56 protein-coding genes and 1 tRNA gene (2 of these 57 running past the window's edge) are annotated in these 55,522 nt (G+C 62.2%); 30 read left to right on the top strand and 27 right to left on the bottom strand.

The features are described from left to right. Positions 1-2,272: the 5' portion of a preprotein translocase subunit SecA gene (gene secA, locus PAA8504_RS05065; RefSeq protein ID WP_108893076.1), read on the bottom strand. 431 nt of this gene lie to the left of the window's left edge; only the first 2,272 of its 2,703 coding nucleotides appear in the window; the start codon lies at positions 2,270-2,272; its stop codon lies off the left edge, out of view. A gap of 165 nt (positions 2,273-2,437) precedes the next feature. On the opposite strand from secA, the gene PAA8504_RS21990 reads away from it, so the two are divergent. The 3 genes from PAA8504_RS21990 to PAA8504_RS05055 are packed head-to-tail and all read left to right on the top strand — an operon-like array spanning position 2,438 to position 4,936. Then, positions 2,438-3,265: a peptidylprolyl isomerase gene (locus PAA8504_RS21990; RefSeq protein WP_181375697.1), complete on the top strand. Its 828-nt coding sequence runs from the start codon at positions 2,438-2,440 to the stop codon at positions 3,263-3,265. Next, positions 3,266-4,483 (top strand): bifunctional glutamate N-acetyltransferase/amino-acid acetyltransferase ArgJ, encoded by a 1,218-nt coding sequence (gene argJ, locus PAA8504_RS21985; protein WP_181375696.1) that lies wholly within the window; start codon positions 3,266-3,268, stop codon positions 4,481-4,483. 54 nt (positions 4,484-4,537) lie between these two features. After that, the gene (locus tag PAA8504_RS05055) at positions 4,538-4,936 is read left to right on the top strand and encodes a (deoxy)nucleoside triphosphate pyrophosphohydrolase (protein ID WP_108893075.1); all 399 of its coding nucleotides are present in this window, start codon (positions 4,538-4,540) and stop codon (positions 4,934-4,936) included. A gap of 14 nt (positions 4,937-4,950) precedes the next feature. On the opposite strand, the gene PAA8504_RS05050 is transcribed toward PAA8504_RS05055, so the two are convergent. The 9 genes from PAA8504_RS05050 to PAA8504_RS05010 all read right to left on the bottom strand — a co-directional run bounded on the left by PAA8504_RS05050 (position 4,951) and on the right by PAA8504_RS05010 (position 13,765). Then, on the bottom strand, positions 4,951-5,616 hold the full coding sequence (locus PAA8504_RS05050) for a sulfotransferase family protein (protein ID WP_108893074.1): 666 nt from the start codon (positions 5,614-5,616) through the stop codon (positions 4,951-4,953). A gap of 1 nt (position 5,617) precedes the next feature. Beyond that, positions 5,618-6,658 carry a sulfotransferase gene (locus tag PAA8504_RS05045; RefSeq protein ID WP_108893073.1) on the bottom strand — a complete coding sequence of 347 codons (1,041 nt, stop codon included), beginning with the start codon at positions 6,656-6,658 and terminating at the stop codon, positions 5,618-5,620. 60 nt (positions 6,659-6,718) lie between these two features. Next, positions 6,719-7,552, bottom strand: a complete 834-nt coding sequence (locus tag PAA8504_RS05040) for an FkbM family methyltransferase (RefSeq protein ID WP_108893072.1) — start codon at positions 7,550-7,552, stop codon at positions 6,719-6,721. A gap of 26 nt (positions 7,553-7,578) precedes the next feature. Beyond that, entirely contained in the window at positions 7,579-8,589 is a 1,011-nt protein-coding gene (locus PAA8504_RS05035; RefSeq protein WP_181375695.1) for a sulfotransferase domain-containing protein, read from the bottom strand. Next, a complete protein-coding gene (locus PAA8504_RS05030; protein WP_108893070.1) occupies positions 8,586-9,938 on the bottom strand; it encodes a lipopolysaccharide biosynthesis protein in 1,353 nt (450 codons plus the stop codon). The genes PAA8504_RS05035 and PAA8504_RS05030 overlap by 4 nt, the downstream gene beginning before the upstream one ends. A 298-nt stretch (positions 9,939-10,236) precedes the next feature. After that, positions 10,237-10,312, bottom strand: a tRNA-Thr gene (locus PAA8504_RS05025). A gap of 47 nt (positions 10,313-10,359) precedes the next feature. After that, positions 10,360-11,943: a heme biosynthesis protein HemY gene (locus PAA8504_RS05020; protein WP_108893069.1), complete on the bottom strand. Its 1,584-nt coding sequence runs from the start codon at positions 11,941-11,943 to the stop codon at positions 10,360-10,362. A 10-nt stretch (positions 11,944-11,953) separates the two neighbouring features. Beyond that, entirely contained in the window at positions 11,954-13,063 is a 1,110-nt protein-coding gene (locus PAA8504_RS05015; protein ID WP_108893068.1) for a COG4223 family protein, read from the bottom strand. Between the two features lie 21 nt (positions 13,064-13,084). Further along, the gene (locus tag PAA8504_RS05010; protein WP_181375694.1) at positions 13,085-13,765 is read right to left on the bottom strand and encodes a uroporphyrinogen-III synthase; all 681 of its coding nucleotides are present in this window, start codon (positions 13,763-13,765) and stop codon (positions 13,085-13,087) included. Between the two features lie 74 nt (positions 13,766-13,839). On the opposite strand from PAA8504_RS05010, the gene tsaD reads away from it, so the two are divergent. Both tsaD and PAA8504_RS05000 read left to right on the top strand, forming a co-directional pair. Then, positions 13,840-14,892 (top strand): tRNA (adenosine(37)-N6)-threonylcarbamoyltransferase complex transferase subunit TsaD, encoded by a 1,053-nt coding sequence (gene tsaD, locus PAA8504_RS05005; RefSeq protein ID WP_108893066.1) that lies wholly within the window; start codon positions 13,840-13,842, stop codon positions 14,890-14,892. Then, entirely contained in the window at positions 14,889-15,305 is a 417-nt protein-coding gene (locus PAA8504_RS05000) for an EVE domain-containing protein (protein ID WP_108893065.1), read from the top strand. The genes tsaD and PAA8504_RS05000 overlap by 4 nt, the downstream gene beginning before the upstream one ends. Here PAA8504_RS05000 and PAA8504_RS04995 read toward each other — a convergent pair. From PAA8504_RS04995 to ahcY, 3 genes are all read right to left on the bottom strand, one after another. Continuing rightward, positions 15,302-16,348 carry an FUSC family protein gene (locus PAA8504_RS04995; protein ID WP_108893064.1) on the bottom strand — a complete coding sequence of 349 codons (1,047 nt, stop codon included), beginning with the start codon at positions 16,346-16,348 and terminating at the stop codon, positions 15,302-15,304. The genes PAA8504_RS05000 and PAA8504_RS04995 overlap by 4 nt on opposite strands. Before the next feature lie 57 nt (positions 16,349-16,405). Further along, on the bottom strand, positions 16,406-16,747 hold the full coding sequence (locus tag PAA8504_RS04990; RefSeq protein WP_108893063.1) for a DUF2853 family protein: 342 nt from the start codon (positions 16,745-16,747) through the stop codon (positions 16,406-16,408). Positions 16,748-16,887: 140 nt separating this feature from the next. Then, on the bottom strand, positions 16,888-18,279 hold the full coding sequence (ahcY, locus tag PAA8504_RS04985; protein WP_108893062.1) for an adenosylhomocysteinase: 1,392 nt from the start codon (positions 18,277-18,279) through the stop codon (positions 16,888-16,890). Between the two features lie 91 nt (positions 18,280-18,370). Here ahcY and PAA8504_RS04980 point away from each other — a divergent pair, with 91 nt between their 5' ends. Continuing rightward, on the top strand, positions 18,371-18,964 hold the full coding sequence (locus PAA8504_RS04980; protein WP_108893061.1) for an HD domain-containing protein: 594 nt from the start codon (positions 18,371-18,373) through the stop codon (positions 18,962-18,964). A 94-nt stretch (positions 18,965-19,058) separates the two neighbouring features. Here PAA8504_RS04980 and PAA8504_RS21980 read toward each other — a convergent pair whose 3' ends face one another. After that, complete coding sequence (locus PAA8504_RS21980; RefSeq protein WP_181375693.1) at positions 19,059-19,208, bottom strand: hypothetical protein; 150 nt, start codon at positions 19,206-19,208, stop codon at positions 19,059-19,061. Positions 19,209-19,346: 138 nt separating this feature from the next. Here PAA8504_RS21980 and PAA8504_RS04975 point away from each other — a divergent pair, with 138 nt between their 5' ends. Beyond that, positions 19,347-20,216, top strand: coding sequence for a LysR family transcriptional regulator (locus tag PAA8504_RS04975; protein ID WP_108893060.1), 870 nt, complete (start codon positions 19,347-19,349; stop codon positions 20,214-20,216). Here the strand turns inward: PAA8504_RS04975 and PAA8504_RS04970 are convergent. Beyond that, positions 20,213-20,767: an ActR/PrrA/RegA family redox response regulator transcription factor gene (locus PAA8504_RS04970; protein ID WP_108893059.1), complete on the bottom strand. Its 555-nt coding sequence runs from the start codon at positions 20,765-20,767 to the stop codon at positions 20,213-20,215. The genes PAA8504_RS04975 and PAA8504_RS04970 overlap by 4 nt on opposite strands. Before the next feature lie 72 nt (positions 20,768-20,839). Beyond that, positions 20,840-21,478, bottom strand: coding sequence for an SCO family protein (locus PAA8504_RS04965; protein ID WP_108893058.1), 639 nt, complete (start codon positions 21,476-21,478; stop codon positions 20,840-20,842). A gap of 64 nt (positions 21,479-21,542) precedes the next feature. Here PAA8504_RS04965 and regB point away from each other — a divergent pair, with 64 nt between their 5' ends. The 8 genes from regB (at position 21,543) to trxA (ending at position 33,248) form a co-directional block, all read left to right on the top strand. Next, positions 21,543-22,931, top strand: coding sequence for a sensor histidine kinase RegB (gene regB, locus PAA8504_RS04960; RefSeq protein WP_108893504.1), 1,389 nt, complete (start codon positions 21,543-21,545; stop codon positions 22,929-22,931). Positions 22,932-23,008: 77 nt separating this feature from the next. Then, positions 23,009-24,532: a PAS-domain containing protein gene (locus PAA8504_RS04955; protein ID WP_108893057.1), complete on the top strand. Its 1,524-nt coding sequence runs from the start codon at positions 23,009-23,011 to the stop codon at positions 24,530-24,532. 40 nt (positions 24,533-24,572) lie between these two features. Beyond that, positions 24,573-25,040, top strand: coding sequence for a tRNA (adenosine(37)-N6)-threonylcarbamoyltransferase complex ATPase subunit type 1 TsaE (gene tsaE, locus PAA8504_RS04950; protein WP_108893056.1), 468 nt, complete (start codon positions 24,573-24,575; stop codon positions 25,038-25,040). Further along, complete coding sequence (locus tag PAA8504_RS04945; protein ID WP_108893055.1) at positions 25,033-25,968, top strand: aminoglycoside phosphotransferase family protein; 936 nt, start codon at positions 25,033-25,035, stop codon at positions 25,966-25,968. The genes tsaE and PAA8504_RS04945 overlap by 8 nt, the downstream gene beginning before the upstream one ends. Then, positions 25,965-26,639 carry a nucleotidyltransferase family protein gene (locus PAA8504_RS04940; protein WP_108893054.1) on the top strand — a complete coding sequence of 225 codons (675 nt, stop codon included), beginning with the start codon at positions 25,965-25,967 and terminating at the stop codon, positions 26,637-26,639. Before PAA8504_RS04945 ends, PAA8504_RS04940 begins: the two co-directional genes overlap by 4 nt. Continuing rightward, entirely contained in the window at positions 26,632-29,556 is a 2,925-nt protein-coding gene (addB, locus tag PAA8504_RS04935; protein WP_245897522.1) for a double-strand break repair protein AddB, read from the top strand. The genes PAA8504_RS04940 and addB overlap by 8 nt, the downstream gene beginning before the upstream one ends. Then, positions 29,553-32,867: a double-strand break repair helicase AddA gene (gene addA / locus PAA8504_RS04930; protein ID WP_245897521.1), complete on the top strand. Its 3,315-nt coding sequence runs from the start codon at positions 29,553-29,555 to the stop codon at positions 32,865-32,867. Before addB ends, addA begins: the two co-directional genes overlap by 4 nt. 60 nt (positions 32,868-32,927) lie before the next feature. Next, positions 32,928-33,248 carry a thioredoxin gene (trxA, locus tag PAA8504_RS04925; protein WP_108893051.1) on the top strand — a complete coding sequence of 107 codons (321 nt, stop codon included), beginning with the start codon at positions 32,928-32,930 and terminating at the stop codon, positions 33,246-33,248. Between the two features lie 50 nt (positions 33,249-33,298). Here trxA and PAA8504_RS04920 read toward each other — a convergent pair whose 3' ends face one another. Next, positions 33,299-34,210 carry a hypothetical protein gene (locus tag PAA8504_RS04920; RefSeq protein ID WP_108893050.1) on the bottom strand — a complete coding sequence of 304 codons (912 nt, stop codon included), beginning with the start codon at positions 34,208-34,210 and terminating at the stop codon, positions 33,299-33,301. Positions 34,211-34,318: 108 nt separating this feature from the next. Here PAA8504_RS04920 and hslV point away from each other — a divergent pair, with 108 nt between their 5' ends. From hslV to PAA8504_RS04905, 3 genes are all read left to right on the top strand, one after another. Next, positions 34,319-34,870, top strand: coding sequence for an ATP-dependent protease subunit HslV (hslV, locus tag PAA8504_RS04915; protein WP_108893049.1), 552 nt, complete (start codon positions 34,319-34,321; stop codon positions 34,868-34,870). A gap of 36 nt (positions 34,871-34,906) precedes the next feature. Next, the gene (gene hslU / locus PAA8504_RS04910) at positions 34,907-36,211 is read left to right on the top strand and encodes an ATP-dependent protease ATPase subunit HslU (protein ID WP_108893048.1); all 1,305 of its coding nucleotides are present in this window, start codon (positions 34,907-34,909) and stop codon (positions 36,209-36,211) included. Positions 36,212-36,291: 80 nt separating this feature from the next. Then, positions 36,292-37,530: an MFS transporter gene (locus PAA8504_RS04905; protein ID WP_108893047.1), complete on the top strand. Its 1,239-nt coding sequence runs from the start codon at positions 36,292-36,294 to the stop codon at positions 37,528-37,530. Here the strand turns inward: PAA8504_RS04905 and PAA8504_RS04900 are convergent. The 3 genes from PAA8504_RS04900 to PAA8504_RS04890 are packed head-to-tail and all read right to left on the bottom strand — an operon-like array spanning position 37,495 to position 39,760. Further along, positions 37,495-38,073, bottom strand: a complete 579-nt coding sequence (locus PAA8504_RS04900; RefSeq protein ID WP_108893046.1) for a Smr/MutS family protein — start codon at positions 38,071-38,073, stop codon at positions 37,495-37,497. The two genes, PAA8504_RS04905 and PAA8504_RS04900, sit on opposite strands and share 36 nt — an antisense overlap. After that, positions 38,073-39,098, bottom strand: a complete 1,026-nt coding sequence (gene mltA, locus PAA8504_RS04895; protein ID WP_108893045.1) for a murein transglycosylase A — start codon at positions 39,096-39,098, stop codon at positions 38,073-38,075. The genes PAA8504_RS04900 and mltA overlap by 1 nt, the downstream gene beginning before the upstream one ends. Beyond that, on the bottom strand, positions 39,098-39,760 hold the full coding sequence (locus PAA8504_RS04890; protein WP_108893044.1) for a Tim44/TimA family putative adaptor protein: 663 nt from the start codon (positions 39,758-39,760) through the stop codon (positions 39,098-39,100). The genes mltA and PAA8504_RS04890 overlap by 1 nt, the downstream gene beginning before the upstream one ends. Before the next feature lie 107 nt (positions 39,761-39,867). Between PAA8504_RS04890 and PAA8504_RS04885 the strand changes: the two genes are divergently transcribed. Then, on the top strand, positions 39,868-40,371 hold the full coding sequence (locus PAA8504_RS04885) for an FxsA family protein (protein ID WP_108893043.1): 504 nt from the start codon (positions 39,868-39,870) through the stop codon (positions 40,369-40,371). Between the two features lie 19 nt (positions 40,372-40,390). Further along, positions 40,391-40,909 (top strand): protein-export chaperone SecB, encoded by a 519-nt coding sequence (gene secB / locus PAA8504_RS04880; protein WP_108893042.1) that lies wholly within the window; start codon positions 40,391-40,393, stop codon positions 40,907-40,909. Here secB and dnaQ read toward each other — a convergent pair. From dnaQ to PAA8504_RS04860, 4 genes are read right to left on the bottom strand one after another with little or no spacing between them, the layout of a single operon-like run. Next, a complete protein-coding gene (gene dnaQ / locus PAA8504_RS04875) occupies positions 40,888-41,583 on the bottom strand; it encodes a DNA polymerase III subunit epsilon (RefSeq protein ID WP_108893041.1) in 696 nt (231 codons plus the stop codon). The genes secB and dnaQ overlap by 22 nt on opposite strands. After that, entirely contained in the window at positions 41,576-42,163 is a 588-nt protein-coding gene (coaE, locus tag PAA8504_RS04870; RefSeq protein WP_108893040.1) for a dephospho-CoA kinase, read from the bottom strand. Before coaE ends, dnaQ begins: the two co-directional genes overlap by 8 nt. Further along, on the bottom strand, positions 42,160-42,990 hold the full coding sequence (locus tag PAA8504_RS04865; RefSeq protein WP_108893039.1) for a shikimate dehydrogenase: 831 nt from the start codon (positions 42,988-42,990) through the stop codon (positions 42,160-42,162). The genes coaE and PAA8504_RS04865 overlap by 4 nt, the downstream gene beginning before the upstream one ends. After that, positions 42,987-43,580, bottom strand: a complete 594-nt coding sequence (locus PAA8504_RS04860; protein ID WP_108893038.1) for a Maf family protein — start codon at positions 43,578-43,580, stop codon at positions 42,987-42,989. Before PAA8504_RS04860 ends, PAA8504_RS04865 begins: the two co-directional genes overlap by 4 nt. Positions 43,581-43,950: 370 nt before the next feature. On the opposite strand from PAA8504_RS04860, the gene hemJ reads away from it, so the two are divergent. From hemJ to PAA8504_RS04825, 7 genes are all read left to right on the top strand, one after another. After that, entirely contained in the window at positions 43,951-44,388 is a 438-nt protein-coding gene (gene hemJ / locus PAA8504_RS04855; RefSeq protein WP_108893037.1) for a protoporphyrinogen oxidase HemJ, read from the top strand. A 107-nt stretch (positions 44,389-44,495) separates the two neighbouring features. Then, on the top strand, positions 44,496-45,767 hold the full coding sequence (rho, locus tag PAA8504_RS04850; protein WP_108893036.1) for a transcription termination factor Rho: 1,272 nt from the start codon (positions 44,496-44,498) through the stop codon (positions 45,765-45,767). A gap of 6 nt (positions 45,768-45,773) precedes the next feature. Continuing rightward, positions 45,774-47,039 (top strand): tRNA uridine-5-carboxymethylaminomethyl(34) synthesis GTPase MnmE, encoded by a 1,266-nt coding sequence (gene mnmE, locus PAA8504_RS04845; protein ID WP_108893035.1) that lies wholly within the window; start codon positions 45,774-45,776, stop codon positions 47,037-47,039. A gap of 1 nt (position 47,040) precedes the next feature. Continuing rightward, complete coding sequence (gene mnmG / locus PAA8504_RS04840; protein ID WP_108893034.1) at positions 47,041-48,915, top strand: tRNA uridine-5-carboxymethylaminomethyl(34) synthesis enzyme MnmG; 1,875 nt, start codon at positions 47,041-47,043, stop codon at positions 48,913-48,915. Further along, on the top strand, positions 48,912-49,490 hold the full coding sequence (gene rsmG, locus PAA8504_RS04835; RefSeq protein WP_108893033.1) for a 16S rRNA (guanine(527)-N(7))-methyltransferase RsmG: 579 nt from the start codon (positions 48,912-48,914) through the stop codon (positions 49,488-49,490). Before mnmG ends, rsmG begins: the two co-directional genes overlap by 4 nt. Beyond that, on the top strand, positions 49,483-50,274 hold the full coding sequence (locus tag PAA8504_RS04830; RefSeq protein WP_108893032.1) for a ParA family protein: 792 nt from the start codon (positions 49,483-49,485) through the stop codon (positions 50,272-50,274). The genes rsmG and PAA8504_RS04830 overlap by 8 nt, the downstream gene beginning before the upstream one ends. Before the next feature lie 11 nt (positions 50,275-50,285). Beyond that, entirely contained in the window at positions 50,286-51,185 is a 900-nt protein-coding gene (locus PAA8504_RS04825; RefSeq protein ID WP_108893031.1) for a ParB/RepB/Spo0J family partition protein, read from the top strand. Here the strand turns inward: PAA8504_RS04825 and hemW are convergent. From hemW to rph, 3 genes are read right to left on the bottom strand one after another with little or no spacing between them, the layout of a single operon-like run. Next, the gene (hemW, locus tag PAA8504_RS04820; RefSeq protein WP_108893030.1) at positions 51,182-52,297 is read right to left on the bottom strand and encodes a radical SAM family heme chaperone HemW; all 1,116 of its coding nucleotides are present in this window, start codon (positions 52,295-52,297) and stop codon (positions 51,182-51,184) included. The two genes, PAA8504_RS04825 and hemW, sit on opposite strands and share 4 nt — an antisense overlap. Then, complete coding sequence (locus PAA8504_RS04815) at positions 52,290-52,901, bottom strand: non-canonical purine NTP pyrophosphatase (RefSeq protein ID WP_108893029.1); 612 nt, start codon at positions 52,899-52,901, stop codon at positions 52,290-52,292. The genes hemW and PAA8504_RS04815 overlap by 8 nt, the downstream gene beginning before the upstream one ends. After that, positions 52,901-53,608, bottom strand: a complete 708-nt coding sequence (rph, locus tag PAA8504_RS04810) for a ribonuclease PH (RefSeq protein WP_108893028.1) — start codon at positions 53,606-53,608, stop codon at positions 52,901-52,903. Before rph ends, PAA8504_RS04815 begins: the two co-directional genes overlap by 1 nt. 75 nt (positions 53,609-53,683) lie before the next feature. Here rph and hrcA point away from each other — a divergent pair, with 75 nt between their 5' ends. From hrcA to PAA8504_RS04795, 3 genes are all read left to right on the top strand, one after another. After that, positions 53,684-54,751 carry a heat-inducible transcriptional repressor HrcA gene (gene hrcA, locus PAA8504_RS04805; RefSeq protein ID WP_108893503.1) on the top strand — a complete coding sequence of 356 codons (1,068 nt, stop codon included), beginning with the start codon at positions 53,684-53,686 and terminating at the stop codon, positions 54,749-54,751. A 164-nt stretch (positions 54,752-54,915) separates the two neighbouring features. After that, positions 54,916-55,431, top strand: coding sequence for a nucleotide exchange factor GrpE (locus PAA8504_RS04800; RefSeq protein ID WP_245897552.1), 516 nt, complete (start codon positions 54,916-54,918; stop codon positions 55,429-55,431). 16 nt (positions 55,432-55,447) lie between these two features. Further along, on the top strand, positions 55,448-55,522 hold the 5' end (the start) of the coding sequence (locus tag PAA8504_RS04795; RefSeq protein WP_108893026.1) for a pyridoxal phosphate-dependent aminotransferase. It continues 1,086 nt past the right edge of the window; the window shows 75 of its 1,161 coding nt (coding positions 1-75); the start codon lies at positions 55,448-55,450; its stop codon lies beyond the right edge, outside the window.

Here is a 55,522-nt window from a genome sequence, read left to right as displayed (position 1 = left end):
TTTCGATCTGGCGCATGTTCTCGGCGCCGAACTTGTCGGTCTTGTCGCCCATGAAAGCGTCGGATTTCTCGTAAAGGCGGTCGCGGATCACCTGGTCGTCCACGCCGTCTTCCTCGACCCAGTCCTTGATCGGCAGGTCGAGCCCGAGATTTTCCAGCACCGCAACATACAGCCCTTCCGCATCCCACTGGTCCGCGTAGGTTTTTGCGGGGACGTGCCGATCGACAAGATCGTCCACGACCTGGTGGCGCATGTCCTGCACGATTTCGGCTAGATCCTCGGCTTCCATGATCTCGCGCCGTTGACCGAAGATGACCTTGCGCTGCTCATTCTGAACGTCATCGAACTTCAGCAACTGCTTCCGGATGTCGAAGTTGCGCCCTTCGACCTTGGCCTGGGCACGTTCCAGCGACTTGTTCACCCACGGGTGCACGATGGCTTCGCCTTCCTGCATCCCTAGCTTCTGCAGCACGTTCTCCAAACGCTCGGACCCGAAGATCCGCATCAGGTCGTCTTCCAGCGAGAGGAAGAAGGCCGATCGACCGGGGTCGCCCTGCCGGCCCGATCGGCCGCGCAACTGATTGTCGATGCGCCGGCTTTCGTGGCGTTCGGTGGCCAGGACAAACAGGCCACCGGCTTCCTTCACCTTCTCCTTCTCGGCCTGCGTTTCGGCAGCGACCCGGCTACGAAGCTCCTCGGGGTCGGCATCGGGGTCTGCGGCAAGCGCCTGCATAACCTTCATGTCCACGTTGCCACCCAGCTGGATGTCGGTGCCACGGCCGGCCATGTTGGTGGCGATGGTCACGGCCCCCGGCTTGCCGGCATCGGCGACGATCTGCGCCTCCTGCTCGTGCTGGCGAGCGTTCAGGACGTTGTGCGGCACGTTCTCTTTCTGCAGCATCTGGCTGAGGAACTCGGACTTCTCGATCGAAGTGGTTCCGACCAGAACGGGCTGCTTGTTCTCGTGGGCCTTCTTGATCTCGCCCACGATGGCCTCGTATTTTTCGCGCGCGGTACGATAGACGGCGTCATGCTCGTCGACACGGGCGATGGGACGGTTCGTCGGCACCTCGACCACGCCGAGGCCGTAGATCTCGCTGAATTCTTCTTCTTCGGTCAGGGCGGTGCCGGTCATACCCGACAGCTTATCGTAGAGGCGGAAATAGTTCTGGAACGTCACGCTGGCGAGGGTCACGTTCTCGGGCTGAATATCCACGCCCTCCTTCGCCTCGATGGCCTGATGTAGCCCGTCGGACAGGCGACGACCGGCCATCATGCGACCGGTGAACTCGTCGATCAGGACGATCTCGCGGTCGCGGACGATATAGTCCTTGTCCTTGGTGAACAGCTTGTGGGCACGAAGCCCCTGATTCACGTGGTGGACGATGGTGGTCGACTCGGGATCATACAGCGTCTGGCCTTCGGGCAGGATCCCGGCCCCCAGCAGGTGCTGCTCGAGGAACTCGTTCCCGTCGTCGGTATAGGTCACGTTCCGCGTCTTCTCGTCGAGCGTGTAGTGCTCGTCCTTCAAAAGCGGGATCACCGTGTCGATTGTCCGGTAAAGCTCGGACCGGTCCTGCGATGGTCCGGAGATGATCAGGGGCGTGCGCGCCTCATCGATCAGGATCGAGTCGACCTCGTCGACGATGGCGTAGTTGTGCCCGCGCTGCATCATCTGGTTCAGCTCGGACTTCATGTTGTCGCGCAGGTAGTCGAAGCCCAGCTCGTTGTTCGTGGCGTAGGTCACGTCGGCGGCATAGGCCTCGCGCTTCTCTTCCTCGGGTTGCTGGGGATAAATCACCCCCGTGGTCAGGCCAAGCTGCGCATAGACCTTGCCCATCCATTCCGCGTCGCGCCGTGCAAGGTAGTCGTTGACGGTGACAATATGCACGCCGTTACCCGACAACGCGTTAAGGTAGGCTGGGAACGTGGCGACCAGTGTCTTGCCCTCGCCGGTCTTCATCTCGGCGATGTTGCCCCGGTGGAGGAAGATCCCGCCCAGAAGTTGGACGTCGAACGCCCGAAGACCCAGGGCGCGCCGCGCACCCTCGCGGCAATTCGCGAAGGCTTCCGGCAGAATGTCGTCGAGGCTTTCGCCCTTGGCCACCCTCTGGCGCAGCTCTTCTGTCTTGGCGATCAGACCGGCATCGTCCAGCTGCTCGAACTCGGGCTCAAGCGCGTTGATCTTCTCGACCAAGGGACGGGACGACTTGACCTTTCGGTCATTCGGCGTACCGAAAACCTTGCGCGCAACAGAACCCAGACCCAGCATCGTCTCTCCTGACATCAAAGTGTGAGGGGGATTGCTTGCCCGGTCGGTCGGCGCCGAATAGGAAGGCGGCAAGAATGGCCCCTTCAGAGGCTGAAGGCGATGTAAGGGGCGCCCTTGGAACTGTCAACGCTGGCCCCCGTGGGGCTGGCTGGAAAGGACCTCACGATGATGAAACTTGGATCTTTCACCGCCGCAATCGCGCTTGCCGTGGGTCTGCCCGTGCTGGCGCAGGATGCCTCGACCGTGGTGGCAACGGTGAACGGCACCGACATCACGCTGGGCCACATGGTCGCCATGCGCGAGCGGCTGCCCCAACAATACCAGTCGATGGACGATGCGACCCTGTACGAGGGCATTCTGGAGCAATTGATCCAGCAGACGGCCCTTGGCGGGCAGTCTGACGGGCTCTCGCGGCGTGGCGAGCTGGTGATCGAGAACGAGCGCCGGGCCTTGGTCGCAGCCGAGGTCCTCCAGCGCCTTGCCACCGATACGATCACCGAGGAAGACGTGCAGCAGGCCTACGACGCGCAGTACGGAAGCGCCGAGCCCGCGCAGGAATACAACGCCTCGCATATTCTGGTCGAAACAGAGGAAGAGGCGCAGACCCTGATAGATGAACTTGAGGGGGGCGCGGACTTCGCGGAACTGGCGCGCGAAAACTCGACCGGCCCGTCCGGCCCATCGGGCGGTGAACTGGGCTGGTTCGGACCCGGCGCAATGGTGCAGCCCTTCGACGAAGCGGTTCAAGGCATGGAGGTCGGGGCCGTCGCGGGACCCGTGCAGACCCAGTTCGGATGGCACGTCATCCAGTTGAACGAGGTGCGCGAACAAAGCGCGCCGCCGCTGGACGAGGTGCGCGGAGAGATCGAGGGCCAATTGCAGATCGAAGCCGTGGAAAGCCTTGTGACTTCGGCCGTTGAAGACGCCGAAGTCACCCGCCCCGAGACCGAGATCGATCCCGGCACGATCCGCGAACAGGGGCTGCTTGACTAAATGCCCGCGCTGTCGCCCCTCGCCCCTGACCGCTTCCCAGACCTTCCCGTCATTGACGGCGTTCGTTTTGCCGCGACCGAGGCCGGGGTTCGTTACAAGAACCGCACCGACGTGATGTTGGCGCTATGCGATCCCGGAACCACCGTCGCGGGGGTGTTCACCCGATCCTCGACCCGGTCGGCCCCGGTTCTGGATTGCGAGGCGAAGATCGGCGTTGAAGGCGGCGAAGGCGCGGCTATCCTCGTGAACTCGGGCAATTCCAACGCCTTCACCGGCAAGGCGGGCGAGGCATCCGTCGCCCGCATCTGCGCCGAAGTGGCGAGTGCCACGGGTCTGCCGGGGGGGCGGATTTTCACCTCCTCCACCGGCGTGATCGGAGAGCGCCTGCCCGATGACCGCATCACGGCCGTGCTGGACCGGCTGGTGGCAGGGCTCGACCCCGCGGGGATCGAACCGGCCGCCCGCGCGATCATGACGACCGACACCTTCCCCAAGGGGGCCGTAAGGCGCGCCCGGATCGAGGGGCAAGACGTCAAGATCGCCGGCATCGCAAAGGGCTCGGGCATGATCGCGCCCGACATGGCGACGATGCTGGTCTACATCTTTACCGACGCGAAAGTCGCGCAACCGCTTCTGCAGGAGATGCTATCAGACCTGACGCAGCGGACCTTCAACTGCATAACCGTGGACGGCGATACCTCGACCTCGGACACGCTTCTGATGGCAGCAACCGGCCAAGCCGCGGAAGTGACCGAACGCGGTGGACCGTTCGAGGGTGCGTTGCACGAGGTCATGCTGGACCTCGCCCACCAAGTCGTCCGCGATGGTGAAGGCGCGACCAAGTTCGTCGAGGTCGCCGTGACCGGTGCTGTTTCGGACGCCGATGCGCGCAAGGTGGCCCATTCGATCGCCAACTCACCCTTGGTAAAGACAGCGATCGCGGGAGAGGACCCGAACTGGGGCCGCATCGTTATGGCGGTCGGCAAATCGGGCGCCGAAGCCGACCGGGACCGGCTGTCGATCCGGTTCGGCGAGATCGAGGTCGCGCGCGACGGCTGGGTCAGCCCCGAATACGCCGAGGCGAAGGGCGCGGCCTACATGAAGGGGCAGGACCTTCGCATCGGCGTCGATCTGGGGATGGGGGACGGACAGGCGACAATGTGGACCTGCGATCTGACCCACGCCTATATCCAGATCAACGCGGATTACCGGTCTTGACCTCGGATGGACGACGCCAGTGACGAGCTCACCCGCACTTTTCACGGACACGGTATGAAACTGCTGCTGGTTTCGGCCGTCGCGCTGATCGATCGTGATGGCCGCGTCCTTCTGGCACAACGCCCCGAGGGCAAGTCGATGGCCGGCCTGTGGGAGTTTCCCGGCGGCAAGATCGAACCCGGCGAACGGCCCGAGGAAGCGCTGATCCGAGAGCTGCATGAAGAGCTTGGGATCGACACCTGGGCCAGTTGTCTTGCCCCTCTGACCTTTGCCAGCCACGCCTACGACGATTTCCATCTGCTGATGCCGCTTTTCGCGTGTCGCAAATGGGACGGACAGCCGCGGGCGAAAGAAGGGCAGGTTCTGAAATGGGTTCGCCCGGACGAAATGCGGTCCTATCCGATGCCCCCCGCAGACCTGCCGCTGATCCCGATCCTCAGGGACTGGCTGTAGCGCGACCTAATAGGTCAGAGACCGCCATCGGCCACCCGGTCATACAGCGCCATGTCCTGAGGCAACCGCTTCGCGACCACCGCTTCGAGTTTCGGATCCCGGGCATGCGCGCGATCGTAATCCGAGCGGTTCTTGATCCCAAGCTGCAACTGATCATCGGTATACCCGAACCTGCCGAAGATTCGCAGAACATCGGTTTGCAGGTTTTCATTGGTACCGATGCAATCCACTACGGTCGAGCCATCAGGCCCCGTTACGAACTTTGCACTGGAGGCAAACGGGTAGATCCGCGCCCACAGACCCAAGGGCATTGACTGGGCGAACAGGACGCGGGCCACGGTGCCCGGATCGGTGCGGACGGAATCCCCGGTCTTACGCTTGGCCAGACCAGCCTCGCGGGCTGCGCGGCCGGATCGGTAATAGTAGTATTTCGAGACTACGACGTCCCGGGGATCGCGCAGGAAGGCGATGAAGGTCACATCGGACGCTTGATCGCCCATGATTTCGCGCAGCTTATATGCGGTTTCGTGGGTTGCGACCTTCACCAAGTCGCCTGCGGCATTGCGAACATGATTTCGCACGATGGTGGGATCAATTTCCTGCAAGCGGTTCTGGATTGCGGTCGTCCCGGTCTTTGGAACCGCAACGAATACGAATTTCCGCTCGTCGGAATACAGCATTTCAATCGATCCCGGCTTGGAGTGAAGAGTCTTCGGCCCGACGCAGTACATCCGGCGCTTCGTATCCAAATCGTTCGCCGATATCGCCGCAAAGCTCGTGGATAGTTTCGGCGGCCCAGTCGGGCAGTTCGGCACGATAGCGGTCGTTCACGCCCGGGCGCAGGGGATACCACTTGCGTTTATTGAAGGCATCCGATCGCGAGCCCCAAGGAATGTTATCGTTGGCCGAAGGCAAGATCTTGCTCTCCCACGGCAGTTCGGCGAAATCGCAGATTTCACGCACGATACGGTCTGGTTCGCGCAAGATCGATTCGAACTGCCAATGCCGAAGTTGAACCTCGGCTTGGTCGGCCGCGTCATCAAGCGCCGCTTGCATTGAGTTGCGCCAATGCTGGGCGGCCAACACGACCTTCTGTTCGATAGGCACGTCCAGCTTGCTGAGAACGCCGTTGCGGGTCGCCTGCCCCCAGACAACGGCATAGGGATCCCGGCTGATGAGGACAAAGAAGGGACGGTGTTCGGACAGCGCCCGATGCACAGCACCGACGCGTAGGGTCAGCGACTGGCTCTTGTCGATAAAGCGCTTGTCACTGCCATGCTGACGCAAAATACCCTGCAGGACGCGCCGATATCTCGCCCCCTGCGCCGGATCGAGCTCATCCGCTTTCCGCCTGTAAAATGGCAGGAAATCGTCGTTACCGTAGACCCAGCTGTGATCGCGGTCCGGATAGCCCGGAAGATCGATCCGGCGCCAACCGAAATCCTCGGGCAGAATGTCGGCCAGCGCATCCTGCGCCTCATCCTCGCCCGCCCAGTAGCGGTGATCGCCAGTAACTGAAATCGCGTGCGTGTGACGGTGAAGAATTCGGGCCAAAAGCGTAAGCCCACCGTTCTGGGTGCCGATCAGGAACACCGGCCGATCAATGGCGACCGGCGCCCCGTCGTGAAATCGCCGGTCAAACCGCCATTTATTGGTGCGGTAGTGAAAATAGCCTGAATTGGCCTTACGGATCGGAACGATGGATTGAAGCCGGTCGATCATGCGAAGTCTCTATCAGGTTGGTCGAGAATGGCCCACCGGTGGATCGCCTGGGCGAACGCGTCATGCGTAAGTATTCGATTTATCGAACAGCCCTTCTCGAACATCAAACCGGTCAAGAGCGCGCTGATGCACCAGAACGTAATTGGCCGCGAAGAAACGTTCGATCTCAGGGTGCCATTCGGGGATCAACTCAAGCCCCTTGGGGCGGATTCGCAGGAACGCATATGGCCCGCCGTCGATCAGCGCGAAGACGTCCTTAAGGAAGGCCCGCCCGTCGATCCACCGCTTCGTGTATTCGAACTGAACTGCATCAACCCCTTCATTGTCCAGAAGCTTCGAGGCCCCCTCCAAGACCGAATAGTCGTGGCCTTCGGCGTCGATCTTGATGAAGTCGATCCTGTCTATTCCGTGTTCGGCACAGAATGCGTCGATGGTGGTCGTTTTCACCGGGATGCGATCGAGCGGAGTTTCCTGTTCCAGGGGGTCATCGACGATCGAGTTTCGCCCCGAGGTTTGGGCACCCAGCACATTGATCGTGGTTTCACCAACCTTGCTGGACACAGCCAAGGGGTGCAAATTCACGATTTTACCGAAACCGGCCTTGTCGACGTTTTCGGTAAATTTCTTGCGCGTTTCAGGGACGGGCTCGAACGCGTGGTAGTTGAATCCTTGAACCTTGGCGCCCTCTTTTTCAGCAGTTTGAAGAAACTGGATGGTCCACTGGGCCAGGTTTCCACCTACGTCCAGGATTGTCGCATCCGAACGACCGCGAAGGTGCTCGGCCAACTTGCGTTGGATATAAAGTTCGCCGGAGGAATCGGGCAAGTTGCGAATAGGTTCACCCCGGGCCGCCATGTAAATACCGCGGCCCAATTTCCATGCAAATCTACGCATTCGGTTCTATACTACCTAAAATATGGTTAAGTGTTCGCCGTGACCCTGGCATCCAAGTATTCCGGCCAGTCCGCCCAGGGCAAGCCGCTATCTAGCTGCTTCGCCACAATATTGACGTCATCTGCAAAATAGTCGGCTAGCTCTCTCCGTAATACAGGTGACAGTCGCGCTGTAGGTTTCGCATCTGGGCGCTTGTTCAGCGTTTCGACCAACTTCATCAGGCCGGTTCCCTTTCGTCGCCCCCGCGCCGGAGCAACATCGATTCCCGCCCTTTCCATCAGACCGAGGGTGCCGGTTCGGACCCGCCGCAAGGTCCTGTTTAGCCCCGGCAAACGATGTTCGTAACGCTCGTTGCTGCGCTTTGTGTCGATCTTGAACGGCGCAAGCCCCAGGAATGACAGAACGTCCGAGACTGCCATGTGCGGGGCTTTGCTAAGCTCCTCTTCCAGGATCAGAACCATCAGACGCTCGTCGGGAACGGCCTCACGCCACATCCGCAAATGCCAGCCAAGCTTGCCGAATAGCGGGTAGTCGAGGCGGCGGTCGATCCGGCCATCCTGCGTTCGCCAAGCTTCGGGATCGCCATGAAGCTTCAACGCGCGTCTCCAGGCCGTCTCGAAATCCGGCTCATGCTCGACGCCCTCGCGCAGGAATTGCCCGTGAAGCGAAAACACAAGGTCCACCGGATTGCGGAGAACCGCGATAAGTTTTGGCTGGGATGGATGCGAAGACAGGACCTGTAAGGCTTGGGCGGAGTACAAGGATCGCGGCGTCGACTCGCCCGTGACTTTTCCGGCATGATCAGCAGGCATAAGTGCCGACAGGTATTCGTCCCAATCCTTCAGGGCACCGGGCACCCCTCGGACGTCGTAGATGTCTCGGGACAAAAAGTTCGGTTCTTTCGCCGGAAGGTATGTATCGGGATGCTGACGTAGCCAGTCGAACAGGCTGGTCGTCCCGCATTTCGGGCCGCCGAGAATGAAGAAATCCGGCAACCCATCGGGCAGAGGCTGCGCTTGGCCCTTGGGAACGCTCAACGTACGATCCTTCCGAACGCGTCCGAACGCACGCCGATCGACCGCAAGACGCGGTTCCAGGACATGACCTGCATTCCGAATGTAGTGAGAATCGTAGAGATAGCCGCCCCCAACGGGCCAAGAAGCGGGATAAGCGCCAGGTTCATCGCGATATTCCCAACTGTCGCCCAGGTGGCATATTGGGACATATATCTTTCCCGGTTCGTCATGTTGAGCAGCATCCCCGTGCCCCCAAAAAAAGCGTTCACCGCAGCCCCTGCGGAAAGCAACACCGTAAGACCGTAAATCGGTCCGTATTCCTCACCCAAAAGATAGACGAACCCGTTCCGGCCGACCAGCACAAGGGCCAAGGCGAACACGAGCGTGGCGCCGAACGCGATCCGACTTCCCGTGACTGCCATCGCCTGCATGCGCTCAGTTTCTCCGCGAGAATGAAACGCCGCCATGCGCGGGCTAAAAACTGCATTGATTGCAACCTGAACAAGAAGCGCCGCGGCCGCCAGCTGTGATGCGACGCGGTAGAATGCAACCGACTCGACGGTGTCGAACATCCCCAGCATCAGGACATCCACGTAATTCATCACGGTGGTGGCTGCGGCCACGATCGTCAAAGGCCACAGGCTTGCGCGCCAGCTGACGGAATTGAACTCGGCGGGATGGTTGCGGCGAGTCGGACGGTCGCTGGTGATAGCGATGACCAACCAGCCGAAAGCCGCCGCAACCAAGGCTGCCCCCAGATGGGACACGAGAAGCCCAACCTCGGCAAAGAGCCCCAGCCAAAGACCGAGACCCCCTGCCAACAACAGAAGGGCAGGACGGATAATCGCGTCCGGCAAACGACTTATCGCGGCGAGTCGGAAGCCGTTCAGGACCCCCATGACCCGCTTCATTTCGGCCAAAACCGGGGCGAGCGCAGCAATCAGAAGGACCAATGGCCATGAGAATTGTTGCAGTATGGGCCAGCCGGCGGCGACCACCACCCCATAAACGCCGATCACGAAGGTCCCGGCAATCAGGGTCCCGATGATCATGATCCGCTGGCTCCATGCCAGAACACCGTTCACGGCACCCGGATTGTCCTTTGATCGCGCCACAGCGATCTCGCGCATCACAAGGACGGGCAAGCCCATTTGCAGCGGCAGCGAAACGAACTGCGCCGTCGTCAGGCACAGGATATAGAGGCCAAAGTCGGCGGGAGGAAGCAACCGGGCAAAAACGGTGACCGTCGCAAAGCCCAAAAGGGTATTTATTCCCTTGATCAGTGTCAGCCCGACACCACTCTTCAGCAAAGAGTTTGCCCGGTCGCGTTTGTCCACAGATGCCGGCGGGGTTGGGCCATCGGTGGTCATCGATACCCGGCCTTACAGGTCTTCACCCGTGGTTCATCGGATCGCGAAACCCGCCCAACTGCGTCTTTTTTCCGATTCGGTAAGGAGGCTGGAAGCACAGCCCCGGGGCAAACCCTTGGGTCAGGCTTCAAGCGCGCCCACGTGACTTTTGGAAAATCCATCGCAGTCCCGGCCCAAAAGATTTGGATAAAGTACTTTACCCGTCATCACCGTTTACGCGTCGCCTTACAAAGCCCTGGACGGCGGCTAGCAGCCGCAGCTGCGTGGCATTTCCGGCAGAACTAATGGCTTAAATGGGTGGTGCCGCTGAAGGGACTCGAACCCCCGACCCCATCATTACGAATGACGTGCTCTACCAGCTGAGCTACAGCGGCGTCCACCGGCGCGGTCTGTATCAAGGTCGCGCCGGAAGGAAAAGGGGTTACTTCGATTTCGCGTTCTGTTCGTCGCGCTGCTCTTGCGGGACGATGACTTCGGCCTCGGGGACGCTGACGGAGGTTTGCCGCCGGTCTTCGATGGTCGGGGGTACGTCCGCGGAGGGAGTCGTGACGTCTTTCGGTGCCGGATCCGGCTGGGCCGTCGCAGGACCGCCAGGCGCGTCCTCCACCTCGGGGTGGCTATGATCCTCGACCTGACCCACGATCAGGGGAAGCATCTCCGCCTGTGTCGGAAGGGCGACGGTCCCTTCCTTGGGCTCGGTCCACGCCAGGGTGTCGAACGCGCCACAGTTTCCACAGATTGGGCCCCATTCCGCATGGATCGTATGACAGTTCTCGCACACCCATTTCGGACCGCGGGGCACGGTCAGCGCCTTCGTCAGCCAACCCCGCACGATGGCGTCGTTCGCCCCCTCGCCCCGTTCGATCGCGGCCATGATCGTGACGGAACGGGCTGTCGGATTGGCAGTGGCCAGATCGCCCAGGGCCCGTCGTGCGGCCGGGAAATCCTCGTTCGCAATATGAAGTTCGGCCAAGAGCATCTTGGTCTCAGGGTGATCGGGATGTTGCCGCGTCAGGGTAGTGAAGCGTCGAATCCGCTGATCGGTGCTTTCGTTCGGCTGAATATCAGCGAAGGCGGCTGCAAGATCGGGATGGGGTTGAACCTCCCACGCCTTTTTAAGGACGCGCGTTGCATAGCGTTCCTGATTGTTGCGCATATATCCACGGGCGGCCATGACGGCGGCCGGGATCAGGTCCGGCGACAGGCGGTTCGCCTCGATGGCCTTTTCACGCACATCGATCGAGGAATCCTCGGCCGTGATGTCACGCGCTTCAGACAGCGCAAGGACTGCGTCTCGGCGCTTGTGAACGTCACGCGGCATCGATCCGTGCTTCAGCTTGGCCCCCAGCGTCTGGCGCGCGCCGGCCCAGTCGTGCCGGGCGGCCTGAAGTTTCAGCAAGGTATCCTGCGTCTCTTCGTGCTTTGGCTTCAGGGCAAAGGCGCGTTCGGCCAAGGCAAAGGCCGTGTCGGTATTTCCGGCCTCGAGCTGCTGTTTCAACAGGCCACGCACGCCGACGAACTTCGTCCGGTCATCCTGCACCAGTTGCTTATAGACCTCTTCCGCCTTGCGATGATCACCCGTCATCTCGGCGCCCTGCGCGATCAAAAGCTGCGTCAACTCTGGCCGCTGGAGGTATTTCTCGGCTCGTTCGGCCTTGGCTTGCGCCTCGCGTCCCTCGCCCGAAGCCAATGCCAGCATGGCGTCGCCCAGCGCGTTCAACCCCTTCTTTTCGCGATTGCGCGAGAAATACCGTGAAACGGCAGTGTCGTCGCCGTTGAGGAAACGCACCAGCGCGACCAGAAAGCCAAGAACCTTCAGCACGATCCAGACGAGCACGACCAGCAGAACCGCCGCGATGACCGCTTGCGGCGGACCAAGCGTGAATTCGGTATTCGCCAGCGCCACGCGGATCGAACCGTCGGCATTCAGAAGCTGTCCTGCGCCGATGGCCAAAAGCCCGACGACCGCGAAGAAGACAACGACCTTGATTAGGGACCAGAGCATTATGTTGTCCTCAGTTAGCGTTGACGGAGGAAGAAAGATCGGAATAGCCGCTCAGTGCGTCGAGCCGGGCATTCGCACGATCCAGCCATTCGGACATGGCGTCCTGCCCTTCTTCCGGAAGGGCCTCGATCTCGGTCAGCGCGGCCTCGAGGTTCCCCTCGTTCAAACGCGCCTCAGCCCGTGAAAGGACGGCATCCGCACTGCCCCCCTGTCGTTCGTTCAGCGACCTGGCATTGGTTTGCGACCTCAGAAAAGCGCCCAGCCGATCGGCAACACCACCGCCGGCTGTCGCGGCAACTGATTCGCTGAGCGCCGCACGCGCGAAGGCATCGAAATCTTCCTGAAGGCTGCCAAGCGTCGCCACGCCGTCATCGGCACCGGCAACCAAGGCATCGGGCACCTCGACCTCCGAGGTCGAACGTAGCGCACCGATTTCGTCGGCGTAGGGACGCCCGGCGCCCAACGCCGCTTCGATCCCGGAGAGTGCGGCCTGGGCAGAGACGCGGTTCGCCTCGGCCGTAGCGGCGGCACCGGCGTCCTCGATCGCCACAGCCTGGCTTTCCAGCGTCTGGCGCTGGCTGTCTAGCGTGGCAGCCTGCTCCTCCACCTGAGTCGACAGGTCCTGAATCTGCTGGGTCAGCGCGGCAAGTTGCTCGGCTTGGCTGTTGTCCTCGATCCGCGCGGCCTGATCTCCAGTCTGCGCTTGAAGTTGGGCGACCTGATCTTCCAACTCGGAAATCCGGTCGTTCGTGGGGGTCAGGTCGGTTGCCTCCGGCATTTCGGCAGGTTCGGCGGATTCGATAGTCTCGAGTCTCGCGGCCAATTGCGCCAACTGATCCCCCATCGCGCCGACCTCGGCCCCGACGGTATCGTCATCTGCTTGGGCTTCGATCTGCTGAAGCCGCACCGCCTGCGCATCCAGCGCCTCGGAGATCTGGGCGACCTGGTCGTCGCCGCCGGTGTCGAACAGCCCAAACTCGGTATAATAGGCAGCAAGATAGCCTATGCCGCCCGCCAGGAATCCGCCCAAGAGGACCACGAAAAAGGCCGAGCCTCCGGACCCGCGCGGTTCGGCCGTTGTCGATTGTGTGTCCGTCTGACTGCCGGTCTCGTCGCTCACGTGCTGCCCCCTCGCGTCATCTCAATTCTGTGCCGCCACGGCGGCAGCAATCGCGTCCAGCATAGCCGGACCCTCAGTCGTTGTCGCAACTAGCGCCGTGTCTGTCCACGGCCAGCTTTGCGCAACTTGCTGACTTAGCGCGATCACACGGGTATTTACCGGCTTTTCGCCCAGATCCGAGGCAACAATCCGGGCTGATCGGGGGGAATACAGCGGAAGGATAACCGGAATTGACCCCAGTAACGCGTGTCGCGCAGCCCCCGTCAGTGGCAATTGTTGTTGATCGTACACCATTTCGGCCTGCGCTGCGATGCCGGCATCTTGCAAACGACCGACCAGATCTCCGGTGACATGCGCGCCGTGGAGATGCACATATTCGCCTCCTCCGCGCGCGATCAGCGCGGTAGCCAGCGCATCTGCCTGCCCGCCCGTGATCTCGGGCAGTGCGCCGTATGACGCCGCCACAGCAGCGGTTCGTGGTCCAACTGCAATCACCGGCCGGCCCGAAAGATCGACCTGATCCGCGACCGCGCGCACCCCGTTTTCGGAGGTAAAGATCGGCGTTCCCGGGGGCAGGCCAACCATTTTCCGCGGTAGGATTCGCAAGACCGGCGAGAACAGGATCGCACCCCCGACGCCGCGCTGCCGCGACGCGACTGCAGTCCGGCGGGCAGCGGGCAAGGGGCGGGTCAGGATCAGCACGAGGATGCCTCATGGACGGTGCGTGCCCACGGTGTTAGGCCGTAACCGCCTGCGAAACAACGAGGGCCAGCACGATGCCCCCCCTGATCCTCGGTATAGAATCAAGCTGCGATGACACCGCGTCCGCGGTCCTGCGGGGCCGAAAGATCCTGTCGAATGTCGTTTCTTCTCAAACCGATCTTCACGCGGCCTTTGGCGGCGTAGTCCCTGAAATCGCCGCTCGCGCGCACGTGGAAAAGCTGGATCTTTGCGTCGAACAAGCGCTGAGCCAAGCCAAGGTCGCGCTGGCCGAAATCGACGCGATCGCCGTGACGGCCGGGCCGGGTCTGATCGGCGGCGTCATGGCCGGGGTCATGGTCGCAAAGGGGTTGGCCATGGGGACGGGCATTCCCCTGATCGGGGTGAACCACCTGGCGGGACATGCCCTGACGCCCCGGCTGACGGACGGTGCGACTTATCCTTACCTGATGCTGCTGGTCTCGGGCGGGCATTGCCAGTTCCTGCGCGTGGACGGCCCCGATGCGTTCACACGGCTTGGCGGGACCATAGACGATGCGCCGGGCGAGGCGTTCGACAAGGTGGCGAAGCTTCTGGGCCTTCTACAACCCGGCGGGCCCGCAGTCGAGCGCGCCGCCGCCGCGGGCGATCCGGCGGCCTTCGCCTTTCCGCGCCCCCTGCTTGACCGCGAGGGGTGCGATCTGTCGTTCTCGGGGCTAAAGACCGCCGTTCTGCGAGCGCGGGATACGTCCCTAGTCGACGGCGCGCTACCCCGTTCGCTGCGCAACGATATCTGCGCGGGGTTCCAGCGCGCCGTCGCCGAAACATTGGCCGAGAAGTCCCGACGTGCCTTGGCCCTATGCCCCGATGCGACCGCGTTCGCCGTGGCCGGTGGCGTCGCGGCGAACGGGGCGATCCGGTCCGCGCTGGAGGGGATCTGCGACCGGCCCTTTCTGGCGCCACCGCTGCCGCTTTGCACCGACAATGCCGCAATGATCGCTTGGGCGGGGTCGGAGCTGTTCGAGGCGGGCGCACACGACGGGATGAATCTGGCGCCGCGCCCCCGGTGGCCGCTGGACAGCAGCGCCACCCCCATGCTGGGATCGGGGCGACGGGGGGCGAAGGCATGAAATATTGGCTGTTGAAATCGGAACCATCCGACTGGTCGTGGGACGATCAGGTCGCGAAGGGCGACGAAGGCGAGGCCTGGACTGGCGTACGCAATTACCAGGCCCGCAACATGATGCGGCAGATGTCGGTCGGGGATCTGGCGTTCTTCTACCACTCGCAAAGCGACAAGGCCTGCGTCGGCATCGTCGAAGTCATCGCGCCAGCTGCGCCCGACCCCACCGATGAGACCGGAAAATGGGAGTGCGTGACCGTCAAAGCCGTCGAATCGTTGCCCAGGCCCGTCACCTTGGCCGCGGTGAAGGAGACGCCCGAGCTTTCCGAGATGTCCCTGGTGAAGACTGTGCGCCTGTCGGTTCAGCCCGTGACCGAAAACGAATGGCGCATCGTCCTCCGCACGGGCGGGCTGACTTAGCCGACCCGCGTTGCCGAGGCCGCACTGTCCTTTCGGCGGTCGCCGCCCAACGGCACATCCTCAATGCCGGTTTCCTGCAGGGCGCGAAGGGCTTCGGGCTTTGTCAGGCGCAGGATGAGGAACCCCAGTGCCCCCAACGCAACGGTCATTCCCGCCGCGGCAGCCATCGTGCCGACTCTTTCGATTGCAAGCTGATTGACCTGGGAGACGAGCGCCAGAACCTCCAACACCGCGACAGTCAGAAGTGTCGTGAAAACGGTATAACTGTAGGGCAGCATCCGGAATCCCAGCGCCAGGCACAGCGCCCCGACGGCGACCATGATCCACGTGGAACTTGTCAACGCTGCCAGCCCGATGGCAACCGCTGTCCCGATGACGGTGCCCAGTGTCCGCTTCGTGGTTCTGGAAAACAGCTGGCCATGCGGCGGCAAAACGAGGATCACGAACGTCAACGGAAACCAGAAGCCGTGCGATCCAAAGTACCTTTGCCCGGTCCAGACCGACGCAGTCAGTCCAACCGCAAGGGCGATGCCGAAAACCATGGCATACTGCTCGCTTTCGCGGTCTTCGGTGCCCGTCGAACAGGTCTCTCCGAACAACCAGACCACCACTTGCGCCCATAGCATGGCGCCGACGAACACGGCGAAAAGCATTGGCAGGTTGCCGTTGTCGATGATGGGGGACGTGAATATCGGCCAGGTCAGCAAACCCCGGATCGCCGCCTTCGCCAGCCCGAACGACCCGCAGATGCCGACCATCAGGCCAAGGAAGGGTGCCACCAGCAAAGACATTTCCGGCGTTCCAAGACTGAGCAGCCCGGCCATGCCCATGACCAACGTGACTAGCAGCGAAACCTTCAGACCGGCATCCTGTGCTGCAAGGCAAGCAGGCATCGCTGCCACGAAAGCGATGGCCCCGGTCCGCCCCATGAAGGTCACCGCGATCACGGCCGGTAGGACCATGGCGAGAATCATCATCGCGACCTTGCGCCATGGCATAGGCGCGTCGCTTTCGAACAGCCAGGATTTCAGTTTGCCGGCCATGTCGCCCCCGTTCCGCAGACGAAAGCTAGCGCCGGGGGCTGCGGTTCAAAGTCCGCGTCAGGCGTAGACGTCTTCCTTGCCGAAATGCTTGACCAGAAGATAATAGACGACCGCGCGATACTTGTGCCGGTCCGAGCGTCCGTAGGTCCTAATCGCGGCCTGAATGCCGCCCATCAGGCTCTCGTCATCAGGCAGACCAAGCTTCTTCATGAGGAAATTCTCGCGGATGCGGTTCAGCTCCTCGGTGTCCGAGGCGGCGACGGTGGCCGAGTCGGAGTTGTAGATCGACGGGCCGCAGCCGATGGTCACCTTGCGCAGAAGGTCCATGTCCGGCTCGACCTCGCACTTGGTACGTAGATCGTCGGCATACGTTTCGATCAATTCGTCGCGGCGGCTCATGGTCTATATCCCCCTTTGATACCCCTGAAACGGGGTCCCGGCCCCGCCATGTCAGGGCTACGCGGCATTCGGCCGCATCGGCAAGAAGAAATGCCGCGGGGGCGGTGAAAGGGCGGACCGTGATGGTCCGCCCCATACATTCAGTAGCGGTAGTGCTCGGGCTTGAAGGGGCCTTCGGGCGTGACGCCGATATACGCCGCCTGCTCGGGCGCAAGCTTGGTCAGCTTCGCGCCGATCTTCTCCAGATGCAGCGCCGCGACCTTCTCGTCGAGATGCTTGGGCAGGATGTAGACGTCATTCTCGTACTCCCCGCCGTTCTTCCACAGCTCGATCTGGGCCAGCACCTGATTGGTGAACGACGCCGACATGACGAACGAGGGGTGGCCGGTGGCGTTGCCGAGGTTCAGCAGACGGCCCTGCGACAGCAGGATGATCCGGTGCCCCGAGGGCATCTCGATCATGTCCACCTGGTCCTTGATGTTGGTCCACTTGTGGTTCTTCAGGTTGGCGACCTGAATCTCGTTGTCGAAGTGGCCGATGTTACCGACGATCGCCATGTCCTTCATCTCGCGCATGTGCTCGATGCGGATGACGTCCTTGTTGCCCGTCGTCGTGATGAAGATGTCGGCGCTGTCGATCACGTCTTCCAGCACGACGACCTCGAACCCGTCCATGGCGGCCTGAAGTGCGCAGATCGGATCGACCTCGGTGACCTTAACGCGCGCCCCAGCGCCGCGCAGTGATGCGGCCGAGCCCTTGCCGACATCGCCATAACCACAGACGACGGCGACCTTGCCGGCCATCATGGTGTCGGTGGCACGGCGGATCCCGTCGACCAGCGATTCCTTGCATCCGTACTTGTTGTCGAATTTCGACTTGGTGACGCTGTCGTTGACGTTGATTGCCGGGAAGGGCAGCTGGCCCTTCTTCTTCAGGTCATACAGGCGGTGAACGCCGGTCGTCGTCTCTTCCGAAACACCCTTGATCTGATCGCGCATCTTGGTGAACCAGCCCGGCGACTGCTCCATCCGCTTCTTGATCTGGGCGAACACGCACTCTTCTTCTTCCGAGGTCGGGGTCTCGATCAGGTCCGTCTCGCCCGCCTCAACCCGTGCGCCCAGCAGAACGTAAAGCGTCGCGTCGCCGCCATCGTCGAGGATCATGTTCGGACCGTCCTCGAACTGGAACGACCGGTCGAGGTAATCCCAGTGCTCTTCCAGGGACTGGCCCTTGATCGCGAAGACCGGCACGCCGGCTTCGGCGATCGCGGCGGCAGCGTGGTCCTGGGTCGAGAAGATGTTGCACGACGCCCAGCGCACATCGGCGCCCAGCGCGGTCAGCGTCTCGATCAGGACGGCGGTCTGGATCGTCATGTGCAGCGAGCCGACGATGCGCGCACCCGAAAGCGGCTTCTCGGACCCGAATTCCTCGCGCAGGGACATGAGGCCCGGCATCTCGGTTTCGGCAATATCAAGTTCCTTGCGGCCATAGGCGGCCAGCGAAATATCCTTGACGATGTAATCTTCCGGCATGATCTGCGTCCCCGAGTAAGAATTGTCCCGACGCCCATAGCACCGGGATGACCGAGCGACAACGGAATGCTGCGCTGCGGGAAGGATGCGGATGGCGAAACAGACACGCGCCTGGCAAAGGATGCTTTCCGGGCGAAGGCTTGACCTGCTGGACCCCACGCCCGTGGATATCGAGATCGAGGATATCGCGCACGGGCTTGCGTTCGTCGCCCGGTGGAACGGCCAGACCAAGGGCGATTTTCCCTACTCTGTCGCGGAGCACTCGCTGCTGGTCGAGGCGCTGTTTGCCCGGATGGTCGTCGGTGCCCCGCCCCGATGGCGTCTTGCCGCATTGCTGCATGACGCCCCGGAATATGTCATCGGCGACATGATCTCTCCCGTGAAGGCGGCCGTCGGACCGGAATACGGCGCGCTGGACGACCGCCTGACCGCAGCGATCCATGTGCGCTTCGGCCTGCCCGCGACCATCCCACCGAAGGTGAAGCGCCAGATCAAGGCGGCGGACAAGGTGTCGGCCTTCATGGAGGCCACGCAGATCGCCGGGTTCACCGAGGCCGAGGCGACCCGCTTCTTCGGGCGTGCCGATCCTCGGCTTACGGAAGGCCTGGACATCGTGCTGCGCGCGCCGCGGGATGTTCGCGCGGCCTTCACCGCGCGGCACGGGGCGCTTTTGGCGCAGACCTGAAGCCTTTCCGCAGTTTTGGATCGTAGGTTTCGAAAACCAATGGCGTCCGGGTCTGGGGGTCGCGGTACATTGGCAGCGCACTTGTGCCAATGGCTTACCGGTCGGACGTCTTGTCCGGCTCGACGATCAGACCGCCAGAACGGACGCGATACAGCGGATTCTCGCGGCGGGCCTGTTCGCGCGTGCGGGACTGGGGATCCTGACGGGTCGCGGTCATAAAAGTCTGGGCGAAGATGTTCAGCATGTCGTCTCTCCTTAATGAAGGCCCGGGCTGGATCGTAAGTCTCGCTATTCGTGGTTCGGGTCTCTATGCCATGGAGATAGTCGCAGGCGTGCCGTCCAGCGAGTCACAAACCTATCGAAGGTGTAAGCTGAACTTACCATGGAATGGCAGGACGTTCCCTCCCTTCAGGCGTTGCGCGGTTTCGAGGCCGCGGCGCGGTGCGGGTCGTACACTGCCGCCGCGCGCGAGCTGAATGTCACCCACGCGGCCATCGCCCAGCACGTCCGCCGGCTGGAGACGCATTTCGCCTGTCGTCTGATGCTGCGCGAAGGCGGTGGGATGCGCCCGACCGAGGAAGGGCGCCGTCTGGCGGCCGCGCTGGCCGAGGGGTTCGGCATCATCGCCACGGCCGCCTCTGACCTGTTGGCCCGCGACCGGATCCGGCCGCTCCGTATCGCCCTGACCCCTTCTCTCGCGGCAAACTGGCTGATGCCCCGGATCGGAGAGTTCTGGGCCGCGCATCCGGGCCTAGAGCTGGAGCTTGTCCCGTCGCCCGAAAACGTCGATCTACGTACCCAAGGCTATGACATGGCCCTTCGCTACGGGCGCGGACCCTGGCCCGGGGTCGAAATCGAGCGTCTGATGGATGCCGGTCACGCCGTCATTGCAAAGCACGGCATGATCGCCGGCCCGATCCGGGACCTTTCGATCCTGGCCGACCGGGAATGGCTCACCGAAGCGAACAATGCCGAGGACCTTCTGTGGGCCCGGCAGAACGGGCTTCCCGAAACAGTCCGTCCACGTGAGTTTCCCAACATCACCATGACGCTCGAGGCCATTCGCGCCGGCGTCGGGGTGGGAATTCTGCCGCGGGTGATCGCGGCGACCCCGATCGCGCGTGGCGAGGTCGAGGTTGTCTACGAAGAAAGTGACAGCGATCTAGCTTATCACATCCTCACGCGACCCGGCCCGCGCTCACGCCCCCTGACGGCGTTGATCCGCTGGCTAAAACGGCAAGCCGCAAATTAGCGCGGGCTGCGCTTGGCCAGAATGCGCTGAAGGGTACGGCGATGCATCGACAGGCGACGCGCCGTCTCGGACACGTTGCGGTCGCACTGCTCGTAGATCCGTTGAATATGCTCCCACCGCACGCGATCCGCGGACATGGGATTCTCGGGCGGGGGCGGCAAATCCTCGGTCTTTGCCAGAAGCGCCGCAGTGATCTGGTTCGCATCCGCCGGTTTGGACAGATAGTCGGTCGCCCCGATTTTCACCGCTGCGACTGCCGTGGCGATGGCGCCGTAACCGGTCAGGACGACGATCCGGGCATCCTCGCGCTTGGCCCGGATCAGTTCGACCACGTCCAGGCCGTTGCCATCCCCCAGACGAAGGTCCACGACCGCGTAGGCGGGGGGCGCATGGCTAGCACGCGCACGCCCGGCCGCCACGCTTTCGGCGGTTTCCACGGCGAACCCGCGCTTCTCCATAGCGCGCGCGAGGCGCTTCAGGAAAGCGTCGTCATCGTCGACGATCAACAGCGAGGGATCGCTTCCAAGGTCGAGCTCTTCGGTCGTTTCCATCGAAGCCTACCGTTACTTGCAGTTGATCTCTGACGTAGGGGTCACGCTGAATAGGTCAATCGAAACAGGTGGTCACACTTGACGCAGGTAGCACGACGTCCTCTCGGCGACCTCTTGGGCCGTCACACCCGATCCCGCAGCGCCGGGCGCGCCGCGAAAGATGTCAATGAACCCTTCCTCGGGCAGCATCAGATACGTGAAGACCGAGTGATCCATCAAATAGGTCTCGGGATCCTCACCCCGGCGCGAGAAATAGACGCGATAGGCCTGCGTGGCGGCGCGCACCTGCTCGGGCGATCCGGTCAGGCCCACCATATCGGGATGCATGTAGTCGGTGAATTCGGCCAGGACCGCGGGAGTGTCCCGCTCAGGATCGACCGAGATGAAGACGGGCCGTACGTCGAACCCGTCCTCGGCCAGTAGATCGACCGCCTCGGCGTTGCGCGCGGCGTCGAAAGGGCAGACGTCAGGGCAGAAGGTGTACCCGAAATAGACCAGCGCAGGCCGGTCCAGAACCTCGGCTTCGGTTACGGTTTCACCCGTTTCGGAGACCAGTTCGAACGGGCCGCCGATCGCGGCCGCCCCTGCCACGGCCCCGTCGCGGCACGGCGCGAACGGATCGTCGCTGCGGCCCAACAAGGTGAAGAAAGCGGTTCCGCCGATCAGGGCCAGCACGGCGACCGAGGCGAGGATTGCGTAAAGGCGGGTCATGGAACGCTCCGATCAATTTCGCCGCATTGATCGTCGGTTGCGGCTGCTACTACAACCTTACTTCATGACGCAGACAGATGGCCCCCAAAAGACTCAGACGGAATCCCGGCGCGCGTTCGCCCGGCGATCGGACTGGGTGCGCCTGCAAACGCTGGTTTTCCTGCGCTGGATCGCGATCTCGGGACAGATCGCCGCGCTGATCGTGGCGAAGGAGGCCTTCAACCTGCGGCTCGAGACCGGGCTGATCTGGGCGGCCATCGGGGCGGCGATCATCACCAACCTGATGGCGACGCTGGTCTATCCCCATGCCAAGCGGTTGAGCGAGACCGAACTGGCGGGAACGCTGATCTTCGACATGGTGCAACTGTCCACGTTGCTGGCCCTGACCGGGGGGCTTCACAACCCGTTCGCCCTTCTGGTGCTGGCACAGGTCGCGATCGCGGCACTTGCCCTGTCTGCGCGACCGACCCTGATCGTGTGCGGGGTCGCCGTTCTTCTTACGACCGTTCTGCTGTTCGTGCATCTTCCCCTGGTCACGATGGAGGGCGAGATCCTGCGCCAGCCACCGGTCTTCGTGGCCGGGTTCTGGGTCGCCATCGTCATCGGGATCGCGTTCCAGGCCAGCTATGCCCACCGCGTCGCGTCCGAGCTGATGACGATGGGCGAGGCGCTGGCCGCCACCCAGATGGCGCTGTCGCGCGAACAGAAGCTGACCGACCTTGGCGGTGTGGTCGCGGCGGCCGCCCACGAACTGGGATCGCCCCTGGCAACTATTGCCCTTGTTGCAGGCGAACTGGTGGACGAAGCGTCGGACGACGATCTGCGGGCCGACGCGCAATTGATCCGCGATCAGGCGGAACGGTGTCGCATCATCCTGCGCGAGATGGGGCGCGCCGGGAAAGATGACGAACATATCCGCATCGCCCCCCTCGTCACCGTCATTGAAGAAGCCGCCGAACCCCACAGCGCGCGTGGCATTCAGGTCGATATCGATGCCCGGCACGTCGACGGGGGCAGTACCCGTCAGCCAAGCGTCGAACGCCGCCCCGAGGTCATCCACGGGATGCGCAACCTGGTTCAGAACGCGGTAGATTTTGCCCGCACCCGAGTCCTGATCGAGCTGCGCTGGAGCGAGGACCGCGTGAGCATACGCATCAGCGATGACGGGCCGGGGTTCCGGGCCGATACCTTGCCGTACCTGGGCGAGCCGTTCCTGCGCCATCGCACCTCGAACGACGACATCTCGAACCGCAAATCCTACGAAGGTATGGGGTTGGGCCTGTTCATCGCGAAGACCCTGCTGGAACGGTCCCACGCCGAGATCGTCTTCGCCAACGGTCCCGCACGCGACGGCCAGGATCCCGGGGCAGTCGTTCAGCTGACCTGGAAACGAGAGGACATCGCCGTTTCGGCGGACCGCCCGGCCCTGCCCAAAAATATGCCTTTCAGCTAAATTGTTCCGGGTTAAGGCGCTTTTAACCCCGGTTACGCGAAAGTCATTGAAGGAATCGCCTGAAAGCGAGTTTGCCGATGACCATCGACCCGACCCAAGTCATTCCCTTTGCCATGATGTCCGTCGCGACCGGGGTGGTCATTCTTGCGATCCTGATCCGGTTCGGGCGCGCAAAACTCCTGATCGACGACCAAAGCGAAGAAACGGTGTTCCTGGTGGACGGGGCGCATGTCATCGACGCGACAACGACCGGACGGATGATCCTCGATCTGCTCGGGGACGCAGGCTGGACGACCGACCGCCTGTTGCGCTGGCTGGCCGAAACGTTCCCCGATCTTGCAAGCGCGGACCGCAAACTGTCGGAGCTCGGCAACCGGGTATTTCTCGGCCTCGACGGTGTGTCGCGGCTGGATATCTCCCCGGACGGGGACCGGATGCGATTGAAACTGACGCATGCCGGACATGGTCGCATCGCGATCGACCGGATTTGCCACGACGCGGCGCGAGCCGAACTGGATGCGTTGCGCAAGCTTGGTGATGACCTTCCCCAGCCTGTGTGGCGCCAGGATGCCTATGGCCATATCACTTGGGCGAACACGGCGTATCTTGACCTTGTTCGACAGGTGTCAGGCTCCGAACCGGCGTGGCCCCTGACAAACATCATGGACATGGCTGAAACCACGCCCGGAACGTCCCGGACCAAGATCGGTGCCGACTGGTTCGAGCTGACATTCGCGCCCAGCGGCCAAGGAATGCTTGCGGCGGCCACGCCAGTCAGTGGTCTCGTCGAAGCAGAAGTTGCGCTTCAGTCCTTTAAGGGAACGATGTCGCGCACCTTTGCCCACCTGACGATCGGCCTCGCGATCTTCGACCGGACGCGTCGACTGGCGGTGTTCAACCCTGCATTGACCGACCTGACGACGCTGCCGGTCCCCCTTCTCGTGGGGCAACCAACCTTGGAAACGTTCCTCGACGCCCTGCGCGCCCGCCAGATGATGCCCGAGCCGCGGGATTACTCCTCTTGGCGGGATCGTGTCGCCACGGTCGAGAAAGCAGCCCAGAACGGAACCTATTCCGAGCTTTGGCATCTGCCGGACGGCCGCACCTATCGCGTGACCGGACGACCACAGCCGGACGGGGCCTTCGCTCTGCTGATGGAGGATATCAGCGCCGAGATCAGCCTGACCCGCAGCTTCCGTGCCCAGATCGAGACCAGCCATTCGGTCATCGATGCCCTGCCGGACGCCATTGCCGTGTTCGATCGCGCAGGTGCCTTGACGATGACCAACACGGCCTATGACCGGCTGTGGGGCACCCGGACCCAGGACGGGATTGGACACGGCGCCCTTGAAGACGCCGTGTCGCATTGGCGGCAACGGTGCGACCCGGGCCTGCTGGACGGGATCACCGAGACCCTTTCGGGAACCCGACACGCGCCCGAGACCGAGCTGAGGCTTGACGACGGCCGGCGTGTCGCGATCTCGGCCGCCCCCTTGCCCGGTGGATCGATGATGGTCCGCTTCGCCCTCAGGGCGGCCGAAGTCAGCAAACTGATGCCGACGCGCGCCCATTTGCTGATCGAAGAACGGTTGAAGGCGTAAACGGCTTGATGGCGCCGCGCTGCGGGGCCATCCTTTGGGCATGACCGATCTGTCGATCTTCCTGCCCGACCCCCAGGCCACGGATGCCCTGGCTGCCACGCTGGCTGCCCGGCTGACCCCCGGTGATACCGTGCTTCTGGCGGGGGATCTGGGTGCTGGAAAAAGCCATTTGTCCCGGCGGATAATCCAGTCCCTGCAGCGGCCATTCGGTCGCGTCGACGACGTTCCGTCGCCCACCTACACGCTGATCCAGACCTATCGCGCGGGCGAGGTCGAGATCCTGCACGCCGATCTCTATCGGCTGGGCGACCCGTCCGAGTTGGTCGAATTGGGCCTAGACGAGGCGATCGGCTCGGCGATCTGTCTGATCGAATGGCCCGATCGGCTGGACACGACCCCCGATAACGCCCTGCATATCCAGTTGCTGCCCGAGGGCGGCGGAAGACGGGCCAAGCTTTACGGATCGGGGTGGCCCGCAAGGCTTGAAGGACTGGTAGTTGATGCTTGACGATTTCCTGAATCGGCACGGTTGGTCCGATGCCGTGCGCGAACCATTGGCGGGCGACGCCTCGACCCGGCGGTATACCCGGCTGCGCAAACCCGCGGCCCGCGCCATCCTGATGGATTCGGATGCGACGCCCGTCGCACCGTTCCTGAGGGTGCAGCAGCATCTGGCGACGATCGGACTGACCGCGCCGCGGATATTTGCCGTCGATGAGGTGGCGGGACTGATCCTTCTCGAAGATCTGGGCGACGACACGTTCGCCGCGCTCATCCAGCGGGGCGGCGACGAACGTGCGCTTTACGAGGCGGCGACCGACCTTCTGGTGTCACTGCATCGGTCCCCCGCCCCAGCCTGGGCCGAAACCTATAGCCCCGCGAAGATGGCCGCCTTTCTGGCACCCGCTTGGGACCATTGCGTCGCGCCAGAAGACAAGGGTGGCTGCCACCGGATCGAGACGGTGCTTCGCGACCTGCTGGATCATACCTGGGACGACTCGGCTGTCCTTCTGCACCGTGATTACCACGCCGAGAACCTGATCTGGCTGCCGGGCCGCGGTGGCGACCAGCGGGTCGGTCTTCTTGATTTTCAGGACGCCCTGGCGGGGCACCCGGCCTACGACCTTGCGTCGCTGCTGCAGGACGCCCGGCGTGACGTCGACCCGGCGCTAGAGGATGCCATGATCGTACGCTTCTGCGCCGCGACCGGCCGCGACCCTGCCCGGTTCCGCGCGGCCTACACGTTACAAGCACTGCAACGGCACACCCGGATCCTGGGGATCTTCGCCAAGCTCGCGGTCACGCGCGGCAAGCCTGGATATCTGGCCATGATGCCGCGCGTTCGCGCCCATATGAAACGGTGCCTATCCCACCCCATCGCCGAGCCGCTTCGCGCGCCGATCGAAGACATCTTGCTGAAACCGGCCTACGCGTGACCCGACCGCTCATGATCTTCGCCGCCGGGTTCGGCACCCGCATGGGCAAGCTGATTCAGGATCGGCCCAAACCGATGATCGAGGTCGCGGGCCGGACGATGATCGATCGCGCCGTGGATTTGGGTGAAGCGGCCGGCGCCGCCCCCATCGTCGCGAACACCCACTACCTGCACCATGTGATCACCCCCACCCTCCACGCGCGTGGTGTGACGATCTCTCCCGAAACCGAGCAGATACTCGACACAGGGGGCGGTTTGCGGCACGCTCGCCTACTTCTGGGTCAATCCGAAACGTTCACACTGAACCCGGACTCGATCTTTACAGGCCCCAATCCGCTTCTGACACTGGCGAACGCTTGGCGGCCCGAGATGACGGCCCTTCTTCTGTGCGTCCCGCTCAGCCGGGCGAAGGGACGCAAGGGCGGCGGCGATTTCTCGGTCGATGCGGGGGGTCGACTGACCCGCAAGGGAGATCTGGTTTATATCGGCGCGCAGATCATCAATGCCGATATCTTGACGGAGGAAGCCGACGAGGTTTTCTCCCTGGCGAAGGTCTGGTTTCGCCTTGCCGAACAAGGCAAATTGCATGGCGTGATCCATCCCGGCACCTGGGCCGATGTGGGGCATCCAGACGGGATCGCCCTGGCCGAGAAGATGCTTTCGGGTGTTTGACGCGCAGCCGACCCCGCGGGTTTTCGCGCTGCCACCGGGCTGCGACTATCCGGCCGAGCTTATTGCGGGTTTGAACGAGAGACTTGAAGGCCAGCCCCCCGAAGCCTGGGCCCGGGTCGAAATCTTCGTCAACACGTCGAGGATGCGGCGACGCTTGATACAGCTTTTCGCAGACGGCCCACCGCGGCTTCTGCCTCGCATACGGCTTCTGACCCAACTGGCCGCCGACCCGGAATTAACCGACTTGCCCCCCGCGCAACCGCCGCTGCGCCGGACCCTGGAACTGGCCGGACTGGTGCGCAGACTTCTGGAGGCCGATCCGTCCCTTGCCCCGAAAAGTGCGTTGTTCGACCTGGCCGAAAGCCTTGGCGCGTTGTTCGACGAGATGCATGGCGAAGGCGTGGCGGTCGAAGCGCTGAAGGGCCTCGACATCAGCGATGCCTCTGGCCATTGGCAGCGCGCCTTGAAGTTCCTGACCATCGCTTCCAACGTCATCGGAACGGATACCATGCCTAGCGCCGAAGCCCGCTTGCGCGCCGCTGCCGAGACGTTGGCGGAGCCGTGGTTCCATACACCTCCCGATCATCCGGTGATCGTCGCGGGCTCGACAGGGTCGCGCGGTCCGGTGGCCCTTCTAATGCAGGCGGTGGCGCGACTGCCGCAGGGGGCCGTGATCCTGCCGGGCGTCGATCCCCACATGCCCCGCGACGTGTGGGACCGGATGGAGGACGACCGCGCATCCGAGGATCACCCGCAATACCGTTTCGCCAAGATCGCCCGGGCGCTGGACCTCGATCCCGCCGACTTGCCCACGTGGACCGGCTGCGCCCCGGTCCCGGAACGCGCCGCGCTTCTGTCCATGGCGTTGCGCCCCGCGCCCGTGACCGACCAGTGGATGCGGGACGGGCCGTCGCTTGGCGACATGCACCGGGCGACCGACGGCTTGTCCCTGATCGAGGCCGCCGATCCGGTCGAGGAAGCGGCCGCCATCGCCCTGTGCCTGCGACGCGCCATCGACGGCGGCAAGCGCGCTGCGCTGATCTCTCCCGACCGGATGCTGACCCGGCGCGTGCAGGCCGCGCTTGACCGCTGGGGGATCGAGGCGGATGACAGCGCGGGCCTGCCGCTGCACCTGACCGCGCCGGGACGGCTTCTGCGCCAGACGGCGGCGCTGGTCGGTGCGTTGCCCGGCCCCGAGGATGTGCTTGCGCTGCTGAAACATCCGCTTGTCGCGCCCGAAGGGGACCGGAACATGCATCTTCTGCGCGCAAGACGTCTGGACCTTTGGCTGCGCAAGAACGGCACGCCCGAAGTTGGCAGCACAGTTCTTGCGGCATGGGCCGAGGGGCAGACCAAGGACGATGGGGCAACGGAGTGGGCCGCATGGGCCGGGGACCTCATCGACAGGCTTGCCGCCATCGGCCATGGCCCGCTGGACGACATGGCCGGCCACCACATAAAAGCGACCGAGGCCTTTGCCCCCGCGCTGTGGGAGGAAGCACCCGGGCGCTCGGCCAAACTGGCGATGGACGGGCTTCTGGCCGAGGCCGCGTTCGGCGATGCCATCTCTCCCCCCGAATACAGCGCCCTGGTCGAAACAATCCTGACCGCCGGGGAAGTCCGCCGCCCCGACACCGCCCGGCCTGACGTGATGATCTGGGGAACGCTGGAAGCCCGGGTTCAGGGGGCCGATCTGGTGATACTCGCCGGCCTGTCCGAAGGAACGTGGCCCGAGCCCCCCGCCCCGGATCCGTGGCTGAACCGGGAAATGCGGCACCGGCTGGGCCTTCTGCTGCCCGAACGGCGGATCGGGCTGGCCGCGCATGACTTCCAACAGGCGGCCTGCGCACCCGAGGTCGTGTTCAGCCGCGCCCGCCGCGATGCCGAGGCCGAGACTGTCATGTCGCGCTGGCTGAACCGACTGACGAACCTTCTGGGCGGGTTGTCCGACACCGGCGGCCCCGACGCGCTGGCCGCCATGCGCGCCCGCGGCGACCGGTGGCTGCATCAGGCCCGATTGGCCGCGGATCGCGTGATCCTGGCCGAGCCTGCCCGCCGCCCCTCGCCCCGCCCACCGGTCGAGGCGCGCCCGAACCGGTTGTCTGTCACGCAAATCCAGACGCTGGTCCGCGATCCTTATGCGATCTATGCGGGCAAGGTTCTGAGCCTGTCGCGCCTTGCCCCGCTGCGGCCCGAACCGGACGCGCTTCTGCGGGGCACCGCGCTGCATGAGATCCTGGAGCGCTGGCTTCGCGAAGGGCACGACCCCGCAAGCCCCGAAGCGCGGCCGGCGCTTTTGCGCATTGCGGACGAAGTTTTGGCCCTTGTGCCGTGGCAAAGTGCGCGACTGGCGTGGTTGGCCCACGTGGACGGCTTCGCCGACTGGTTTCTGGAGGGCGAACGGCAGCGCCAGGCCCAGGCCGTCCCATTGGAGCCAGAAAAGGGCGGCCGGTTCGAGGTTCCGGGCTCCGGTTTCACCCTGACGGGCACCGCCGACCGGATCGACAGATTGCCCGACGGTCGGCTGGTGGTGATCGACTACAAGACCGGTGCCCTGCCATCGAAAGACCAGCTTCTCTACTTCGACAAGCAACTGATGCTCGAGGCGGTGATGGCCGAGGCCGGCGCGTTCGAGGGGGTCGAGCCCGCCGAAGTCGCCCGCGTTAGCCATATCGGGCTTGGCAGCACCCCGAAGGAAACGCAGCATACCCTACGTGAGCCCGGGGACGAGACGCTGGATCCGGATGCGGTACTGGCGATGTTGCAGGCCTTGCTGATGCGGTACCGCTCGCGCGAGCGGGGGTATACGGCGTTGCGGGCGATGCAATCCATGCTGGATCGGTCGGACCATGCGCATCTGGCCCGGTTCGGGGAATGGACGCTGGACGACGACGCAATCCCCGAGGATGTCGGATGAACGAGGCCAGCCGCAGACAGATCGCCGCCGCGCGGCCCGACCGCTCCACCTGGCTGTCGGCAAATGCCGGGTCCGGCAAGACGCGGGTGCTGACCGACCGCGTCGCTCGGCTTCTGCTGGCGGGGGTGCAGCCGCAGAACATCCTGTGCCTGACCTACACCAAGGCCGCCGCCAGCGAGATGCAGAACCGCCTGTTCCGCACGCTGGGGCGCTGGGCGATGATGCCTGACGATGCGTTGATCGACGCTCTGTCCGACCTTGGCGAAAGCCCCGGCGCGTCCGACCTGCCCCGCGCGCGGCGCCTGTTCGCGCAGGCGATCGAGACGCCCGGCGGGCTGAGGATCCAGACCATCCACTCGTTCTGCGCGGTGCTTCTGCGCCGCTTCCCGCTGGAGGCACAGGTCTCTCCCCGCTTTACCGAGATGGACGACCGGGCAGCCGCGCAACTGCGGGCAGATTGCCTGGAGGATCTGGCCCAAGAGCAACCCGACCTCTATCGCCGGATGGCCGCGATCTGCCCGACGATCGACACCCTGTCCGCCGAGATCACTGGCGCGCGCGATGCCCTGACCGAGGTAGACGAGGACGCGCTGCGCGACGCCATCGGGCTGGCCCCCGGGGACCGGACCGAGGATCTGCTGAACCAGGTGTTCACGCCGGGGATCGAAGTCCTGTTCACGCGGGTGTCGAGCTGCATGGCGCAAGGGACGAAGACCGATCAGGGCAAGGCCCCTATCTTCGCCGATCTGCGCGCGCCGTTCACGCAGGACGATCTGATCGCGCTCGAGTCCGAGCTTCTGTTCGGCGGCAGCGCCAAGGACCCCTTCGGCCCGAAGATCGGCAAGTTCCCCGGCAAGGCCGCGCGCGAGATGCTGGACGCCGAGTGCGACCCCCTGGACGAGCTGATGGAGCGTGTTGCCGCCGCCCGGACGATCCGGCTGGGCGTGGAGGTTCTGGACAAGTCCTTGACAATGAACGCCTTCGCGCACGCGTTCCTCGCCCGATATGCGGCAAGGAAACAGGCGCGCGGTTGGCTCGACTTCGACGACCTGGTCCTGGGCGCGCGGGATCTGTTGACCCGCAAGGATGTGGCGGAATGGATCCTCTATCGCCTAGACGGGGGGATCGATCACATTCTGGTGGACGAGGCGCAGGATACCAGCCCCACGCAATGGGCAGTGATCCAGGCCCTGGCCGACGAATTCGCCGCCGGGCACGGGGCCCGCGCGCCGGGGGAGCGGACGATCTTCGTCGTGGGCGACAAGAAGCAGTCGATCTATTCGTTCCAGGGCGCGGACCCCGAAGAGTTCGACCGGATGCACGCCCATTTCGACGCGCGGCTGGGGCCGGACGCCTTGCAACGGCTGGAATTACAGCATTCGTTCCGCTCGTCGCCGTCGGTCCTATCGGCGGTGGACGCCGTTTTCGCCGCGGGGCTGGGCGGCGAGGTTGAGCATTTCGCCTTCCGCGATACGCTGCCCGGCCGGGTCGACCTTTGGCCGATGACCGAAGCCGACGAGAAGACGGACCCGCCTGCATGGGATGATCCGGTGGACCTGCCCGATCCTGAAGGCGCTATCGCCAAGCTGTCGCGTCAGATCGCGCGCGAGATCGCCGCGATGATCGACCGTGGCGAGACGATCCCCGACAAGGACGCCCCCGGGACGCGGCGGCCTGTCCATGCGGGGGATTTCCTGATCCTGGTGCGCAGCCGGTCCGGCGTGTTCCACCCCCTGATCCGGGCTTGTAAGGCGCAGGGCCTCGATATTGCGGGGGCCGATGTCCTGAAGCTCGAGGATGATCTGGCGGTCAAGGACATCCTGTCCTTCCTGCGCTTCCTTGCCCTGCCCGAAGACGACCTGTCGCTGGCCGAGGCGCTGCGCTCGCCGCTGTTTGGACTGGGCGAGGGGCAACTCTATGATCTAGCGCATGGCCGGCATGGGTATCTTTGGCAACGGCTGCGCGAGAGCGATCATCGCAACGTCATGACGGTGATCGAGGACATGCAGGCGCAGGCCGATTTCCTGCGCCCGTTCGAACTGATCGACCGGCTGCTTCTGCGTCACCGGGGGCGCGAGAAGCTGCTGGGGCGGCTGGGCATGGAATCTGAAGACGCCATCGACGCGCTTCTATCGCAGGCCCTGGCGTATGAGCGGACGGACGTTCCGTCGCTGACCGGGTTCCTGGCCTGGTTCGATGCCGAGGAGGTGACGATCAAGCGACAGGCCGAAGGCGGCGGCAAGCGGCTGCGGGTGATGACGGTTCACGGGGCGAAAGGGTTGGAAGCACCCATCGTCGTTCTGGCCGACACCACGAAGAAGCCCCAGAACGACCAGCGCCGCCTGCTGAAGACCGAAGACGGCCCCGTGATCTGGAAGCCCGCGAAGGACGCGCGGCCCGCCGCGCTGGATCCCGTCTGCGCGGCGCTGGACCAGGCGGCCGAGGAGGAGCGGGACCGACTTCTTTATGTCGCAATGACACGGGCCGAGAACTGGCTGATCGTCTGCGCGGCCGGCACCGACAGGCCGAAGGGAACCTGGTACGAAAAGATCACCGACGGTCTGTCGGCCCTGTCGTTCCAACCGCTCGACAGCCCCGAAGGCGCCAAGCGGTTTTCCAACGGCGATTGGGAGGGGTTGGAGCTGGTCGTGCCCGAAACGCCGCTGCGCGACTCGAACCCCGCGCTGGATGCGTGGTTCGACGAAAGCCCCCCGCCTGTTGTGGAAGACGCGCCGTTGCTTTCGCCGTCCGACCTGGGCGGTTCGAAGGCCCTGCCCGGCGAGCTAAATCCAGAAGAAGACCCCGACGACGCGATGACACGCGGCACACGGATCCATCTTCTTCTGGAGCATTTGCCCCCCGATCGCCCCGATGAATGGGAGATTCTAACGCCCCGACTTCTGGCCGCCGACGCCGTGTCAGAGGCAGATCTAGAAGATCTGCTGGCAGAAGCGCGCGGCGTCCTGACCGCGCCGGAACTGGCCGATCTGCTGTCCAAACCCGCCCTTCTGGAGGTGGACCTTGTGGCGTCTTTGCCCTCGGGCGGACGGATCGCCGGGACCGTGGATCGCCTGATCGTGACATCTGACCATGTGCTGGCAGTCGACTACAAATCGAACCGGCAGGTCCCCGAAACCGCAGATGGTGTCCCCGACGGGATCCTTCGGCAGATGGGGGCCTATGCCCATGCGCTTGGGCAAATCTATCCCGGGCGAACGGTGGAAACGGCCATCCTGTGGACATGGGGGCCGCGCTTGATGCCGCTGGATCCTGAGCTTGTGCACAACGCCTTCGCGCAGGCGCTGGCTTGACGGGTTTCAAAGGCGTCCTTACCTCTTCCGCCTGACGCCCCAATTTCCAGGAGAATTACCATGTCCACCGTCGCCGTCACGGACGACACGTTCGACGCCGAAGTCCGCCAGTCCGATATCCCCGTTGTCGTGGATTTCTGGGCCGAGTGGTGCGGCCCCTGCAAGCAGATCGGCCCCGCGCTCGAGGAGATCTCGACCGAGATGGAGGGCAAGGTCAAGATCGTGAAGGTCAACGTGGACGAGAACCCGAATTCCCCCGCCCAGATGGGCGTTCGCGGGATCCCTGCGCTGTTCCTGTTCAAGAACGGCGAAGTCGTGTCGAACAAGATCGGCGCTGCGCCGAAAGCGTCGCTGGAAAGCTGGATCAAGGAAGAGATCTGATCTTCTTCGCATGACCGATTGGATAGGGCGCCCCGATGCGGGCGCCTTTTTCATATCGCCCAGCCACCACGGCGCATGGCCGAGATGATCTGCCCCTCGGCGTCGGGTCCGGCCGCGTCGATCGCCATCTCTTTCAGGAACCAGTAGAGGTACCGCTCGTAATCGGGTTGGGCCTGCGCCGCGTATCGGAAAGCTTCGGCCACACCCAGATCCTGCACATTCGCCGCAATATGCTGAAAGTCGATCCGCCCGAACAGCACGGCCGGTTTGTGCAGCAGGTACCCCATCAGGGCCACGGAAGAGTTCTGCGTCACCACCATCCGTGCCCGGGGAAGAAGCTCCTCCATCCCGCCGGTGCGGATCGTCAGGCGGGGATTCAGCTCGGCCAAGGCACGAAGGGGGGCCAGTTCGGCGTCCGAATAGGTGACCTTGGGGTGCAACGCGGCGACCACGGGGCCTGCTCCGGTCTGGGCCAGCGTCTCGCCCACCATGTCGAGGGGGGTCATGCATTGGAACGACCGCTGTTCGGTCAGGCGGGCCTGCAGCGCGATATAGATGACTTCTCCGCCGCCGGGCACCGCCCCTTTCAGATGCGTTCCCCGCCGTCGTCGGGCGAAATCGGCCGCCGCTTTTGGATCGATTTCTCTTGGATCGAACCGGGCGCGGGCGACGTCGAACTCCCACCGTTCGTTCGTCTTTTCGATCCGCCAGAACGGATAGAGGTAGGCCAGTCGCAACGATAACTGGTTTAGCGCCAGTGGGTCCTGCATGTGAAACAGGCTGTAGCCGGGCTTGCCCAGGCTGCGCATCCGCGCGGGCGCCGTATCCTCGAGCAGTCGCAGTCGGAACCCCCGATCCTTTATCGCAGTCTCCAGCCTGTTGGTGAAATTATGCTCCCGCGCCCGCGCGCGGGCAAGAAGCTGGCGGTGGTAATACAGGCGCAGGATCCGGTCGTCGCTCATGCCGTGTACCCTGCTTCAAAGCGGCCGGGCGGTCCAGAACCCGCCGATGCGGTTGGCAAGTTGCGGCCGCCTCTCCATATGCAGGGGCGAACGAGACAGGAGCATGAAATGAGCGATTTTCCCGGCTGGCACGGCACAACCATCATCGGCGTCCGCAAGGGTGGGCGCGTGGTGATCGCCGGCGACGGGCAGGTGTCCATGGGTGACACCGTGATGAAGGGCACCGCCCGCAAGGTGCGCCGCCTGTCCCCCGGCGGGCATGATATCATCGCGGGGTTCGCCGGTTCCACCGCCGACGCCTTCGCGTTGCTGGAACGTTTGGAAACGAAGCTGGAGGCCACACCGGGCCAGTTGCAGCGCGCCGCGGTGGAATTGGCGAAGGACTGGCGCACCGACAAGTACCTCCAGAAACTCGAGGCGATGCTGATCGTGTCGGACGGCAAGGACCTGTACGTCGTCACAGGCGCGGGCGACGTTCTGGAACCCGAGCATGACGTCGCCGCGATCGGATCGGGCGGGAACTATGCCCTGGCCGCCGCGCGCGGGCTTTTCGATTATGAGGACGACGCCGAGGAAATCGCCCGCCGCGCCATGCGGATCGCCGCAGATATTTGCGTCTACACGAACGGCAGCCTGACCGTCGAGACGCTGGAAGGCTGAGGGGGCGCCCCCTTCCTTCCCCCCGAAAGGATTGACATGACTGACCTGACCCCCCGCGAGATCGTCTCGGAACTGGATCGCTTCATCATCGGCCAGAAGGACGCCAAGCGCGCCGTCGCCGTCGCCCTGCGCAACCGCTGGCGCCGCAAGCAGCTGGCGCCCGAGATGCAGGACGAGGTGTATCCCAAGAACATCCTGATGATCGGACCCACCGGCGTCGGCAAGACCGAGATCTCGCGCCGCCTGGCCAAGCTGGCCCGCGCGCCCTTCCTGAAGGTCGAGGCGACGAAATTCACCGAAGTCGGCTATGTCGGCCGGGACGTCGAACAGATCATCCGCGATCTGGTTGAACAGGCGATCACCATGACGCGCGATCACATGCGCGAAGACGTGAAGTCCCGGGCCGAAGCCAATGCCGAGGAACGGGTGCTGGCCGCAATCGCCGGCGAAAATGCCCGCGAGGGCACCCGCGACATGTTCCGCAAGAAGCTGCGCAATGGCGAGCTGGACGCAACGGAAATTACACTGGAAGTGCAGGACACGTCGAACCCACTGGGCGGGATGGAGATGCCGGGAATGCAGCCCGGTCAGGGCGGCATGAACCTGGGCGACATCTTCGGAAAGGCGTTCCAGGGGCGCACCGTTCGCAAGACGATGACCGTCGCCGACAGCTATGGCATCCTGTTGTCGGAAGAAGCCGACAAGCTTCTGGACGACGAGACGGTGAACAAGGCCGCTCTGCATTCGGTCGAAGAAAATGGCATCGTGTTTCTCGACGAGATCGACAAGGTCTGCGCGCGGCAGGACGCCCGCGGCGGGGAAGTCAGCCGAGAGGGCGTGCAGCGCGACCTGTTGCCCCTGATCGAAGGGACGGTCGTGGCGACGAAATACGGCTCGATCCGCACGGATCATATCCTGTTCATCGCCTCTGGCGCGTTCCACGTCGCCAAACCCTCGGACCTGTTGCCCGAGCTTCAGGGGCGCCTGCCGATCCGCGTCGAACTGCGCGCCCTGACCGAGGAGGATTTCGTCCGCATCCTGACCGAGACGGACAATGCGCTGACCCGGCAATACACCGCCCTTCTAGGCACCGAGGAGGTTAAAGTGGCATTCACCGATGAGGGGATCGCAGCACTCGCCCGCATTGCCGCCGAAGTGAACCAGTCGGTCGAGAATATCGGCGCGCGCCGCCTCTATACCGTGATGGAGCGAGTGTTCGAGGAGCTGTCCTTCGAGGCCCCCGACAAGGCCGGAGAGGAGATCACCGTAGACGCCGCCTTCGTCGAGCATCACCTGGGCGAGTTGAGCCGGTCCGTCGACGTCAGCCGCTACGTTCTGTAGCGCCGACCTTTTTGGTTGGGGGCCGGATGTCGGAGAATCCGGCCCCTTCCCTTTCGACACAATCGGCGCGATGAGGGCGAATGTCCTTCCTCACGTTCCTGCGCGGGAACGCCCCTTTCCTGCTGGTCGGCGTTCTCCTTACCTTCTGCTCGTCCTTCGGGCAGACCTTCTTCATCTCGGTCTTCGCGGGCGATATCCGCGCGACGTTCGACCTGTCGAACGGGGATTGGGGGTTCCTCTATTCGGTGGGGACCACGGCCTCGGCCGCCGTGATGATCTGGACGGGCATCCTGACCGACACATTCCGGGTGCGCATCCTCGGCCCCGCAGTGCTGGCCTGTCTGGCGCTGTCCTGCGTGCTGATGTGGGCCGTGCAAGGTTGGTGGGCGCTGGTCTTCACCATCTTTGCCCTGCGCTTCGCGGGTCAGGGCATGTCGACGCTGGTCGCAACGGTGGCCATGGCACGCTGGTTCGTGGCCTCCCGCGGGACGGCCCTGTCGATTAGCCGGATCGGCGTCGGTTTGGGCGAGGCGTTTCTGCCAATGATCTTCGTCGCCGCGCTGGGCGTTCTGGACTGGCGCACCCTGTGGCTGATCGCAGGGGGAATCGTTTTGGCGCTGCTGCCTCTTCTGTGGCCGCTGCTGCGGCTGGAGCGGACGCCCCAGAGCATTGCTAAGGACGCCCAAGCTGCGGGGATGGACGACCGGCACTGGACCCGCAAGGACATGCTGGGGCATGCGCTGTATTGGCTGACGGTCCCGATGCTGATTGCGCCGGCGGCATTTTCGACCGCCTTCTTCTTCCACCAGGTTCACTTGGCCGATGCCAAGGGGTGGAGCCATTTGGGCCTAGTCTCGATCTTTCCCGTCTTCACCGCCGCCGCGGCGGTGGCGATGTTCACCTCCGGGCCGATCATCGACCGGATCGGCACGGCGCGGCTGATGCCGTTTGTTCTTCTGCCGATGGGCCTAGGGTTTGCCGGTTTCGCCTTTGCCCCCAACCTGCCGGTGGCCACCATCTTCGTGGCGTTGATGGGGCTGACACAAGGAATGAACAACACCGTCCCGCCCGCATTCTGGGCCGAGTTCTACGGCACGCGAAACCTCGGCGGGATCAAGGCGCTGGCGGCTGCGGTGATGGTGTTCGGCACAGCGATCGGTCCGGCGCTGACGGGCGCGCTGATCGACCTTGGCATCGAGTTTCCCGACCAGATGCTGGGCATCGCGGTCTATTTCGGGGTCGCTGCGATCCTCGTGACACTTGGGGTGCAGCGGGCGAAGGGCTCACTTCCGCCGCAAGTACACGTAGAACGCGCCTGATCCACCGTGGCGCCGGTGTGCCTGGGTGATCTGCAGCACGATCGGGCGAAGCGCGCCGGAGGATAGCCATTGCGGGACCTGCTGGCGCAGAATGCCCCGCCGTTCAGGGATAGGACCGTCATCCGGCCCGTCCCGGCCCTTGCCCGTGATCACCAGGATCAGCCTTCGCCCGGACGCGTGCGATGAATGGATGAAGGACATCAGGCGGGGATGCGCCTCGGCCAGGGTAAGGCCGTGCAGGTCGATGCGCCCTTCGACGTCCATCTTGCCGCGGGACATCTTGCGATGGGCCTTGGCGTCCATCCTGAGGGCCGGTGCCGGTGCGGCCGAGTTTCGCGTGGGCGGTGACGGGGCGTTCTTTCCCAGGTCGAACCCGCTAAGGTCCAACGGTCCAGGCTTCGACTGCTCGGGCGCGGATCGGGGCTTGGGGTCCAGCGCGGGGGGCAGCTTTGCCTGTCGTCTGGGGTGCATCGGGGTGGCAGTCTTCTGCACCCGGCGCCAGAGCTCGCGCTCCTCCGGTTTCAGATCGCGGCGGCGGGACATCAGATTCCTTCGGCCAGCGCGTAGGCCCTTTGAATTGGCAGCAGAACGATCATACGGCCGCTTTCCCTTACCGCACCCGCCCGTTTGCCGGCCGCCTTGCCGGTTCCGAAGAAGATATCGGCGCGCTGGGCTCCCTTGACCGCGGCACCGGTATCCTGAGCGATCATCAGTCGGTGCAGATCCTCGGCACCGTCCGTTTCGATCCAGACCGGCGCGCCCAAGGGGGTATAATCCGGGTCCACAGCAATGGACCGCAATCCCGTAATCGAACGATTCATCGCGCCCAAGGGACCCTGATCCGCCGGGACATGGCTGACTTCACGGAAAAAGACGTAAGAGGGATTGTGGTGCAGCAACTCGCGGCCCCGGTCGCCGTTGTCCTTGACCCAATCGCGGATCCGGTCGGCATTGACCTCGTGCTCGGTCATCTCTCCGCGGCGGATCAGTTCCGCGCCAATGGAGCGGTAGCTATGCCCGTTCTTCCCGCCATAGCCTACGCGGATGGCGGTCCCGTCATCTAGACGCACCCGTCCGGAACCCTGAACCTGGAGGAAATACACGTCCACTGGGTCGGTCAACCACGCGATCTCAAGCCCCTTGCCCTCAAGCGCCGCGTTGCCCTCGATCTCGGCGCGGGTCAGCCATGGCCCTTCGGCGGCTTCCTCGGGCAGTTCGTAGAGGGGGTGTTGATAGGGGCCGCCCTCGTATCGCGACCCCAAAAGCTCAGGCTCGTAATAGCCGGTGAACAGCATCGGTTTGCCGTCCTCGATCAGAACCGGGCGAAAATGCAGTTCGAAGAACAGCTTGGCATCTGTCCAAATCGCAGCGGTCGCGCACAGCGTCTGCCAATCCGGGTCACGCAGATCCCGGCAGGTATCGAGAAAAACGCTCAAAGCTTCGGAATGACGATCCTGAGCCCAGCCCTGAAGATCTGCAAACTCGAGGATGGTGCGCGTCTGGGCAATGGCAGGCACAGAGGTCACCGCCGCCGCCGCAAAACAGGCTGCACGCATCCAGCCACGCATCACTCACCCGTGGCGACAAGCTGCCAATTGGGATCGTCGACGCCCATCTTTCGACCGAATGTCCAGGTATCGCGCTGGCGCTTGATCTCGTTCGGGTCGCCCTCGACGATTTCGCCAGCCTCGTTGCGGACAACAGTTGTCAGCTCGGCCAGGAACCGCACCGTGATCTCGGCGTAGCTTGCCTCGCGGTCGTACGTCGCGGAATAAAGCTCGACGTCGCGGACGCCCACGATCTCGCTCTTGATGGTCAGTCCTTGCGCCTTTCGCTCTGCAATCACCTGATCGAAAGCGCCGGCCACCTCGGGGTCGAGGAAGCCGCGGACCTCGGAAATATCGCCACGTTCGAAAGCAAGGAAGATCATCTCGTAAGCTTGACGAGCCCCAGACAGGAAGTCGCTGACGTTGAAGTCGGACTCGGCCATTTTCATGGCCGCCAACGCCTTGGCACTGTCGGAGCCGTCATCGACGTGATCGGTGATGTCGCGATCCGGCCCGCCCTCGATGACCTCGAACTCAGGCCGTCGAGTGTCCGAAGCCTTGGGTCGAGACTCCACTTGCGGTTTCTCGAACCCCTCCCGCGTGCCCAGAACGTTCTTCAGGCGCAGGATGAGAAAAATGGCGATCCCGGCGAGGACCAGCAATTGAATGACGGCAGAACTCATGGGGCCTCGGATTTCGAATGAAGAATGGCAACATGCGCGGTTCGTTCCTATCTAGGGACCGGGGTGGGCCAAGTCCACCGCCTGACCCGTGACAAAGAGGTGCGCCCATGTGGCTTTTGCTGGCGTTCATCGCCGTTCCGCTGATCGAGATCGCCCTGTTCATCCAGGTGGGCGGCCTGATCGGCCTGTGGCCGACGCTTCTGATCGTCGTCGTGACCGCGATCATTGGCACGACGCTGGTCAGATCGCAGGGCGCACAGGCGCTGGGACAGTTAAAACGTTCGTTCAACGAACTCCGCGACCCGGCCGAACCGTTGGCGAACGGCGCAATGATCCTGTTCGCCGGGGCGCTTCTGCTGACCCCCGGTTTTTTCACGGATGCGGTTGGCTTCTCACTTCTGATCCCGGGCGTGCGCAAGCGGTTGTTCGCCGAGGCGAAGAAGCGGGTGAAGGTCCAGACGATGAGTTACGGTACACGCCCCACCAGACCCACGCGCGACGATGTGATCGACGGTCGCGCCGAGGAGGTCGAGATCCGCGAACCCAACCCGGCACGCCGCCCCTCAGGCTGGACCAGGCCAGGACCCGATGATAGGTCCGGGCGCAACTGAATAAGGGAGACCCGAGATCATGGCCGAGACGGAAAACCAAACGCAACCCGCTGCGCCGAACGGCGAACAGCCCAGTATGCCGCAGATCCGCCCCCTGGCGCAGTTCATCCGCGACATGAGCTTCGAGAACGCCTTGGCGCAGCGCAGCCTGAAGGGCCAGGTCCAGCCGGATGTCAGCGTTCAGGTCAGCCTCGACGCCAAAAAACGTGAGGGCGCCGAAGACCAGTACGAGGTGATCGGCAAGTTCACCGTCCGCTCGAAGAACAAGGACAGCGAGGATATGCTGTTCCTACTGGAGCTGGAGTATGGCGGCATTTTCCAGGTGTCGAACGTGAACGAACAGCAATTACATCCCTTTCTGCTGATCGAGGCGCCGCGCCTGATGTTCCCTTATATCCGACGGATCGTGTCCGACGTGACCCATGACGGTGGCTTCCCGCCCCTGAACCTCGAGCCGATCGACTTCGTTCAGCTGTACCGCCAGGGCATCGCGCAACGCGCGCAGGCCAAGCAGGGTCAGCCTTCGGGAACAGCCTGAGGCCAAAGTACGTCGTCGCCCAGCTTTGCCACGAAGGCGGCATGGGCGGCCGCTTCTTCTGCCGTGATACGCGACGGCAACTTGTTCGGACGCGGCTGCGGGCGCCATTCGTTTTCCAAGGTGCCCGACGCGCCATGATCGGTCGAAAGACCAAAGTCTGGCTGACGTCCTCCGATCAATTCCAGATACACCTCGGCTAGAATTTCCGAGTCCAGAAGCGCCCCGTGCAGCGTCCGGTTCGAGTTGTCGATTCCGAACCGCCGGCAGAGTGCATCCAGCGAGGCGGGCGAACCCGGAAACCTTTGCCGCGCGATGCCGAGGGTATCGACGGCCTGGTCCCATGGCAGTTGCCGCAACCCCAGCCACCCCAGTTCCGCGTTTAGGAATTTCATGTCGAACGCTGCGTTGTGGATCACAAGTTTCGCATCGCCGACGAAATCTAGGAATTTCTGTCCAACCTCGCGGAAGACGGGTTTATCGCGCAGGAATTCGTCGCCTAGGCCGTGCACCTGGAATGCCTCTTGAGGCATCGCCCGTTCGGGGTTGATATACTCGTGAAACACGCGGCCGGTCGGCACGTGTCCCAGAAGCTCGACCGCGCCGATTTCGACGATACGGTCGCCCTGTTCTGGTTCAAAACCGGTGGTTTCCGTGTCCAGCACGATTTCACGCATGGCGCAGTCTTTCGATCAAAGCGGTGATGTGATCCCGTGTTTCGTCCATCGTGACCGTTGGCACAACCACATCGGCGCGCCCCCGTTTTTCGTCGTCAGGAAGTTGCTTGGACAGGATATGATCCAGCCGGGCCTCGGTCATTCCAGGGCGGTCCAGGACACGGGCGCGCTGGACCTCTTCGGGGGCCGAGACTACGACGACCGTATCGACGCGATCCTCGCCCCCCGTCTCGAACAGAAGCGGAATATCCAGGACGACGAGATCGGCTTCAGCCGCGTCGATGAAGGATTGCCGATTTTTCGCCACCATTGGATGAACGACCCCCTCGATCAACGCCAGCGCGTCCGGATTCTCGGCGATCCAAGCGTTCAGCTTTTGCCGATCTACGCCGTCCGGACCGACCGCTTCGGGGCGAAGTGCCCGGATCGGCGCGACGGCTGCACCACCATTCTTGTAGAGCTCATGGACCGCCGCGTCCGCATCCCAGACCGGAATGCCCGCGTCCCGGAACATCCGCGCGGCAGTCGATTTCCCCATGCCGATCGATCCGGTCAGTCCGATCAGATGCGGGCGGCTCATGACAGGACGGCTTGGCGCAGGTCCTCGTCAACATCGGGACGCTGGCCGAACCAGCGCTCGAACCCCGGAACAGCTTGGTGCAAAAGCATTCCCAAGCCATCGACCGTGGTGCAGCCGGCCGCCTGCGCGGTACGGAGAAAATCCGTCTGCAGCGGGGAATACACAAGGTCCGAGACCACAGCCCCGCGCATCAAGCCATCCATCGGCACGCGGAAAGCCGACTTTCCTGTCATCCCAAGGGAGGTCGTGTTCACCACGGTGACGGCATCGTCGACGATGTTCGCCGCACCCACCCAATCCTGCACCACCACCTTCGCACCGAACTCTTGTCGCAGAGCTTCGGCGCGGGCGCGGGTCCGGTTGGTCAACCTGATTTCCGGAACGCCCGCGTCCAGTAGCGCCACAATGATAGCCCGCGCCGCGCCCCCAGCCCCGAACACCGCGGCGGGACCGATTCTAGGGGACCAGTCGGGCGCCGATTGACGCAAGTTCTCCATGAACCCGGCGCCATCTGTGTTATCGGCCTGGAACGACCCATCCGAGCGGAAGGTGACCGTGTTCGCGGCCCCGATCAGAGCTGCGCGATCCGTGACACTGTCGGCCAGTCGAAGAACCGTTTCCTTGTGAGGGATCGTGACGTTGGCCCCGACGAACCCCATCGATGGCATCGTCCGCAGAACGTCCGCAAGACGATCCGGCGCTACGTCCATCGGTATATAGTACCCTGGTACACCGTACCGACGCAGCCAGTGCCCATGCACGCGGGGCGAAAGACTGTGTGCTATGGGGTGCCCGATGACGGCGGCAAGGGGAATTCGGTCGGTCATGTCGCAAGGATGCCCCTGACCGTCAGCCACGACAAGAGCGGCAACATCGGCATTCCCAAGACAGTGAAATAGTCCCCTTCGATCGCGGAGAATAAACGAATTCCCTCTTCCTCCAGCTTATAGCTCCCGACCGAATGTCGGATGCTGTCCCAGTTTCGCGCGACGTAGGCGGTGATGTACCCCGCCGACAATGGACGAACCTGCAGGCGTACGGTTCCCACGTGGCGCCAAACTGGCTCGTGCCCTTCGTAGGCAACGATAGCCGAGTGCAGCATGTGCCGGCGACCGGACAGGGCGGCAATCTGGGCTTCGGCCTCTTCACGGGTTTCGGCTTTCGACAGAAGCGTGCCCTCGAGGTCAAGCGTCTGGTCGCATCCCAAAACAAGGGCCTTCGGATGTCGGCCCGACACCTTGCGCGCTTTCGCCTCAGCCAAAGCGTCGGCTATGTCACGAGGAGTCGCCCCCTCTTCAGCAAGCGCATCGCGCATCGCGACCTCATCAATCTTAGCGGGATCGAGGTCATGCGGAACGCCCGCCGAAGTCAAAAGGTGATGGCGTATGGCGGACCCAGAGGCCAAGACGATCTGCATGGATAACCTGTGAGTGTTTGGGGATAACCCGAGCCGTCCGATAGTCCGCCCGGATAACTGGGGATCTTTTCCGCGATACCGACGCGTTTGTCCACGTGCTCACGTCAGGCTTCCCCATCAGTGGACAAGGCCTGGTCAAGCAAGATTTCTACCCATGTTTATCCACATGGATTCAAGGGATATTTCAACACCCTAACATACTGAAATATATATTTTTTACGAGTGTTCCTTGTTTGTCTCTCCGCTCGGTTCATTCGAACGCGTAGATCCCCGGAGAAACCGATGAGAACACCGATTCCTGCGGAAATCCCCAGGCCCTACTAACAACAAACAATCTTTTCTTAAAAATTCTTTAAGGTAAGAGAGGAGGATGACCGACTGGTATCAGTGGCTTCTTGCCCTTCACATCGTGTCGTTCATCGCTTGGATGGCCGGCCTTTTCTATTTACCCCGCCTCTTCGTATATCACGTGGAAGCAGCGAAGGGAGACGACGGCCGAGAACAGCTGTTCCAAGTCATGGAACGGCGACTGCTGAGAGCGATCATGAACCCTGCCATGATCGCCACTTGGATATTTGGCCTTGCCCTGATCTCGATCGGAGTCGTCGATTGGTCGGCTGTTTGGCCTTACACCAAAGCCGTTGCCGTTATCGCGATGAGCGCGTTTCACATGTGGTGCGCGAAGCAAAGAAAGGCCATGGAAGCAGGGGCTTACACCCACGCGGGGCGTCATTACCGTATGATGAACGAAGTCCCGACGCTTCTGCTGCTCGTGATCGTCTTTTCGGTGATCGTTCGCCCATTCTGATTGACAAGATCGGTAACAGTGCTTAGCTGCCCGCCGTCGCCGTCCGGTGATGTGCTTCCCATCTCAAGACCCATACCGCCCGCATCCTGCGGTGCGAGAGGATTTCCATGAACGAAGACCGCGTAAACCTATCCGACCTGAAGGCGCAGAGCCCAAAGGACCTCCTTGCCTTGGCCGAGGAGCTGGAGATCGAGAATGCCTCGACCATGCGCAAGGGCGAGATGATGTTCTCGATCTTGAAAGAGCGCGCGGACGAGGACTGGATCATCGGGGGTGACGGTGTTCTTGAGGTTCTGCAAGATGGGTTCGGCTTTCTGCGGTCGCCCGAAGCCAACTACCTTCCCGGTCCCGATGACATCTATGTCTCGCCCGACATGATCCGGCGGCATGCCTTACGCACCGGCGATACGGTGTCGGGCGTGATCCGCGGACCCGACGAGAACGAGCGTTATTTCGCGCTGACCGAAGTCGAGACGATTAATTTCGAGGATCCGGCCAAGGCGCGCCACAAGGTCGCCTTCGACAACTTGACGCCTCTTTATCCCGACCAGCGCCTGAAGATGGAGATCGAGGATCCCACCATAAAGGATCGCTCGGCCCGCGTGATTGATTTGGTCGCGCCCATCGGTAAGGGGCAGAGATCCTTGATCGTGGCGCCACCGCGGACGGGCAAGACCGTTCTTTTGCAGAACATCGCGCATTCGATCGAGAGAAATCACCCCGAATGCTACCTCATCGTTCTTCTGATCGACGAACGCCCCGAAGAAGTGACGGACATGCAGCGGTCGGTGAAGGGCGAGGTCGTATCCTCGACCTTTGACGAGCCCGCGACCCGCCACGTCGCGGTCAGCGATATGGTCATCGAGAAGGCCAAGCGTCTTGTAGAACACAAGCGTGACGTCGTCATTCTTCTGGACTCGATCACCCGCCTGGGCCGAGCCTTCAACACGACGGTTCCGTCGTCGGGCAAAGTCCTGACCGGTGGTGTGGACGCGAATGCCCTGCAACGCCCGAAGCGGTTTTTCGGCGCAGCGCGAAATATCGAGGAAGGCGGATCGCTGACGATCATTGCGACGGCGCTAATCGATACCGGCAGCCGTATGGACGAGGTGATCTTCGAAGAGTTCAAGGGCACCGGGAACTCCGAAATCGTTCTTGATCGGAAGGTAGCGGACAAGCGGGTTTATCCGGCAATGGACATCCTCAAGTCCGGAACCCGGAAAGAGGATCTTCTGACGGACAAGCAAGACCTTCAGAAAACATACGTCTTGAGGCGCATCCTGAACCCGATGGGCACGACGGACGCCGTTGAGTTCCTGTTGGGTAAGCTGAAGCAGACCAAGTCCAACTCTGAATTCTTCGACTCGATGAACACGTGATCCGCCATGGCCGATACGATTTACGCCCAGGCCTCGGCGCCCGGTAAGGCGGGCGTATCGGTCATCCGAGTTTCGGGCCCAGCTGCTTTTGCCGGGGTTGCGCGTATGTGCGACCTTCCCGCGCTGCGCAAAGCTGGTTTAAGGCAGATCAGGGACGACCGCGGCCAACTCTTAGACTCCGGCCTGGTGCTTTGCTTTCCGGCGGGATCCAGTTTTACCGGTGAAGATGTGGTGGAACTGCAAGTGCACGGCTCGCTCGCGGTTATTCGCGGGGTTATGGAAAATCTGTCCAAATTGCCCGGCTTCCGTCCTGCAGCGCCTGGGGAATTTACGAGGCGGGCGCTCGAGAACGATCGGATGGACTTGGCGCAGGTCGAAGGTCTGGCAGACTTGATCGATGCCGAGACGGAACTACAACGGGTTCAAGCGCAATCGTCGCTGTCCGGGGGGCTCGCCAAACGTGTTGACACATGGCGGGAAAGCCTGATCGACGCCGCCAGCCTCTTGGAACTCACCCTGGATTTCGCGGACGAGGATGTCCCGACTGATGTTGATACTGATGTTGCGGGGCTACTTCGAAGCGTTGCCGAGGACATGGAGAGAGAGTTGCGGGCGGCGGACGTCGCCGAACGTATCCGGACAGGCTTCGAGATTGCGTTGATCGGCCCGCCCAATGCGGGAAAATCCACCCTTCTCAATGCGATCGCCAGGCGTCCCGTCGCTTTGACGTCCGAGATTGCCGGAACGACGCGCGACGTGATCGAGGTTCGCGTCGACCTCAAGGGCATTCCGGTCACAATGTTGGATACGGCAGGCCTTCGGGAAAGCTTGGACCCGATAGAGAGACAGGGAATTGCGCTAACGCGCATCCGAGCGGCGGCCGCAGATGTTCGGGTATGGCTGGACGATGGTTCCACCAAGGTTCCTGAAGGAATGGACATCGTACTGCTAGCGCAAGATGATGATGGAACGCGGGGGGGCGTGTCCGGGAAAACAGGGGCCGGGGTGACTGAGCTTTTGGGCCGCCTCCAAAGTCTGTTGGAATCTCGCGTACCAAAGGATGCCCTTGCGCTACGGAATCGGCATCGCGCTTCGTTAGAAAGGGCTATAGCATCTTTGCGAGAGATTTGTGGTGAACTTACATCCTCGCCTTCAGAACTATCTGCGCAACGTGTTCGCGATGTCATTCGTGATCTTCAAGAGCTGATCGGTGGCGTTGATACCGAGGATCTGCTAGGGAGCATATTCTCTCGATTCTGCATTGGAAAATGAGATGTTTCACGTGAAACAATCGACCGTCATCGTTGTTGGAGGGGGTCATGCCGGTGTTGAGGCTGCAAGCGCGGCCGCGCGGATGGGCACGCGAACTTATCTTGTTACGCTGCGAGCTGATACTGTTGGTGCTCTGTCCTGCAATCCCGCAGTTGGCGGACTGGGTAAGGGGCACCTTGTGCGAGAGGTTGACGCCTTCGGGGGTATAATTGGACGTGCCGCAGATCGAGCGGGTATCCAATTCCGATTACTGAACCGGTCTAAAGGACCCGCAGTGCAAGGACCGCGTACGCAGGTTGATCGCGGAGAATACAGGGCGGCAATTCAGAACGCCATCAGTGCCCTGCCCGTTCAATTGGTAGAGGGGCAAGTAGCGGATCTTCTGGTACGCGACGGACGTGTTTCCGGCGTTCTCTTGGATGACGGTGCGGAACTTCCTGGAGATGCAGTGATTCTAACGACTGGCACTTTCTTGAATGGCGTAATCCACATGGGTGGCGAGACCACGTCCGGCGGACGTTTGGGTGAGAGTCCTTCGGTACAACTGGCCGATCGGCTGTACGGTCAAGGTTTGCCGATGGGCAGACTTAAAACAGGAACTCCCCCGCGCCTATCTGGAAAATCGATCGATTGGTCCGGTTTGGAACTGCAGCCCGGTGACGAAAACCCTGCGATGATGTCGTTTCAAAGCACGGGACCGCACCTTCCCCAAGTGAATTGTGCGATTACCCACACGAACGAACATACGCATGATATAATTCGCAGGAACTTGCATCTGTCTGCCATGTATTCAGGTAATATTTCGGGAAAAGGCCCCAGATATTGCCCTTCCATTGAGGACAAGATTTCCCGCTTCGCCGATAAGAAATCCCACCAGATATTTTTGGAGCCGGAAACTCTTGTTGGGGAAACCATCTACCCGAATGGTGTATCCACATCTTTGCCTAGAGACGTTCAGATCGCATATATTCGCTCTATTCGCGGCTTAGAAAATGCTGAAATTTCGCAACCTGGGTACGCAATAGAATACGATTATGTCGACCCCCGTGCACTAACCGCTGAACTTGAAGTTCGGGACATGCCGGGTCTTTGGCTCGCTGGGCAGATTAACGGGACAACAGGGTATGAGGAGGCTGCCGCCCAAGGGCTCGTGGCTGGGCTGAACGCCGCGTCAAGCGTTCAGGAGTTGCCGCCTGTCCAGTTTTCCAGGACAGAATCTTACATCGGGGTCATGATAGACGATCTGGTGATCCGCGGGGTGTCAGAGCCGTACCGCATGTTCACGTCCCGGGCGGAGTATCGCCTTTCCCTAAGGGCTGACAATGCGGATCAGCGGCTGACTCCAAAGGCGATTGAACTAGGCATTCTGGATGCCCGCCAGAGGACTTTCTTCGAGAACAAAATGGAGCAGATTGACGACGCTCGGCAGAAAATGAAGTCGGTTTCGGTTGCCGGGAAAACGGCACGGGAAGCCGGCGTAAATGTTGCTGGTGACGGCAAGAAACGGGATCTTTATGCTCTTCTGAGCATTCCAAATGTCGGTGTCAGTACAATCCTATCTTTGTCGCCTGACCTCGCTCAGTTCGACGACAGTATACTTCGGCAGTTAGAAAATGAGGCCACGTATTCGAATTACTTGGACCGCCAAGTGCAGGAGGTCAGCCGGGTTCGGCGATACGAGGGCCTGACTATACCGCCAGATTTCAACTATCAGGACATCCAGGGTCTATCTTCGGAATTGCGGCATAAACTATCTATTGTTCGGCCTACCTCAATCGCTCAGGCAGAAAGGGTCGAAGGTATGACCCCCGTAGCATTAAACACGTTAATCTATAGGCTCAAGATTTCGAGAATCGATAGCGTACGTGTAGGATGAGTGTTTCACGTGAAACAATAGATCGTCTTAAAGAATTCTCCAACTTGGTCTGCCGCTGGAATGAGCATATCAACTTGGTTGCGCCGTCGACCTTGGGCCTTCTTGAACAAAGGCACGTTGAGGATAGTGCGCAACTCTCAGAGCTCGCTCCCCCGGCTCATACTTGGATCGATTTGGGAAGCGGAGGGGGATTCCCCGGCATCGTCATCTCGATATTGCGTCCAACGACCCGTGTCCTGCTGGTGGAATCGGATCGCAGGAAATCAGTTTTCCTCAGAACAGCAGTACGGAACTTACAGTTAAATGCCGAAGTCATAGATCAACGAATTGAAAATGTTTCACCGCGGGGTGGTGATATCGTTTCCGCGCGTGCCTTGGCGCCCTTGCGGAAGCTGATCCCCCTCGCCATTCGACACGGCGTGTCGGATACAACATATGTATTTCCGAAGGGTATATCGTATCAGCAGGAGATCGCGGAGGCGAAGACATCCTGGGAATTTGACGTTGACGTCCGACCTAGCAAAGTGAACAAAGAGGGGGTCATCCTTCTTATGAGGAACTTCAAACGTGTCTGATTTCGATCAGGGCGCCACGAAAGTCGTGGCTATCGTGAACCAGAAAGGTGGAGTCGGAAAGACCACCACGGCGATCAATTTGGGCGCCGCACTGGCCGCTCAGGGTAAGCGGGTAGCGATAATCGATCTGGACCCCCAAGGGAACGCTTCGACAGGTTTGGGTATCGATTTGGATCGCCGGCAGATCACGACTTACGATGTCCTTCTGGGGGATGTATCGGTTACGGACGCGCTTCAGTCCACCGACGTTCAGAACCTTAGGATTGTCCCTGCCAATTCCGATTTGTCGTCGGCAGATGTCGAAATGGTTTCGAAATCCCAACGCGTATCGCTGCTTAGATCTGCATTGAATAGCCGCGGAAAAACCGACATCGATATTGTTCTCATAGATTGCCCCCCTTCCCTCTCTCTTCTGACCGTGAACGCCATGGTTGCTGCACATTCGGTACTTGTTCCTCTGCAAAGTGAGTTCTTTGCTCTGGAGGGGCTTTCGCAGCTGATGCTGACAATACGCGAGGTTCGGCAAACGGCAAACCCGAGGCTTGGCATTGAAGGCGTCGTTTTGACGATGTTCGATGGAAGGAACAAACTGGCCCAAGGTGTGCTTGCGGACGCTAGGGAAACTTTGGGAAGCTTGGTGTTTGATACTATCATTCCGCGCAACGTGCGCGTCAGTGAAGCGCCTTCGTTCGCGCAGCCAGTGCTGGACTATGACCCTACATCCAAGGGCAGTATCGCTTATCGAGCACTTGCCCACGAATTCATCGCGCGCGAAACGGCCTGAGGAGAGCGACCATGTCCGATAAACGGGAGAAGCGCGGCGGACTAGGTCGTGGATTATCGGCCTTAATGGCAGATATAGACCCACCCAACGCGGAGACTCGCCCGGCGGATCAGCCGCGGCGTGCGGAGCTATTTGTTGCCATCGAGCGGATCGAGGCCAACCCTGATCAGCCTCGCCGCACATTTGCGGAAGAGCAGCTGGAAGAGCTTGCCGCTTCGATAGCGCAACGTGGCATCATCCAGCCGCTTATCGTTCGCCCACACCCGGAAAAATCTGACGCGTTCCAGATCGTTGCAGGCGAGCGCCGGTGGCGGGCCTCTCAGCTGGCGAAGATCCATGAAGTTCCTGTAATCGTTAGAGAATTTGACGATACAGAAATGCTTGAAGTTGCGATCATTGAGAATATTCAGAGGGCCGATCTTAACCCCGTGGATGAGGCTGCGGGATATCGTCAGTTGATGGATCGCTTCGGCCGTACACAGGAGCAAATGGCGGATGCCCTGGGTAAAAGTCGATCCCATATCGCCAACTCCCTTCGTCTGCTGAACTTGCCTGCGGACGTTCAGGGGTGGTTAGCGGAAGGTCGACTGACCGCGGGCCACGCTCGCGCACTCGTCGCGACAGAGGCCGCGTCAGATTTGGCACGGCAAGTCATCGCCAAGAATTTGTCGGTTCGTCAAACAGAAGCGTTGGTCCGTAAACCTGATAAGCCTTCAAAACCAAAGCGTTCGGCAGATGAGTCAAAAGATGCCGATACAAGGGCCTTGGAACAGGATCTGTCGGCGGCCATGGGTCTTCCGATCACGATAGATCACAAATCGGGCGCGGATACCGGTAAACTGACGATCGGATACAAGTCCCTCGAACAACTGGACCAAATTTGTCAGCTGATTTCCCGTGGGCTGGACTAAGCCAGAAGGTCCCGGAGGATCGCATTGAGGACTGGCCGTCCTGATTCTGTCAGTTGCACCTTATCATTGCTGGTGCGGATCACGCCAAGGTCCTCGAGGTGCGGCAGCCGCGTTTCGAACGGGGCGAGGTCCGAGCGATCTACGCCCTCTCCGACCCGAAGGCCCATCATCGCCCGCTCTTCGGCTCTGTCCAGGGCCGATAGCAGCGAACGCTGCTCGACCGTGCCCGCTTGAACGGCCGCTAACCATCGCATCGGTTGGGTTTCGGCTTCGGTTGCGATCCAGCCGTTGGGATTGTGAACACGCCCATGCGCTCCGGGCCCGATGCCAATGTACTCGCCGCCCCGCCAATAGGTCAGATTGTGCTGCGATTCTGCTCCGGGACGCGCATGGTTTGAAATCTCGTAGGCGGGTAAGCCCGCGCTTTCCGTCATATTCTGCGTGATCTCATACAACGTCGCAGCAAGGTCTTCATCCGGGAGTCCTTTCAACTTACCGCGCGCATGACGATCGCCAAACGCGGTTCCGTCTTCCACGGACAACTGGTACAGGGACAGATGATCCGCCGCCATTCGAAGCGCTTCTGCCAGTTCGGTTTCCCACGCGGCGGCGGTCTGGCCCTGTCGAGCGTAAATCAGATCAAAACTGATCCGGTCGAAGGTCTGCCGGGCTATGTCGAACGCGGCGCGAGCTTCAGAAACGCTGTGCAGGCGGCCCAAACGACGAAGGTCGTCGTCATCCAGCGCCTGGATACCCATGGAGACCCTATTGACGCCGGCCATGCGATATCCCCGGAACCGCTCGGCTTCTACCGAGGTCGGGTTGGCTTCCAGCGTAATCTCAACATCGTTCGCAAAGCGCCAGGCCCGTTGGGCGTCATCGATGATCGACGCCACAGTCTCTGGCTCCATCAGGCTGGGCGTGCCGCCGCCGAAGAAAATCGATCCTACAACAGCGTCAGGTACCTCGTCCTTATATCGTTTAATCTCAGTTGTGTAGGCCGAACGCCACGCTGCCTGATCCACCGCCGCGACAACGTGCGAATTGAAATCACAGTAGGGACATTTCGCCTGGCAGAACGGCCAATGGATATAAAGGCCGACCCTACGCAAAAGAGCCGGCGATCAGTTTGGCGAATGCGTCGGCACGGTGAGAAATCTCGTTCTTCGTCCACCGGTCCATTTCACCGAATGTCAGGTCATGTCCGTTGGGCTGAAAGATGGGGTCGTACCCGTGTCCCTGATCACCCCGCATCGGCCAGACGATCTGGCCTTCCATGGTTCCGGGATAAACCTCGTCGTGCCCGTCTGGCCAAACCAAAACCAACGTACAGCAGAACCGGGCGCGCCATGGCGTAGTTGCACCGCTCGCCAACAGTTCGTCATGGGCCCTTTCCATGGCCAGAACGAAATCCCTGCCATTCGGGGTTTCAGCCCAATCTGCCGTCCAAACACCAGGCTTCCCCCCCAGCGCCTCGATTTCGATGCCGGAATCGTCGGCCAAGGTCGGAAGCCCGGTCGCCTTCATCGCCGCATGCGCCTTTATACGGGCATTTTCGACGAATGTCGTCCCATCCTCGACGGGCTCGGGCAGGCCATGGTCCGCATTCGAGGAGACGCGTAAATCGTAGGGGGCCAGAAGTTGGGAAATCTCCTCTAGCTTGCCACGATTGTGGGTTGCGACAAGTAGTTCCGCCCCCGCGAATCTCCGCCCCATCAGATTGCCGCTTTCTGCGCAGCAACCAGCTCGGCGACGCCCTTTTCGGCAAGGTCGGTCAGCCCGTTCATCTGATCACGAGAGAACGTGCTGCCCTCGCCGGACATTTGCACCTCGATCAGTCGCCCGCTGCCGGTCAGGATGAAATTCCCGTCCACGCCGGCTTCGCTGTCTTCGGGATAGTCCAGGTCCAACACCTGCTGCCCGGCGTAAAGTCCGCAGGACACCGCGGCAACGTGATCGGTCAGGGGGTCGGTGACGATATCGCCGGCCTTCAGAAGCTTGTTCACGGCCAAGCGCAGGGCCACCCAACCGCCGGTGATCGAGGCACACCGCGTGCCGCCATCCGCCTGGATTACGTCGCAATCGATGGTGATCTGACGCTCACCCAGCGCATTTCGGTCGATTGCAGCGCGCAGACTACGGCCGATCAGACGCTGGATTTCCTGCGTGCGGCCGGACTGACCATTCTTGGCCTCACGCCGACCGCGGGTGTGCGTCGCGCGGGGCAACATCCCGTACTCTGCGGTGACCCAGCCTTGGCCCGAACCCTTGAGGAACGGGGGGACGCGCGGCTCCAACGAGGCGGTGCATAGCACATGCGTGTCACCGCAGCGGATCATGCACGATCCTTCGGCGTGCCGCGTCACATCCGTTTCGATTGAAATCAGACGCATTTCGCTTAAGTGTCTGCCCGAAGGACGCATATTTCTCTCCTGATGATGTCGCAGTCTGATATGCACCCGCCCGACGCACACGCAACCCCTGCCCAACAGCTCCTTATGCCCGACGAGACCGAGCGCCAATCCATGATGGCCGAGATGAACGATCGCACGCGCGAGGTGTTTCGCCGCGTGGTCGAAGGCTATCTGGAAACCGGCGATCCGGTGGGATCGCGCACGCTGACCCGGACCATGTCCGAGAAAGTATCCGCGGCCACCATCCGCAATGTGATGCAGGACCTGGAATTTCTGGGGCTTCTGGACTCGCCGCATATCAGTGCAGGCCGTATCCCGACCCAGCAGGGTCTGCGGATGTTCGTGGACGGCCTTCTGGAAGTTTCAGACCTAACCACCGAGGATCGCGCTCGCATTGACGAGACGATGGGGACGAACGAGCGCGACGTTTCGACACTTCTGGATCGTGTCGGATCGGCGCTGTCCGGTGTGACGTCGGGCGCCAGCCTTGTACTGACGCCAAAGCACGAAGCGCCGATCAAGCATATCGACTTCGTGTCGTTGGGCCATGATCGGGCATTGGTGGTTCTGGTTTTTGCCGACGGCCACGTGGAAAATCGCGTTTTTGCCCCGCCCCCCGGCCAGACCCAGTCTTCGATGCGCGAGGCGGCGAACTTCCTGAACGCCATGGCTGAAGGCAGGACTCTTTCGGAACTGCGAGAGAGCATGAAGCGCGAGATCGATCGACACCGCAGGGATCTGGACGTTCTGGCGCAGGCGATGGTCGATACCGGCCTTGCGGTATGGGAACACGAGGGCGAACCCTACGAGCGCTTGATCGTCCGGGGTCGGGCCAACCTTCTTGGCGAAAGCGAGGAGGACTTGGAGCGCATCCGCCGTCTGTTCGACGACCTCGAACGAAAACGCGACATCGCCGAATTCCTGGAGCTCGCCGACGAGGGTCAGGGTGTGCGCATTTTCATCGGCTCGGAAAACAAACTCTTCTCACTTTCGGGTTCATCTCTGGTCGTCTCTCCTTATATGAATGCGGATCGAAAGATCATCGGGGCAGTTGGTGTCATCGGACCCACGCGCCTCAATTACGGGCGGATCGTGCCCATCGTGGATTACACGGCCCAGCTGGTGGGAAAGCTGCTGTCGGGCCGAAGCTGAAAAGGCAGAGTGAGTGCATGGCTGACGAAAACGAACGCGACATCCAGGCCGCCATCGACGAGATGCTGAAGGGTGAGACTGAAGGAACCGATGGACCCAGCGAGGCCGACAAGGTCAAGCGAAGGGCCGCCCCCCGCAAGGACGAGCCGATGGATCTTGACGCCATGGCCGATGAGGAACCGCCCATCACGATGGAGACCGATGGCGTCGCCGCCGAGATGGAAGCCCTCCGCGCAGAGAATAACGAGCTGAAAGACCGGTTCGTCCGCGCGCTGGCCGATGCCGAAAACAGCCGCAAGCGCGCCGACCGCGAACGTCGCGAGGCCAAGAATTACGGCGGCTCGAAGATGGCGCGGGATATGCTGCCGGTCTATGACAACCTACAGCGGGCCATGGCCGCCATCCCCGAAGAAAACCGCGAAGCCAACGCCTCCCTGATCGAAGGGATGGAGCTGACACTGCGAGAGCTGCAGAACACTTTCTCTAAGCACGGGGTCGAAGTCGTCTCGCCGCAGGTTGGCGATAAGTTTGATCCGAAGATGCACGAGGCGATGTTCGAAGCGCCCGTGCCGGGCACTGAAAAAGGAAACATCATCCAGGTGATGACAGTGGGCTTCATGATCCACGACCGGCTTCTGCGTGCGGCACAGGTTGGTGTCAGCTCGACCCCCAAATCCTGATCAGGTCGGCCCACGCGTGAAACTCAGCCAGTCCCTGTCCCGTCTCGGCACTGAATCCGCGTTCGAAGTTCTGGCCCGCGCCGGTAAACTG

The organism is Palleronia abyssalis (assembly GCF_900302445.1).
Taxonomy (GTDB): domain Bacteria; phylum Pseudomonadota; class Alphaproteobacteria; order Rhodobacterales; family Rhodobacteraceae; genus Palleronia; species Palleronia abyssalis.
This window is presented reverse-complemented; position numbering and strand designations above follow the sequence as displayed.

What these genes read in the sequence shown, in the direction of transcription:
- ahcY (WP_108893062.1), bottom strand. Translation starts at nt 18,279, where the DNA reads ATGCCGGAAGATTACATCGTCAAGGATATTTCGCTGGCCGCCTATGGC.
- PAA8504_RS04890 (WP_108893044.1), bottom strand. Translation starts at nt 39,760, where the DNA reads ATGAGTTCTGCCGTCATTCAATTGCTGGTCCTCGCCGGGATCGCCATT.
- PAA8504_RS04815 (WP_108893029.1), bottom strand. Translation starts at nt 52,901, where the DNA reads ATGGGGCGGAGATTCGCGGGGGCGGAACTACTTGTCGCAACCCACAAT.
- tsaE (WP_108893056.1), top strand. Translation starts at nt 24,573, where the DNA reads ATGACCGATCTGTCGATCTTCCTGCCCGACCCCCAGGCCACGGATGCC.
- PAA8504_RS04885 (WP_108893043.1), top strand. Translation starts at nt 39,868, where the DNA reads ATGTGGCTTTTGCTGGCGTTCATCGCCGTTCCGCTGATCGAGATCGCC.
- PAA8504_RS04920 (WP_108893050.1), bottom strand. Translation starts at nt 34,210, where the DNA reads ATGAGCGACGACCGGATCCTGCGCCTGTATTACCACCGCCAGCTTCTT.
- mnmE (WP_108893035.1), top strand. Translation starts at nt 45,774, where the DNA reads ATGGCCGATACGATTTACGCCCAGGCCTCGGCGCCCGGTAAGGCGGGC.
- PAA8504_RS04965 (WP_108893058.1), bottom strand. Translation starts at nt 21,478, where the DNA reads ATGACCCGCCTTTACGCAATCCTCGCCTCGGTCGCCGTGCTGGCCCTG.
- argJ (WP_181375696.1), top strand. Translation starts at nt 3,266, where the DNA reads ATGCCCGCGCTGTCGCCCCTCGCCCCTGACCGCTTCCCAGACCTTCCC.
- PAA8504_RS04860 (WP_108893038.1), bottom strand. Translation starts at nt 43,580, where the DNA reads ATGCAGATCGTCTTGGCCTCTGGGTCCGCCATACGCCATCACCTTTTG.
- PAA8504_RS04995 (WP_108893064.1), bottom strand. Translation starts at nt 16,348, where the DNA reads ATGGCCGGCAAACTGAAATCCTGGCTGTTCGAAAGCGACGCGCCTATG.
- rph (WP_108893028.1), bottom strand. Translation starts at nt 53,608, where the DNA reads ATGCGTCCTTCGGGCAGACACTTAAGCGAAATGCGTCTGATTTCAATC.
- PAA8504_RS05020 (WP_108893069.1), bottom strand. Translation starts at nt 11,943, where the DNA reads ATGCTCTGGTCCCTAATCAAGGTCGTTGTCTTCTTCGCGGTCGTCGGG.
- PAA8504_RS04865 (WP_108893039.1), bottom strand. Translation starts at nt 42,990, where the DNA reads ATGACCGACCGAATTCCCCTTGCCGCCGTCATCGGGCACCCCATAGCA.
- hemJ (WP_108893037.1), top strand. Translation starts at nt 43,951, where the DNA reads ATGACCGACTGGTATCAGTGGCTTCTTGCCCTTCACATCGTGTCGTTC.
- PAA8504_RS21990 (WP_181375697.1), top strand. Translation starts at nt 2,438, where the DNA reads ATGATGAAACTTGGATCTTTCACCGCCGCAATCGCGCTTGCCGTGGGT.
- hslV (WP_108893049.1), top strand. Translation starts at nt 34,319, where the DNA reads ATGAGCGATTTTCCCGGCTGGCACGGCACAACCATCATCGGCGTCCGC.
- PAA8504_RS04945 (WP_108893055.1), top strand. Translation starts at nt 25,033, where the DNA reads ATGCTTGACGATTTCCTGAATCGGCACGGTTGGTCCGATGCCGTGCGC.
- PAA8504_RS04825 (WP_108893031.1), top strand. Translation starts at nt 50,286, where the DNA reads ATGTCCGATAAACGGGAGAAGCGCGGCGGACTAGGTCGTGGATTATCG.
- tsaD (WP_108893066.1), top strand. Translation starts at nt 13,840, where the DNA reads ATGCCCCCCCTGATCCTCGGTATAGAATCAAGCTGCGATGACACCGCG.
- PAA8504_RS04975 (WP_108893060.1), top strand. Translation starts at nt 19,347, where the DNA reads ATGGAATGGCAGGACGTTCCCTCCCTTCAGGCGTTGCGCGGTTTCGAG.
- trxA (WP_108893051.1), top strand. Translation starts at nt 32,928, where the DNA reads ATGTCCACCGTCGCCGTCACGGACGACACGTTCGACGCCGAAGTCCGC.
- PAA8504_RS04970 (WP_108893059.1), bottom strand. Translation starts at nt 20,767, where the DNA reads ATGGAAACGACCGAAGAGCTCGACCTTGGAAGCGATCCCTCGCTGTTG.
- rsmG (WP_108893033.1), top strand. Translation starts at nt 48,912, where the DNA reads ATGAGTGTTTCACGTGAAACAATAGATCGTCTTAAAGAATTCTCCAAC.
- mnmG (WP_108893034.1), top strand. Translation starts at nt 47,041, where the DNA reads ATGTTTCACGTGAAACAATCGACCGTCATCGTTGTTGGAGGGGGTCAT.
- regB (WP_108893504.1), top strand. Translation starts at nt 21,543, where the DNA reads ATGACGCAGACAGATGGCCCCCAAAAGACTCAGACGGAATCCCGGCGC.
- PAA8504_RS04900 (WP_108893046.1), bottom strand. Translation starts at nt 38,073, where the DNA reads ATGTCCCGCCGCCGCGATCTGAAACCGGAGGAGCGCGAGCTCTGGCGC.
- PAA8504_RS04990 (WP_108893063.1), bottom strand. Translation starts at nt 16,747, where the DNA reads ATGAGCCGCCGCGACGAATTGATCGAAACGTATGCCGACGATCTACGT.
- secB (WP_108893042.1), top strand. Translation starts at nt 40,391, where the DNA reads ATGGCCGAGACGGAAAACCAAACGCAACCCGCTGCGCCGAACGGCGAA.
- PAA8504_RS04905 (WP_108893047.1), top strand. Translation starts at nt 36,292, where the DNA reads ATGTCCTTCCTCACGTTCCTGCGCGGGAACGCCCCTTTCCTGCTGGTC.
- rho (WP_108893036.1), top strand. Translation starts at nt 44,496, where the DNA reads ATGAACGAAGACCGCGTAAACCTATCCGACCTGAAGGCGCAGAGCCCA.
- coaE (WP_108893040.1), bottom strand. Translation starts at nt 42,163, where the DNA reads ATGAGCCGCCCGCATCTGATCGGACTGACCGGATCGATCGGCATGGGG.
- PAA8504_RS04955 (WP_108893057.1), top strand. Translation starts at nt 23,009, where the DNA reads ATGACCATCGACCCGACCCAAGTCATTCCCTTTGCCATGATGTCCGTC.
- hslU (WP_108893048.1), top strand. Translation starts at nt 34,907, where the DNA reads ATGACTGACCTGACCCCCCGCGAGATCGTCTCGGAACTGGATCGCTTC.
- PAA8504_RS05030 (WP_108893070.1), bottom strand. Translation starts at nt 9,938, where the DNA reads ATGACCACCGATGGCCCAACCCCGCCGGCATCTGTGGACAAACGCGAC.
- addA (WP_245897521.1), top strand. Translation starts at nt 29,553, where the DNA reads ATGAACGAGGCCAGCCGCAGACAGATCGCCGCCGCGCGGCCCGACCGC.
- PAA8504_RS05050 (WP_108893074.1), bottom strand. Translation starts at nt 5,616, where the DNA reads ATGCTGTATTCCGACGAGCGGAAATTCGTATTCGTTGCGGTTCCAAAG.
- hrcA (WP_108893503.1), top strand. Translation starts at nt 53,684, where the DNA reads ATGCCCGACGAGACCGAGCGCCAATCCATGATGGCCGAGATGAACGAT.
- PAA8504_RS04980 (WP_108893061.1), top strand. Translation starts at nt 18,371, where the DNA reads ATGGCGAAACAGACACGCGCCTGGCAAAGGATGCTTTCCGGGCGAAGG.
- PAA8504_RS21980 (WP_181375693.1), bottom strand. Translation starts at nt 19,208, where the DNA reads ATGCTGAACATCTTCGCCCAGACTTTTATGACCGCGACCCGTCAGGAT.
- PAA8504_RS05045 (WP_108893073.1), bottom strand. Translation starts at nt 6,658, where the DNA reads ATGATCGACCGGCTTCAATCCATCGTTCCGATCCGTAAGGCCAATTCA.
- PAA8504_RS05000 (WP_108893065.1), top strand. Translation starts at nt 14,889, where the DNA reads ATGAAATATTGGCTGTTGAAATCGGAACCATCCGACTGGTCGTGGGAC.
- PAA8504_RS05040 (WP_108893072.1), bottom strand. Translation starts at nt 7,552, where the DNA reads ATGCGTAGATTTGCATGGAAATTGGGCCGCGGTATTTACATGGCGGCC.
- dnaQ (WP_108893041.1), bottom strand. Translation starts at nt 41,583, where the DNA reads ATGCGTGAAATCGTGCTGGACACGGAAACCACCGGTTTTGAACCAGAA.
- PAA8504_RS04800 (WP_245897552.1), top strand. Translation starts at nt 54,916, where the DNA reads ATGGCCGATGAGGAACCGCCCATCACGATGGAGACCGATGGCGTCGCC.
- PAA8504_RS05055 (WP_108893075.1), top strand. Translation starts at nt 4,538, where the DNA reads ATGAAACTGCTGCTGGTTTCGGCCGTCGCGCTGATCGATCGTGATGGC.
- mltA (WP_108893045.1), bottom strand. Translation starts at nt 39,098, where the DNA reads ATGCGTGGCTGGATGCGTGCAGCCTGTTTTGCGGCGGCGGCGGTGACC.